The organism is Oceanisphaera psychrotolerans (assembly GCF_001870485.1).
Classification (GTDB): Bacteria; Pseudomonadota; Gammaproteobacteria; order Enterobacterales; family Aeromonadaceae; genus Oceanimonas; species Oceanimonas psychrotolerans.
Window position 1 is genome coordinate 345469 of the sequence record NZ_MDKE01000011.1, and the last position, 47718, is coordinate 393186.

Genomic DNA, 47718 nt, shown 5'->3' on the forward strand with positions numbered 1-47718 from the left:
AAGATCTGACGCTGGGCCGCGTCATTCAGCGTGACAATCTGATCCAGCTCGGCTTCATAGGCCCGGGTACCGGCCAGGATTTGTTCGACCAACGCCCGATTGTCGGGCTCGACCAGTGCCCCTTGCAGCACTTCCGCCCGGGCGTTGGCTTGCGCCACCATTTCCTTGGCCAGGTTCAGCTGTTCGGGATCGTCATTCAGCAGGTAGTTTTTCTCGAGCTGACGGGCCTTGTTAAACAGCAGGTCGATGGCGCGGGCCTGCTCCAGCTTGCCGGCCCGATCAAGTACCGAGGACAGGCTGTAAAAACTGATCGCGGCGGTGGTCAAGGTCGCCAGCAACACCAGCGCAAAACCCAGGGTCAGCTTCACCCTGACACTCAGGTGGCCTAATTTGGAGAGCATCTTGTCTTCCCTTACGTTGGTCGGTGGCTACATTTTTTATCACTGTGTCTCACCATATCGGTTAATAGGAAAAAAAGTGAAGGCTTTCATGATAAAAAGTGATCACCGACACAAATGAGCCCCTCCTCTCCCGACGAATAACACGCAGACAAAAAAACGCCCGGCAGAGCCGGGCGTTTTCACATCACCAGAGCAGGAAAGAATCTTACTTCTTCTTCTTGGCCTTGGGGTTCGGCATATCGGTGATGGAGCCTTCGAACACTTCGGCGGCCATGCCCACAGACTCGTTCAGAGTGGGGTGAGCATGAATGGTCAGCGCGATGTCTTCGGCATCGGCACCCATTTCGATGGCCAGACCGATTTCGCCCAGCAGCTCACCGGCATTGGTACCGATGGTAGCGCCGCCCAGAACACGGTGAGTGTCCTTGTCGAAAATCAGCTTGGTCATGCCGAAAGAGGAGTCGGACGCGATGGCGCGGCCGGAAGCGGCCCAGGGGAAGCTGGCCACTTCTACGTTCAGGCCTTTTTCCTTCGCTTCTTTCTCGGTGATACCTACCCATGCCACTTCCGGATCGGTATAGGCGATGGACGGAATCACTTTCGGGTCGAAGTAATGCTTCATGCCGGCGATGACTTCGGCCGCCACATGACCTTCGTGCACACCCTTGTGCGCCAGCATCGGCTGACCGACGATGTCGCCGATGGCATAGATGTGCGGCACATTGGTGCGCAGCTGTTTGTCGACGTTGATGAAGCCACGCTCGTCCACGTTGACACCGGCTTTCTCGGCGTCCAGCGACTTGCCGTTGGGAGTACGGCCGATGGCCACCAACACGGCGTCATAAATGATGGTATTGCTCGCGCCTTTCTTGTCTTCCATGGTCACGTGAATGCCGTCGTCTTTGGCTTCCACCTTGGTGACCTTGGTTTCCAGCATCAGGTTGAACTTGCTCTTCACCTGCTTGGTATAGATCTTGATGAGATCCTTATCCGCCGCCGGAATCACCTGATCGAACATTTCAACCACGTCGATCTTGGAACCCAGGGAGTGATACACGGTACCCATTTCCAGACCGATAATACCGCCACCCATGACCAGCAGCTTCTCGGGAACTTCTTTCAGTTCCAGCGCGTCGGTAGAATCCCAGATGCGGGGATCTTCATGCGGGATAAACGGCAGCTTGATCGGACGGGAGCCGGCGGCGATGATGGCGTTGTCGAAGTTGATGGTGGTGTTACCCGCTTCACCTTCCACGACCATGGTGTTGGCACCGGTGAACTTGGCAAAACCGTTCACGACCTTGACCTTGCGCATCTTGGCCATGCCACCCAGACCCTGAGTCAGCTGACCGATCACTTTTTCTTTGTGTGCACGAACCTTGTCCAGATCGATTTGGGGCTCGCCAAAAGTCACACCGTGGCTGGCCATCGTCTTGGATTCTTCGATGACCTTGGCAATGTGCAGCAACGCTTTGGAAGGAATACAGCCAACGTTCAGACAAACGCCGCCCAGAGTTGAATAACGCTCAACGATTACGGTTTCCAGACCCAGATCGGCAGCGCGGAAAGCGGCTGAATAGCCGGCAGGGCCCGCGCCCAATACCACAACCTGAGCTTTGACTTCTTGACTCATGGTGACCTCTATTATGATTTTTAGCCCCGTTCAAGCAATGGCCACGGGAAAGTACAGACTCGATATGACCACTACATGATAAACGGGCCAAAGTTTACTGTTCTGTTGTTAAAAAGAAAGTAAAAAGGCAGGCTAATGCCTGCCTTGTCACATTAAAGGGCCAAACGACGAAGGTCGCTCAACACACCACTCAGCATGGTGATGAAACGGGCACCGTCGGCGCCGTCAATCACCCGGTGGTCGTAAGACAGCGCCAGCGGCTGCATCAGGCGAGGTTCAAACTCTTTGCCGTTCCACACCGGCTTGATGCTGGACTTGGACACACCCAGAATGGCCACTTCCGGCGCATTCACGATAGGCGTGAACTGGGTGCCACCGATACCGCCCAGCGACGAAATGGTGAAACAACCGCCCTGCATGTCGGCAGCGGTCAGCTTGCCGGCACGGGCCTTCTTGGAGATTTCACCCAGCTCCAGTGCCAGATCGCGAATGCCTTTCTTGTTCACATCGCGTACTACCGGCACCACCAGACCGTTGGGGGTATCTACCGCCACACCGATGTGGATGTACTTCTTCATCACCAGAGACTGACCGTCTTGTGACAGTGAAGAACAGAACTTGGGATAGGCTTCCAGCGCTTGGCAGCAGCCTTCATGATGAAGATCAGCGGGGAGATCTTGTAACCCAGCTTCTGCTTGTCGGCGATGGCGTTCTCTTGCTTGCGGAACTCTTCCAGCTCGGTGATATCGGTTTCGTCAAACTGCGTCACGTGCGGGATTTTCACCCAGTTGCGATGCAGGTTGGGACCGGAAATCTTCTGGATGCGGGTCAGGGCCACTTCTTCGACTTCACCGAACTTGGCAAAATCAACCTTCGGCCAGGCCAGCACTTCCATGCCACCACCGGCCACGGCTACACCTGCCGGCTGGCCTTCAACCCGCTTGATGATGCCCTTGACGTAGGTCTGGACATCTTCCTTCAGGATGCGGCTCTTGGGACCGGTAGCGGCAACATTGGACAGGTCGACACCGAACTCACGGGCCAGACGACGCACCACAGGGGTGGCGTGCACGTAGGCGCTGTTCTCGACGAACGCGGCCTTGGCGGCCGGTGCAGCGGCGGCAGGAGCAGCCTTGGGCGCTTCGGCCTTGGCAGCCGGCGCGGCGGCGGCAGGGGCAGTAGCGGCCGGAGCCGGCGCGGCACCTTCCACTTCAAACACCATCACCAGGGAGCCGGTAGATACCTTGTCGCCGGTGGCAACCTTGATTTCCTTGACCACACCGGCGAACGGCGCGGGCACTTCCATGGAGGCCTTGTCGCCCTCCACGGCCAGAATGGACTGTTCGGCGGCAACCTTGTCGCCCACCGCGACCATCACCTCGGTAACTTCCACTTCGTCACCGCCGATGTCCGGCACCTGCACGTCTTTGGCGGCGGCCGCTGCGGAAGCGGCAGGCGCGGCAGCAGAAGCAGACGCCTCAGGGGCGGCGGCGGGAGCAGCTTCACCGGCCACTTCGAATACCATGATCAGCGAGCCGGTGTTGACCTTGTCGCCCACGGCAATCTTGATTTCTACCACTTTACCGCCGAAGGGAGCAGGCACTTCCATCGACGCCTTGTCGCCCTCTACCGCAATCAGGGTCTGCTCTTCGGTTACGGTGTCGCCGACGGCAACGGCGATTTCGGTCACTTCGACTTCATCACCGCCGATGTCCGGCACCTGCACTTCTTTCAGGGCAGAGGCGGTGGCGGCCGGAGCCGCCGCCGCAGGGGCTTCGGCAGCAGGAGCGGCTTCAGCCGGGGCGGCGGCGCCGCCCTCTGCTTCGAATACCATGACCAGGCTACCGGTGTTGACCTTGTCGCCCACGGCAATCTTGATTTCCTTGACCACGCCGGCGGCGGGGGCAGGCACTTCCATCGAGGCCTTGTCACCTTCCACGGCGAGGATGGACTGTTCTTCCTCGACCTTGTCGCCCACGGCTACCAGGATCTCGGTTACTTCAACCTCGTCTGCGCCGATATCCGGCACCAGAATATCTTTAGACATGTATTACCCCTTATGCGTACAGCGGGTTGATCTTGTCGGCGTCGATGCCGTATTTGGTGATGGCGTCGGCCACAACCTGCTTGTCTACGGTGCCCTGCTTGGCCAGCTCGGTCAGTGCGGCAATCACCACATAGTGCTTGTTCACTTCGAAGTGACGACGCAGGTTTTCACGGCTGTCGGAGCGGCCGAAACCATCGGTACCCAGTACCTTGTAGCTGACGGACGGCATGAAGGCACGAACCTGTTCGGCGTAGTTCTTCATGTAATCGGTCGCGGCGATGGCCGGCTCATTACCCATGACCTGAGCGATGTAAGGCACGCGCGGCTCGGAAGTCGGGTGCAGCATGTTCCAGCGCTCGACGTCCTGACCGTCACGGGTCAGTTCGTTGAAGGACGGTACGCTGAACACGTCGGAGCCGATACCGTACTCTTCGGCCAGGATCCTGGCCGCTTCACGCACGTCGTTCAGGATGGTGCCGGAGCCCATCAGCTGAACCTTGCCCTTGTCGCCGGCCACGGTATCCAGCTTGTAGATACCCTTGCGGATACCTTCCTCGGCGCCTTCCGGCATCGCGGGGTGATGGTAGTTTTCGTTCAGGGTCGTGATGTAGTAGTAGATGTTTTCCGGGTTGTCGCCATACATGCGACGCAGGCCGTCCTGTACGATCACCGCCACTTCATAAACGTAAGTCGGATCATAGCTTATACAGTTGGGGATCACGTTCGCCTGAATGTGGCTGTGACCATCTTCGTGCTGCAGGCCTTCACCGTTCAGGGTGGTACGGCCGGAAGTACCGCCGATCATGAAGCCGCGGGCCTGTTGGTCACCGGCCAGCCAGCACAGGTCACCCACCCGCTGGAAACCGAACATCGAGTAGTAGATGTAGAACGGAATCATCGGGAAGTCGTTGGTGCTGTAGGAAGTCGCGGCTGCCAGCCAGGAAGAGGTGGCCCCCAGCTCGTTGATACCTTCCTGCAGTACCTGACCCTTGATGTCTTCCTTGTAGTAGGCCACCTGCTCACGATCCTGCGGCGTATAGGTCTGACCGTTGGGGCTGTAGATACCAATCTGACGGAACAGGCCTTCCATACCGAAGGTACGGGCTTCATCGGCCAGGATCGGGACGATGCGCTCGCCGATGGACTTGTTCTTGAGCATGATGTTCAGGGCACGAACGAAGGCCATGGTGGTGGACACTTCACGCTTCTGCTCTTCCAGCAGCGGCTGGAACTCGGCCAGTGCGGGGATCTGCAGCTTGTCGGTGGTCTGCTCCAGGCGAGTCGGTACATAGCCTTTCAGCGCCTGACGGCGGGCATGCAGATATTCGTGCTCGCGACTGCCTTCCTGGATTTCGATGTAGGGCAGGTTGGGCAGATCTTCATCGCTCACTTCGATGTTGAAGCGGTCGCGGAAGTGTTTGAGCGAAGACATGTCCATCTTCTTGACCTGGTGGGCGATGTTCTTGCCTTCGGCCGCGTCACCCATGCCGTAACCCTTGATGGTCTTGGCCAGAATAACGGTCGGCTTGCCTTTGGTGTCGGCTGCATTTTTGTATGCTGCGTACATCTTGGCCGGATCGTGACCACCCCGGTTGAGGGCGAAGATTTCCTCGTCGGACATGTCCTTGACCAGTTCCAATGTCTCGGGATACTTACCGAAGAAGTGCTTGCGCACATAGGCACCGTCCTTGGACTTGAAGGTCTGGTAGTCACCGTCAACGGTTTCGTTCATCAGCTGAACCAGCTTGCCGCTCTTGTCTCTGGCGATCAGCTCGTCCCAGCGACGACCCCAGATCACCTTGACCACGTTCCAGCCGGCACCGTTGAAGACACCGTCCAGCTCGTCGATGATCTTGCCGTTACCGATAACGGGACCGTCCAGACGCTGCAGGTTACAGTTGATGACGAAGCACAGGTTGTCCAGCTTCTCGCGCGCCGCGATGGTGATGGCACCCTTGGATTCCGGCTCGTCCATCTCGCCGTCGCCCAGGTAGGCGTATACGCGCTGCTCGGAGCAGTCTTTCAGGCCACGGTTGGTCAGGTACTTGAGGAAGCGAGCCTGATAGATGGCGTTGATCGGACCCAGACCCATGGATACGGTCGGGAACTGCCAGAAGTCCGGCATCAGCTTGGGATGCGGGTAGGACGGAAGCCCCTTGCCGTCCACCTCCTGACGGAACATGTCCAGCTGGGCGGCGGTCAGGCGGCCTTCGGCAAAGGCGCGGGCATAGATGCCGGGGGAGATATGACCCTGGAAGAACACCAGATCGCCGCCGTCTTTTTCGTTACGGGCGCGATAGAAGTGGTTGAACGCCACTTCGTACATGGTGGCACTGGAAGAGAAGGAAGACATGTGTCCACCCAGATCCAAGTCTTTCTTGGAGCCGCGCAGCACGATCATCAGCGAGTTCCAGCGGATAATGGCGCGGATACGACGTTCCAGATCCCAGTTACCCGGGTACTCAGGCTCGTCTTCAGACTTGATGCTGTTGACGTAGTCTGCGTGGGCATTTCTGGCCACAGCCACACCGGATTTGATGGCTTTGGTGGTGAGACGCTCATAAATGTACTGGGCGCGCTCAGGTCCTTCTTGACGGATCAATGACTCGAGGGCGTCAAGCCACTCCTGAGTTTCTATTGAATCCACATCGTTGTTCAGGATATCAGACATGGCTGTTTCCTATCTCGTTTGGGGCACCTGCCCATGGGTTTCGTCGTTGCCGAAGGCATTGTTATTCCTGCTGGCGATGTCGGCGCAGAGAACGCTGAATGCGGGTTTCTTCGCGCTGAATGTCGAGCAGGGTTTCTTCAATAAAGGCCAGGTGCTCATGGCAAGCATCCCTGGCCTGTTCCGGCTCGCGAGACAGTATGCTCTGGATCAGATTGGCGCGATGAACACGAATCCTCTCCACCATACCGGCGCGCCGGTTAAGAATCTTGATATTGCGCAGTATGCTGGACTCCAGCATCGGCTGAATGGCCCGCAACAGATGCAGCAGCACCACGTTGTGCGCCGCCGCCGCCACCGCCAGATAAAACTCGGCGGCGGCCTTGGCCTCGGCCGGCAGATCCCCTTTCTCCTGCGCCCGCACTATGGCCTGCTGGGCCTCGCGGATGGAGTCGAAATCCGCCTCGGTGCCACGCATGGCCGCATAGAAGGCGGAAATGCCCTCCATGGTATGACGGAACTCCAGCAGATCGTATTGCGACTCCGGGTGTTCGGCCAGCAGCTGAAACAGGGGATCGGCCAGGCCCTTGGTCAGGGCATTCTGCACATAGGTGCCGCCCCCCTGGCGTCGGGATACCAGCCCACGCGCCTCCAGTTGCTGAATCGCCTCTCGCACCGAGGGGCGGGATACGGCGAACTGCTCGGCAAGCTCCCGCTCCGGCAACAGTCGTTGTCCGGGCTGCAGGCTGCCTTCCACTATCATCTGCTCGATTTTGGCGGCGATGGTGTCGGCGAGTTTAGGCTGTTTGATACGCTGGTATGACATGAGGTCCGATCTAAAATTGGTAAGACCAATTAACACTGTTAAAAAAAGGTATCAGAGCAGGTACGAAATGTCCATTTATTTGATCCGGATTGCACACAATGGATTACATAACCACCAGTGAAAAGCGGATTAGCCCATGAAGATAGTTCAACGCCGGCAAAACACCAATCATCAAATTGGTAAGACCAACGAAAAAACGGCGGGACATCCATCAGATGACGAGGATGTCATGTGATGGATGTCCCGGGTATCTGCTTGCAGCCTGCCGGAGCAGGCAAGAGGGCCTCTGGCGTATCAGCCGAGAGCGCGCGAACGGCTCACAGCATGGCTCGAAAACGCGCCCAGTCGAAGCCCGGCCCCGGATCGGTCTTGCGGCCGGGGGCAATATCGCTGTGGCCGGTGATGCGCTCGGGCGTGATGGCGGTATAGGCCTGCATCAATGCGGTCGTGACCGCGGCCAGCACCCGATACTGGGCATCGGTATAATCGCCGGTGTCGGTGCCTTCCAGCTCGATGCCGACGGAAAAATCGTTGCATCGCTCCCGCCCGTCGAAACGGGACAGCCCCGCATGCCAGGCGCGCCGCTCGAAAGGCACATATTGCACCAGCTCGCCATCCCGGCGGATCAGACAGTGAGCCGACACCCGCAGCTGATGGATATCGGCAAAGTAGGGATCGGCGGCAGGATCCAGCCGCCCCATGAACAGATCGTCTATATAGGATTCGCCAAAGCGCCCCGGCGGCAGGCTGATACAATGCACCACCAGCAGCGATATCTCGCCCCCGGGCCGCTCGTCACAATGCGGAGAAACACAATGGCGGGCAGGCAGCAGCCAGCCCGGCGTCGTCAACTGAAAAGACATATCAACCCCAAACCAATGTTCACCGCGGGTATACTAACAGTTTAACCGGCCCGGTGCGGCACAGTGCCGCGAGGAACCACCATGGCAAATAACGGCGACAGCACACGAAAAACGGGGCGCTTGATGTGGCTGCTGGTGTGGATACTGGCACTGCTGCTGCTGACCTGGTTTTTTCAGCAAAAACTGGAGCAGGACTATTATCCCAATCGTCAGCTGCAACAACTCAACAGTCATACCCTGGTGCTGGAGCAGAACCATCAGGGCCACTATCTGCTGGACGGGGCCATCAACGGCCGGCCCATAGTACTGCTGCTGGATACCGGCGCCACCCAGATGGCGGTGCCCCAGCCGGTGGCGGCACGGCTGGAACTGCCCGTAGGGCGCAAACTGGCCCTGCATACCGCCGCCGGCCAGGTGACCGGCTACCGTACCCACATTAAAGTATTGTCGCTGGGGCCGCTCACCCTGTACGATCTGGACGCCATTATCATGCCGAGCCAGGGCGATGAAGTGCTGCTGGGCATGAATGCCCTGCGCCAGTTCGAGCTGACTCAGCGGGGCTCGCGCCTGACCATAAAATATGTCACCGATGAGCCCTGAAAGGCGCCGGCCAGGCTGAAGCCGGCACCACGACTCAGGTACCACCATTTCTGTACCACCGTATATCAAACCAAGTGAACTTAAAGGTAAGGCACATGCACAACACCATGCAGGCTCAAGAAATCCGCCGTAACGTCATCGCCGCCCTGAGTGAAGATCTGGGCGGCACCCCGGATCCGCAACTGGATATTACCGCCCAGTTGCTGCCTGCAACGCAGCAGGTCACCGCCCACCTGATCACCCGGGAAGACGGCATTTTCTGCGGCCGCGCCTTTGCCGACGAGACCTTTCTGCAATTGGGTGACGAGGTCAGACTCGACTGGCAGGTAGCAGACGGCGACCGGGTCAGCGCCAACCAGCGCCTGCTGACGCTGACCGGCCCGGCCCGGGCGCTGATGACCGGCGAGCGCACCGCCCTGAACTTTATTCAGACCCTGTCGGGCGTGGCGACCCAGACCCGCCGCTATGTTGATCAACTGGCCGGCACCCGTTGCCGTTTGCTCGATACCCGCAAGACCCTGCCCGGCCTGCGTCAGGCGCTGAAATATGCGGTCACCTGCGGCGGCGGCCATAACCACCGTATGGGGCTGTATGACGCCTATTTGATCAAGGAAAATCATATCTTCGCCTGCGGTGGCATTGATCAGGCGGTGGCGGCGGCGCGCCGCCTGCAACCGGAAAAACCGGTGGAAGTGGAAGTGGAATCCCTGGCCGAGCTGGAGCTGGCCCTGGCCGCCGGCGCCGACATCATCATGCTCGACAACTTCAGCGTGCCCGATATGCGCACCGCCGTGGCCACCACCGCCGGCCGGGCCAAACTGGAAGTGTCCGGCAACGTCACCCTCGACACCATCGCCGACTACGCCGCCACCGGAGTGGACTATATCTCGGTGGGCGCCCTGACCAAACATGTACAGGCCATGGATCTGTCGATGCGGGTGCAGAACTGAGCCAGACCCTGCTGCCATAGCTCCTGCTTTCCATGCATTTCGGCGCGTCCCCGCAGGGACGGCGCCTTGTTTTTGACCCGCTCCCTTTACGACTGACTGCCCCCGAAACGATGATCGCAGAAATAACCGACAGTTGTTGTGAGCTGCCGGTATGAGCCGCTCGACGTAGCGCAAAACCAAAATATCACCAGCTCAAAAAATAGACAGGTTGCGCGAAATTAATCGCCGTTCGCTCTCAAAATTTCTATAAATTTATTAGGCAAAGCTGCGGGGAGTTGCTATAGATATTAGGCGGGCTTCAATTAACGCCCCGATTGGCAAGGCAAGTAGCAAGACGGTTAGCAGGTAGTGGCAAGACAAGCGTTGACGATTATTTAATGACCAGTAACGACTAGTAACGTAACAACCTCTTCTCGGATCAAGGATGATGATATGAACAAGCTCCCGATGACACGCCGCCAGGGCGGTTTTACCCTGATCGAACTGATGATAGTGGTGGCCATCGTCGCCATTCTGGCGGCAGTGGCACTGCCGGCCTATCAGACCTATACCCAAAGAGCCAAGTTCAGTGAGGTAATAGCCGCAGTCGGACCGGCAAAAACAGCGATCGAAGTGTGTTACCAAACAAGCGGAACAGACTGTACGGCTAGGGGGACAAGCGCAGTCAGTGGCGCTGTTGTTACAGCCAACGTTGCTAGCGTAACAGTTGCTGTTTCAGGAGGCACTGCTTCTGCAGGTCCTTGGACCGTTACAGCTCTCGGCACAAGCACAGTTGGTAGTGAAGATTATGTTTTGACAAGCGAAGCTTCCGGAGCAAGACTCATATGGAGTGCTGGTGGCAGCTGTGTTTCAGCAGGCCTCTGCTAATACATGACCATGCCGATCGACAGTTCCAGAAGCGGCCTGGCCAGAAGCCTGGCCGCTTCCAGTCTGGTGACCGCCGAGGATCTGGATCTGGCCCAGGCCAAGGCCCGGCAGGAACGCAAGCCTCTCAGCACCGTGCTGGTGGAGCAGCATTTTCTGTCCAGCGAGCAGCTGGCTCACTTCTGTGAACGGGAATACGGGCTGCCGCTGACGGATCTGGACGACATCGACCTGGAGCAGCTCCCGCCCCAGTATCTGAGCATGGATCTGATTGAGCGTCACCACGTGGTGCCTATCATACTGCAGGGCAAGGTGCTGTATCTGGCCATGTCCGACCCCACCGATGTGTCCGCTTTGGAAGACTTCGGTTTTCGCTTTAACCTGATCACCGACGCCCGCCTGGTGGAGGAAGACAAGCTGCAACAGCTGCTTGCCCGCCTGCAGCAGGGCGGCGGCGGTGCCCTCGACCTGGAACATATCGAAGATACCGACATTGCCGAACTCGAGCTGGGAGAAGATCCCGCCGAACGCCACAATGACGATCTGGGCAATATCGATGAAGACGCCCCCATCGTGCGTTACATCAACAAAATCATGCTCGATGCGGTGCGCCGCGAAGCCTCGGACCTGCACTTCGAGCCCTATGAACGTTTCTATCGTATCCGCTTTCGTATCGACGGCATGCTGCACGAGGTCGCCTCGCCGCCGGTCCATCTGAGCACCCGCTTTGCCGCCCGGCTCAAGGTCATGGCCCGGCTGGACATCGCCGAGCGCCGGCTGCCGCAGGATGGCCGCATCAAACTCAAACTGACTCGCAGCAAGTCGGTCGACATGCGGGTCAACAGCCTGCCCACCCAGTGGGGCGAAAAAATCGTTATCCGTATTCTCGACAGCTCGGCGGCCAAGCTGGATATCGACCAGCTCGGCTACGACGAACAGCAGAAACAGCTGTATCTCGGCGCCCTGAAAAAACCCCAGGGCATGATACTGGTCACCGGGCCCACCGGCTCGGGCAAGACGGTCTCGCTCTACACCGGCCTGAGCATACTGAACACCGTCAGCGCCAATATTTCCACCGCCGAAGATCCGGTGGAAATCACCCTGCCCGGCATCAATCAGGTACAGATCAACCCCAAGTCGGGCCTGAGCTTTGCCCATGCCCTGCGCGCCTTTCTGCGCCAGGATCCGGACATCATCATGGTGGGGGAAATACGGGATCTGGAAACCGCCGAAATTGCGGTCAAGGCCGCCCAGACCGGCCACCTGGTGCTCTCGACCCTGCACACCAACTCCGCCGCCGAGACCCTGACCCGACTCAGCAACATGGGGCTGCCCGCCTATAATATTGCCTCTTCGGTCACCCTGATCATGGCCCAGCGACTGGCGCGCAAACTCTGCTCCCACTGCAAGACCGAAGAGCATGTTCCCGAGGAGCAGTTGCTGGAACTCGGTTTCAGCCCATCGCAGCTGAACCCGGCTCCCAGGCTGTACAAGGCCGCCGGCTGCAAACTCTGTACCGAAGGCTACAAGGGCCGGATCGGCATCTACGAAGTACTGCCGATGAACGATACCCTGGCCAATCTGATCATGGACGGCGCCAACTCCCTGAGTCTGGCCAGGGCGGCAGAAGAGTCCGGCATGATCAGCCTGCGTCAGGCGGCACTGGAAAAGGCCCGGCTCGGCATTATCAGCCTGGCGGAAGTCAACCGTATCACCCTCTGAATCAGCGCAACGGTTCAGAGCGGTCGAGCATAAGGATGAGCCATGGCGACGAGTAAAAAAAACAGCGTTCAGGCCTACCAGTGGGAAGGCCTCAACAAACGCGGACAGAAGGTATCCGGCTTTATTCAGGCGGTCAATGAGCAGGCGGTCAAACGCGATCTGCAGCGGCAGGGCGTCAGCACCACCAGGGTAAAGCGCAAACGGGAGAGCCTGTTTTCCCAGCGCAAGAATGTCATCAAGCCGATGGATATCGCGATAATCACCCGCCAGGTCGCCACCATGCTCGGTGCCGGCGTGCCTCTGGTGCAAAGCCTGCAAATCATCTCCCGCTCGGCCCAGAAAAGCAGCATCCGCGAACTGACCGGGGCCATTGCCGCCGATGTGGAAGGCGGCACCCCGCTGACCGAGGCGCTGAGCAAATTTCCCCGCCAGTTTGACGAGCTGTACTGCGATCTGGTGCACTCCGGCGAGCAAACCGGGGCACTGGAACACATCTTCGATCAGATTGCCATCTACCGGGAAAAAGCAGAAGCCCTCAAATCCAAGATAAAAAAAGCCATGTTCTACCCGGCCATGGTGATACTGGTGGCCATCGTGGTTACCAGCATACTGCTGCTGTTCGTGATCCCGCAGTTTGAAGAAATCTTCGCCGGCTTCGGCGCCACCCTGCCCGCCTTTACCCAGATGGTCATCATGCTGTCGCGCTGGATGCAGGACTACTGGCTCTATATTCTGGCCGCGACCGGGGTGGCAGTCTTCGCCTATGTGCGCGCCTGGCGTCATTCGGAGAAGGTACGCAACGCCACCGACCGTTTCGTATTACGCCTGCCGGTGGTGGGCGACATTCTGCACAAGGCCGCCCTGGCCCGCTTTTCCCGCACCCTGGCTACCACCTTTTCCGCCGGCATCCCGCTGGTGGAAGGCCTGGTTTCTTCCGCCGGCGCCAGCGGCAATGTGGTCTATCGCCAGGCGGTGATGCAGGTACGCAGCGAGGTCATGGCCGGCATGCAGATGAACCTGGCATTGCGCTCGACCCAGCTGTTCCCGGACATGGTGGTGCAGATGGTGATGATTGGCGAGGAATCCGGTGCCATCGACGACATGATGAACAAGGTGGCCGTGATTTACGAGCGGGAGGTGGATGATGCGGTAGACGGCCTCACCAGCCTGATTGAGCCGCTGATCATGGTGGTGCTGGGTATTCTGGTTGGCGGCCTGGTCATTGCCATGTATCTTCCCATCTTTGATCTGGGTAATGTGGTTCGCTGACCTTCACCGGCCAGCGGTCCCACTCTCCCCTCTCACAAGGAACCTGAATGGCCGAGCTGAACCACTGGCTGACCACCGAGTCTTCCGTACTCTATCTCCTCGTTACCCTGCTGGGGCTGCTGGTCGGCAGCTTCCTGAACGTGGTGATCCACCGGCTGCCGCTGATGCTGCAACGCGACTGGCAGCGGGAGTGCGCCGAGCTTAACGGCCAGACGCCGGCCGAAGCGCCCCCCTTCAACCTCTGCACCCCCCGTTCCCGCTGCCCCCACTGCCGGCATCAACTGGGGGCGCTCGACAATATTCCGGTCCTCAGCTGGTTGTGGTTACGGGGCCAGTGCCGCTATTGCCAGGCCAGTGTGGCCAGGCGCTACCCCCTGGTCGAGCTGGCCTCGGCGGCGCTGGCGGCGCTGGCCCTGTGGCGCTTCGGCGCCAGCCCGCAATTGCTGGCCGCCCTGCTGTTCAGCTGGACCTTGCTGTGCATGACCCTGATCGACATCGATCACCTGCTGCTGCCCGACGACCTTACCCTGCCGTTGCTGTGGCTGGGGCTGCTGCTGAACATCAACGGCCTTTTTGTTTCTCTGCAGTCGGCCGTGCTGGGCGCCGCCTTCGGCTACGGCATACTGTGGAGCCTGTACTGGCTGTTCAAACTGGCCACCGGCAAGGAAGGCATGGGCTACGGTGACTTCAAGCTGCTGGCGGCCATCGGCGCCTGGTTTGGCTGGCAGGCACTGCTGCCGGTGCTGCTGCTGGCGTCCTTTACCGGCGCCGCCCTGGGCATAGGGCTGATGGCCTCGCGCAAACTGGGCGAAGACCGGGTGCTGCCTTTTGGTCCGGCGCTGGCACTGGCAGGCTGGTTGTACCTGATATGGGGCAAACAACTGACCGGGTTTTACTGGAGTATGGCGCTGTGACTTATATCGTGGGCCTGACCGGAGGCATTGGCAGCGGCAAGAGTACCGTGGCTGCCTTCTTTGCCGAGCTGGGTGTGGATGTGGTTGATGCAGACATCATCGCCCGCGAGGTGGTGGCGCCGGGCCAGCCGGCGCTGGGCGCCATTGCCGCCCGCTTCGGATCCGCCGTGATCACGGATGACGGCAGCCTCGACCGACGTGAACTGCGCCAGCGGGTATTCGGCAACCCGATGGACAAAGACTGGCTCAATGCCCTGCTGCATCCGCTGATCCGTGAACGCATGGTCACCGCCTGTGCCGAGGCCGCCTCCCCTTATTGCCTGCTGGTGGTGCCCTTGCTGGTGGAAAACAACCTCACCGGTCTGTGCCAGCGGGTGCTGGTGGTGGATGTCTCCGCCGAACGGCAACTGGCCCGCACCACCCGGCGCGATAAGGCCGACGAGGCCCAGATCCGCGCCATCATGGCCGCCCAGGCCAGTCGGGAGCAACGCCTGGCCGCCGCCGACGATGTGCTCGACAACAACGGCACCGATCTCGACCGGATAAAAGACGACGTCGCCCGGCTGCACCGGCAATATCTGGATCTGGCGTGTGGGGGCAAGTTGTGAAGTGATGAGGGACTGAAAACCGGGCGGTCTTTAATCCCTCATCCCTGTTTTATGCGGTACGAGTAAAAATCAAATCCCATACCCCGTGACCGAGGCGGTGGCCGCGCTGTTCGAACTTGGTCAGCGGGCGATAATCGGGTCGGGGCATATAATCGCCTTCAACGGTGGCGTTGGCATAACCGGGAGCGGCATTCATCACTTCCAGCATATGCTCGGCGTAATTTTCCCAGTCGGTCGCCATATGGAATTCACCACCGATTTTCAGCTTGCTGCGCACCATTTCCACGAAGGCCGGCTGTACGATGCGGCGCTTGTGATGGCGGGTCTTGTGCCAGGGGTCGGGGAAAAACAGCTGCACCCGATCCAGGCTCTGCTCGGGCAGCATCTGCTCGAACACTTCCACCGCGTCATGACACATGACCCGCAGGTTGCTCAGCCCGGCTTCGGCCGCCCCCATCAGGCAGGCGCCCACGCCCGGGGTGTGCACTTCGATGCCGATAAAGTCCTGCTCGGGCGCCACACGCGCCATTTCCACCAGCGAAGCGCCCATGCCGAAACCGATTTCCAGCACCCGGGGAGCGCTTCTGCCGAACACCGCATCCAGATCGAGCAGCTGGGCGCTGTACTCGATGCCCATCACCGGCCATTGCTCGGCCATGGCTTTTTCCTGTCCCTTGGTCAGGCGGCCTTCACGACGCACAAAACTGCGGATCTTGCGTTTGCGCAGCTCGTTTTCGGTTTGGTCGGCTTGTTCGGACTGGTGTTCGTCTGTCATCTGTATTCTCCGGCGGGCTTGGGAAGGCGAATTATCCAAAGTTCGGCCCAAGGTGCAAGCTTAAAAAGAAAGCGGTAAGCCACAAGCTGCCAGCCATAAGCCACCCGAGCGGTTGTGCGGCTCCCGCTTCATTCGGGAAATCCTTCGCAAATGGCGGACTTTGCAAACAAACAAGCACCCGCGAGAGGTGCTTGTTGTGCTTATAGCTGACAGCTTAAGGCTTATGGCTGCTCTTGCCGCCTTCTGTTACAGCACCTGGCGGATCACTCGTCCCAGCCGGCTGATGCCTTCTTCGATGGTGGCTTCATCGGCACCGGCATAGCTCAGACGGGCGGTATTCAGAATGTCCGGCCGCACGTAGAAGGGCTGGCCGGGTACGAAGGCCACGTTTTCCTTGATCGCCAGATTGAACAGCGCCATGGCATCAATATGCTGCGGCAATTTCAGCCACAGGAACATGCCGCCTTCGGGGCGGGTAAAATCGATGCCCGGGCAGTGCTTCAGCAGCGCCTGCTCCATGGCGATTTTCTGCCGGCCGTAAACGGTACGGATACGGTCGATATGAGCATCCAGGCTGTTTTCCTGCAGATAACCATGCAACACCTGCTGTACGAAGCCGTTGGTGTGCAGGTCCGAAGCCTGTTTGGCGATGGTCAGCTTCTGGCGCAACCAGTCCGGCACCAGCATCCAGCCCAGACGGAACGAGGGTACCACCACCTTGGAGAAGGAGCCCAGCAGCACCACGTTATCCGGCGCCAGCTTGGCAATGGGCAGCAGATGCTCGCCCTCGAAGCGCAACTCGCCGTAGGGGTTGTCTTCGATCATCAACACATTGTGCTTGATCAGTCGCTCGGCCACCGCCTGACGATTCTCCCGGCTGTAGCTGAGGCCGGTCGGGTTCTGGAAATTGGTGACACCATAGAGCAGGCGGGCATGGTCAGGCTCGGCCAGCAGCGCATCCAGCTCGTTCAGATCCAGGCCGTCATCGTTCAGCGCCACCCCCTGAAAGTTGGGCTGATACACCGACAACGCCTGAATGGCACCCAGGTAGCCCGGCTCTTCGATGATCAGGTTGTCACCTTCGTTGACCAGCACCTTGCCCAGCAGATCCAGCGCCTGCTGGGAGCCGTTGGTGATCAGGATGTTATCGGGAGACACCCGCATGCCATGCTGCTTGAAATAACGCTCGGCAATATACTCCCGAAGGGGGGCAAAGCCCTCGGTAGCGGAATATTGCAGGGCGCCGTTGCCCCTGTGCTGCAGCACCCTGGCGCTGGCGGCCGCCAATTCTTCATTGGGGAAAAAATCCGGGTTGGGCAAACCACCGGCAAAGGAAATCACTTCCGGATTAACGGCGACCTTGAGGATTTCGCGGATGAAGGACGGCTCTACCTTGGCAAAGCGCTGGGCAAAAAAGGGCTGCATAAAAGTCTCTCTGGTGACGGGCTTGGCGGGCGCCAATAAAACCCTTCTTTTGTATCAGAAAACAGTCAAATAACAAACCGTCAACAGTAAAAGAGTGCCTGAAACAGCCTCATCAACTTGAGCGTTCCGGGGATAACGCCTCCCGGCGAGGGTTCAAGCCGGTTTGCACTGCCCGCTCCGCTGTGTTCTGATCCCGCCATTCCTTTTTACGCAGTTAGCATCGTGAACACAGCCTCTTTTGCCGAACGTGTGCTGGCCTGGTATGAACAGCATGGCCGCAAGACCCTGCCCTGGCAGCAGAACAAAACGCCTTATCGGGTCTGGGTGTCCGAAATCATGTTGCAGCAGACCCAGGTGACCACCGTCATTCCCTATTATCAGCGCTTCATGGCGCGCTTTCCCGATGTGGTGACTCTGGCCGACGCCGAACAGGATGAGGTATTGCACCTGTGGACAGGACTCGGCTATTACGCCCGCGCCCGTAACCTGCACAAGGCCGCCCGGGTGATCCGTGATCATTACCAGAGCTGTTTTCCCGAACGATTCGAAGAGGTGCTGGGGCTGCCGGGCATAGGCCGCTCCACCGCCGGCGCCGTTTTATCGCTTTCGCTCGGTCAGCATCACGGCATTCTGGACGGCAACGTCAAACGGGTACTGGCCCGCTGGCTGGCACAACAGGGCTGGCCCGGAAAAAAGGAAGTGGAAAATGCCCTCTGGCAACAGGTGGAACAGTTAACGCCGCCGCAGGGGGTAACCCAATACAATCAGGCGATGATGGATCTGGGTGCCACCATCTGCACCCGCTCCCGTCCCAAGTGCGAACTGTGCCCGGTACACAGTGACTGCCAGGCGCTGGCGCTGGGCAGTCCGACCGCCTTTCCCCACTCGAAGCCGAAGAAAACCGTACAGCCGGAAAAGCAGTCCTGTTTTCTGCTGCTCAAACAGGGCAATCAGATCCTGCTGGTGCAACGCCCGCCTCAGGGATTGTGGGGTGGCCTCTATTGTTTTCCCGAGTTTCATAACGAACAGGAACTGCGAGCCTGGCTCACACGCTACCCCGAAGCCTCCGAGCCAAGCCCCCTGCCCGGCTTTCGTCATACTTTCAGCCATTTTCATCTGGATATCGAGCCCTGGCTGGTAGAATTGCCCCGGATACCGGACGAGGTCATGGCCGGAGCAGAACGACTTTGGTATAACTTGCAGCAACCGGCGTCGGTCGGCCTCGCGGCTGCCACCCAAAAGCTGCTCGCCTACCCGCAACTGCAAGAGAGGAATTTATGAGCCGTACAATTTTTTGCCAGCGTTTACAGAAAGAAGCCGAAGGGCTGGATTTTCAACTCTACCCGGGGGAGCTGGGCAAGCGCATCTATGAGCATATCTCCAAGGAGGCCTGGGCCGAATGGCAGAAAAAGCAGACCATGCTGCTCAACGAAAAAAAACTCAACATGATGAATGCCGAGCATCGTCAACTGCTTGAGCAGGAGATGGTGGCCTATCTGTTCGAGGGTGCCGATGTCAAAATCGAGGGTTATACCCCTCCGGCTGCAGAGTAAAGCACCGCCTTGTACAAGGCTTGAGCGAACGCACAGAGCCTTCCAAAAAGCGGTTGACTTGCCAGGGCCGATCTTATTTAATGGCGCCCGTTGCCCAGATAGCTCAGTCGGTAGAGCAGGGGATTGAAAATCCCCGTGTCGGCAGTTCGATTCTGTCTCTGGGCACCATCTTCAAGCAAGTACAAGACGCCGGCATAGCTCAGTTGGTAGAGCAACTGACTTGTAATCAGTAGGTCGAGGGTTCGACTCCTTCTGCCGGCACCATTTAAACCAGCCTCAGCGCTGGTTTTTTTGTGTCTGCTGTTCAGCCTGCCAGGCACACTCTTTCTATCTGAGCTCCCACCACCACTGGCAAACAGAACCCTTGATCAGCTCGAAGCTGGCGTTCTCCTGCGTAAATACATAGTCTTTAGACAAAAGGCAAAGGGATGATGCCATGAACAAGATACATCTGATGGCCTTGCTGGCCGTGCTCTCCTCGCCGGTGGGTGCAGAGCACGATATAAAAGACGACTCCGACCTGCCGCACTGGGCGGTTAACAAGATCACGCCCATGCATGATTCCGTTTCCCAGTGGGTCACCAACTCATCGCGTAATATCGATGGTTTTTTCGGTACCGACGACAGCCTGCATATTGAAAACGGCTCCTACCTGCGACTCAGCCAGGAGCTGGAATGGAGCGAGCAGGAAGACTTCAGCACCGAGACGGCGGTGCGTTTTCGTCTGGATCTACCCACCACCAAGGAACGGCTGCGTTTCATCATCGAGAGTGACCCCGAGGAGTCCGAAGGCACCCTCGCCGAACAGGGATCCAACCGGCTACGCACCGATCAGCGCAGCATCGCCAGTACCATTATCGGCCTGAACAGACTCGGCAAGCGGGACAAGAGAGAAGCCTGGAACCTGCAGGCCGGTGCCGGGGTCAAGGTGCGCTGGCCGCCGGATCCTTATGTACGTTTTACCGGCGAGAGGCTGTGGCAGCTGGACTCGCCCTGGCAGCTGGAGTCGTACAACCGTGCTTCCTGGTTCAATGAAGAAGGCTATTCAGTGCGCAGCCGGTGGGATCTGGGCCGACCTCTGGATGAAAGTCATCACCTGCGCTTCATCACCAACTTTCAGTGGCAGGAAGAAGTCGATACCCTGGAATATTCCGAAACCATCGAACTCAACCAGATCCTGGGCAAGCGCAGTGTCATGCGCTATGCCATCGCCGCGGTAGGAAGAAGCACCTCGGATCCACGACTGCACGATTATTATCTGTACAGCCACTACCGGCGTAACCTGCATCGGGAGATTCTGTTTGTGGATCTGATCCCGGAGCTGCACTTCCCCCGGGACCAGAATTACGACGCACAGTTTGGCGTTACCCTGCGACTGGAAATGATGTTCAAGGGTGATCTGATTTTTCGGCGCTGACCCCTTCCGGACTTAAAGCGGGCGGTACAACCGAACATCGGCTTCGGCCACCAGGGCTGGCGCCACCTGCTCGAAGTAATCCTTGATATAAGGCTGGGCACAATGAGCCTCGAACATTTCACGGCTGGCCCACTGCTCGACAAACACGCAGTCCCAGGGTTCGCCGTTGTCGCCGTCATAAGGCACCTCTTCGGCCAGCTGATACAGCAGACAGCCTTCTTCCCGGTGGGTATCGGCAATCAGGCTTTTCAGGGCCAGTTGCAGCTCATTGGCCTTGCCCGGCTGGGCTCTGAAGCGGGCTACACAGTATAAGTCCGACATTATTCGCTCTCTGTTTGGTCAAAGCCGGTATGCTAATACATGCCCGCACCGCCTGAATAGCCCGACTTGCCCTCCCCCGTTCCGGAGCCTCCCGCCCAAAGCCAGGTAAAACACCACTCCGCACGAAATACCTGTTGACCCTCACCGGGTAACAAGTTAGAGTGTTCGCAGCTCGAAAAATACGGCTATATTTATGTTCTTGTTACGATGTTCTAGTAGTACCTCGTCCTGTATTTCATAAGTTACATCTGTATTTTTCCAAGCTCGTTTATTTATGGTAGATTTGTTTACAGGATTTAGGTATGTCTAATATCGTTAAAGGTAAAGTAAAGTTCTTCAATGAGTCCAAAGGTTTTGGTTTCATCGAGCAAGAGCAAGGTCCTGACGTGTTCGTACACTTCAGCGCCATCCAGAGCCAGGGTTTCAAAACTCTGGCCGAAGGCCAAGCAGTACAGTTCACTGTAGCTCAAGGTCAGAAAGGTCCTCAGGCTGAGAACGTAGTTCCTCTGTAAGAGACTACCTCACCAAGAATTCCTAAGCCGCGCCTCCGGGCGCGGCTTTTTTATTGTCTGATTTTATTTCCCCTCCCCTGGTTCTTTCTACCATGGTCCGATGCCATATCGGGAAACAACCCGAACACCATAACCCCGCTCAGGGCGCACACCCAGAGACTAAAAGCGGTGTCGACACCGTAACGGCTCGGCACGAGTATGGTGGAAGCAGACTGTGCCAGGGATACGCCTCTGGTCATGGGACTCTGGTGACGGGATTAAAATGAGCTTTACTTTGACAAGTCGGGTATTCATTAAGCACAATCAAGGTTGAAAAATAACAAACAGGACTGCCTACATGACTGCCCAATCAGCAAATCCCCAATCGCTTCAACAGGCCTTTTCATTGGGTAACGGACAGGATGCGGCACTGAACTGGCTGCGCAAGAATCAGACTCATTGCGCCATCTTCCTCACCAATGGCATCAAGCTGGAAGGGATGATCAGTGCCTTTGATCAGTACAGCATTCTGCTATCCGACCCCCGTGGCCAGCAGCAGCTGATTTACAAAGCCAAGATTTCCACTATTTCACCTGCGACCCGTCGGCCGCCGCGTACAGGGGTGATTATCAACAAGCCGCGTCGCCCCCGCTATGATAGCCATCAGGGACACCGGGAAGAGCATCATAATCACCGGGATGAACAGCATGATCACCCCGGTGAAGACGATCAGGGCTAAGTCCGGCATTACCACCGCATAAGGGTCAGCCCAGGTCGGGCCGGCCCTGCACCACCATCACGCATTTCATTCCTGCCGCCATCGCTGCCTGCTGGCCTATTGGCGTGTCCTCAAACACCAGACAACGCCCGGGGGCCACCCCCAGCCGCTCCGCCGCCAGCAGATAGGTATCCGGCTCCGGCTTGTGCCGCACCACATCATCGGCACTGATCACCACCGAAAAATATTTATTCAACCCGGTACTCTGCAGCACCCGCTGGGCATTGACACGAGAAGAGCCGGTACCGATGGCCATCGGTCTGTCCGCATAACGTTCCAGCAACTCCAGCATGGCCGGAAAAACACGGGCCTCAGGCAGCCACCGCTGATAATGATGGTTTTTCAGCTTGACCACCGCCATGGGATCGAGCGCCAGCCCCTGATGCTGGTTGATGATAGTGACAATTTTGCGGCTGGGCACCCCGCCCAGCGCATAGAGCCAGTCCGCATCGTAGTCGAATTGAAACTCGCTGGCGGCCAGCTCCCAGGACGCGAGATGCAAGGGCATGGTATCGACCAGGGTACCGTCCAAATCGAACAGAATGCCGTTAAATTGTTCCAGTTCCATCAGCGTACTCCAATAAAATGGCCGCTTGCGCGGCCATCGGAAGTTAAATCAGAGCATCAAATCAGTTCCAGCTCTTCCATTACCCGGCGGATTCGCGCCTTGGTGCTCTCTTGCAGCGGCACCACCGGAATACGGCAGTGCTCGCTGGCCAGTCCCAGCAGCGACAGTCCGTATTTGGGGCAGGCCGGGTTAGGCTCGACAAACATCGCCTGATGCAAGGGCAACAACCGATCCTGCAACGCCCGGGCTTCTTCCCACTTGCCAGCCAGGGTCAGCTCCTGCAGTTGGGAACAAAGACGCGGTGCCACGTTGGCGGTAACCGAGATACATCCCTGGCCACCGGCCACGTTGTAAGACACCGCGGTACCGTCTTCGCCGGACAGCCAGGCAAAGGGCTTCTTGATCAGCTGGCGTTCGGCCCAGGGCCGGGCCAGATCACCGGTGGCATCCTTGACCCCGACAATACGCGGCAGCTCCGCGATACGGGCCATGGTCTGCGGCTGAACGTCCACTACCGCTCGGGGCGGAATGTTGTAGACGATAATCGGCAGTTCGGTGGCATCGTGCAGCATCTTGAAATGCGCGTAGAGTCCATCCTGACTGGGCCTGTTGTAATAACCGGCCACATGCAGGGTGGCATCGGCCCCGACCTGCTGGGCACAATTGCTGTATTCAATCGCCTCTACCGGGTTGTTGGAACCCGCACCGGCAATGACGGGAACCCGCCCTGCGGCCTGCTCCGCCACGATCTCAATCACGCGGCAGTGCTCGTCATGAGTCAGGGTAGGACTTTCCCCGGTGGTGCCCACCGGCACAATGCCGTGAGTACCCTCCTTGATGTGCCAATCGACCAGACGGCGCAGGGCCGCCTCGTCGATACGGTCACCGTCAAAAGGGGTCAGCAGGGCAACTAAAGAACCGCGAAACATGGAAACTCCTTCTCCTGGCTAGAGGATTGAAAAAGGTAAATTAAAAAACCCCGGTCGCTGTTGCGTTACCGGGGTTTGAGAGCATCTCGTCTTAATGAGGATCAGGCGTCGGTCACGCAACAGCAGCTGCCGCTTTTCGTTTAAGCGGCTTTCCCGGTTTGCGTTTAACCATAAAAATCATGAGTTGCACCTGAAAAGACCTTGAACTGCATCTTTTGCTAATGACCGGCAAATGTCAAGAGGCCGGGTCGCATGTATAATGCCCAATTGTTTTATTTACCGCGGAACCCGATATGTTTGAGGCCTTGACCCCGGTCAGCGAAATGCTGGCCCGTAATCTGGATACCCTGAGTCGTCAGCCATTACTGGTATGCGGCCTGCTGGAAGACAACCTGCCCGGGCTGCTGGCCGAGGCCGGTCCCGCCCCCCGGGTATTTACCACCGATTTTCGCTACTTCCAGTGGCAGCAGGGCCAGGGCCTGGCCGATATCGAATTTGGCGCCAGCCCGGGCGCACGGCCTGCTGCCGGCCTGCTGTTATTGATGCCCAAGGCCAAGGCGGAAGCCGAATACCTGCTGGCCGCCTGCCTGCCGTTACTGGCTGTCGGTGCACCCGTCTTTATCGCCGGAGACAACAAAGGCGGCGTCAAGGCCGCTCCCAAGCTGCTGGCCCCCTATTGCGGACAGGTCAACAAGCTGGACAGCGCCCGCCGTGCCAGCCTTTATCAGGCCGAGCTGACCACCTTGCCCTCTCCCTTCATCCTGGCCGACTGGGTAAACCGCTACGCCATGGAAGAGGAGCAGCTGCAAATCTGCACCCTGCCCGGCGTATTCAGTGCCGGTCACCTGGACTCGGGTTCCCGATTGTTGCTGAACAGCATCACCACGCTCAAGGGTCGGGTACTCGACTTCGGTTGCGGTGCCGGTGTCATCGGCGCCAGCCTGCTGAAGCGTCATCCCGGGCTGGAGCTGGAGTGTATCGATATCAACGCACTGGCGCTGGAAGCCAGCCGCCTGACGCTGGCAGAAAACCGACTAGAGGGCAGGGTCTATGCCTCCGACGGTCTGAGCCAGGTAAACGGCAAGTTCGATCACATCATCAGCAACCCGCCCTTTCATGCCGGCCTGAAAACCTTCTATCACACCACAGAAACCCTGCTGAGCTCGGCCGTCGATTACCTGAAACCGGGGGGCTCCCTGATCCTGGTGGCCAACGCCTTCCTGCCCTACCCGGAATTGATAGAGAAAAGTTTTGGCCATTGCGACACCCTGGCCGCCAACGGCAAGTTCAAAATCTACCGGGCAAGTCGCTGACCATGGCAATTCAGCGTTTTTTTTTAATCAACCGGCGACAAACGCCGGTTTTTTTAACTTTTCTCTGAAACTGCGTATTGACGACCGATAAAAAATCTATAGAATTCGCAGTCCTTAGCAGGGCGAGGGTGGCGGAATTGGTAGACGCGCTAGCTTCAGGTGTTAGTGTCCTATGGACGTGGGGGTTCAAGTCCCCCCCTTCGCACCACTGCTTCAATAGGTTACAATAGTTTTACGGCGTTTAGCGCAGCTTGGTAGCGCATCTGGTTTGGGACCAGAGGGTCGCAGGTTCGAATCCTGCAACGCCGACCAATTTAAAAAGCCAGCTCTCGTAGCTGGCTTTTTTGCGTCTGATATTCAGCTGCTCAGTGCGGCTTGGTAGCGCATCTCGTGTCTTGGGAATGAGCGGACCAGAGTGTGTTTTCGCAGGTTCGAATCCTGCAACGCCGACCACTTTAAAAAAGCCAGCTCTTGTAGCTGGCTTTTTTGTGTCTGGCATTCACAAACAACGGCGCCAGGCACACCAAGCCACTGCATCGGGCAGTGCCACCCTGGGCGTAGTTCCTTCTTCGTGACTTGAGCTTCTCGGCCCGGTGGTTCGATAACCCAACAGGCCAGTCCATCGGACTGGCCTTTTTTTGATTGGACGGGAAAACCGCGGTTATCTGTCGGCTATAGGTATCTGGCCGTCATTATGTGGCTAAATACCGGACAAATCGCACATTTTAGCGGTAAGAAGCCAGCAGCTTCGCCAGTGCCTGTTCGTCGCTCAGTTCCTCTGCGGAGAGGATCAGGTCTCGGCCCAGAGCCAATGCATTACGCTGGCAGCGAGCCCGGCTGACGGCGTCGGCGATGCTATCCAGATCGGCCACATGGGCGATGCCGACGGTGCGGCGGATAAGCTCGGCCCCGGCGTAGCCAGGCTATCTTGCCAGACCTGACGCAAGAAAGTACGAATATAGCCGGGTTCGGCCAGGGCCGGATCCTGTGCATCTGCCGCCAGAGCAATAAAGCGCTGACTAAAGGTCTGCCACAGGCAGAGCACTTCCCTGACGCGATCATCCTGGGCGAGCTGTGCCTGCTCTGGTGACTGTAGCCCAGGCTGACCGCAGAAATTGAGTAACAGGTTGCCTATGGCCGAGCCGATATCAAAGCCGATAGGACCGTAGTAGCCAAACTCGGCATCGAACACCTTGAGGCCATGTTCATTCACAAAGATAGAGCCGGAGTGCACATCACCATGCAACAAGGCTTCTGTACGGGTCAGGAAGGCATGCTTGAGCCCTGCTACCCTGGTCTTCAGCGGCTGGTCATGCCACAGCCGCTCGGCATCGGCCTGAATGTCCGGATTGATATTGTTGCGCTCATGATCGCGATACGGGTCGGTAAAGAAGACGTCTTCGGTGATCTCGCACATTTCAGGGTTGATAAAGCGGGCCACATCGGCTTTCTTGGCCTGGGACGGCTGATGAAAGTCCGAGGTGTGGTACAGCGTCTGCGCCAGATATTCTCCCAGCTGGGCCGCCGCCTCGGGATATGTTTTACCGGCAATGAGACCCGCCCGCCACACCTGGTAATGAGACAAATCTTCCAACACCATGATCGCCAGCTCGGCATCGTGATGCAGCACTGCCACCGTATGCATGGGGCAATATTCGCCGTGGCGCAGCAACACCTCTGCTTCAATGCGTGCCCGATCCAGGGTCAGTGGCCAAGACTCACCCACGCAGCGTACATAAGGCAGCGCCTGCTTGACGATTAAGCGTCGATCTGTGCCCTCTTCATGGATTTTAAACACCAGATTCAGGTTACCGTCGCCAATTTCCTCTGCACTCAACCGACTATCACTGTTGAAACAACGACCAAATTCACGTGCATATTCAATGGCATCTTGGGTATTAAAAATACGGTAACGGCTCATGGGGGCAACATCTCCCTGCTTGCGGATTATTCAACGAAACGGAACGGCCAGACAGGCGCAAAAGAAGTGTAGACGCCTATACATCTAAAAGGCATGTTGGCAGAATGAAGCCTGCTACGCAACTGCAGATAGGAGCCCCGTGATAATGAAAGACCTTGCCGCCACCAGCCTGAAACTGAAAGATGGTCGTCTATGGATACTGGACCAGCAGGCCTTGCCCCAACAGAAGCTGTGGCTGCCCTGTGACTCGGTCGACGAGCTGGTCGCCTGTATCCGTGCCCTCAAGGTGCGCGGCGCACCGCTTATCGGCTTGTCCGCCAGTCTGTTACTGGCCGTTCTCGCCAGCCGCCATGCCGACAAGGCCGAGCTACAGGCGTCACTTATCACGCTGCGCGCTTCTCGTCCCACCGCAGTCAACCTGATGAACAACCTGGACCGCATGGCCCAGGCCATTGAGCAGGCCGACATGGCTGCTGCGGTTATCGCCGAAGCTTATCGCCTGGTAGATGAAGACAGGGCACTGTGCGATGCCATCGCCGAGCACGGCAGCGCATTGGTCAAACCCGGCAGCCGGCTGCTAACCCACTGCAATACCGGTGGTTTGGCAACCGCCGGGGTAGGAACCGCCCTGGGGGTGATCCGTCGCGCCCATGAGCAGGGCAAGGTGGCCGGTGTGTGGGTGGATGAAACTCGCCCCTTGCTGCAGGGCGGCCGTCTTACCGCCTGGGAGCTGGGTGAACTGGACATTCCCTATCAGTTGATCTGTGATTCGATGGCCGCGGTTGCATGGCCCGGGGAGAGGTCGACGCAATCTGGGTCGGCGCCGACCGCATCGCCGCCAACGGCGACGTGGCGAACAAGATAGGTACCTACAACCTGGCGGTGCTGGCCAAATATCATGGCATTCCCTTCTATGTTGCCGCCCCCCATACCACCCACGATCCCGCCTGCGTTGACGGCGCCGCGATTCCCATAGAGCAACGGGAATCAGCAGAAGTGACCGGGGTGTCCGGCAGCTTCGGCAGCTGTCAGTGGGCACCAGAGCGGGCGCGGGTGTTCAACCCTGCCTTCGATGTTACCCCGGCCGAGCTGATCAGCGGCTGGGTGCTGGATACAGGTGTTGTCACCCCCGAACAGGTTTCGGCAGGGATTTTTCGCCAAGCGTTGAAATAAACATCGCTAATGTTAGTCATCATGACTGTCACGCCGGCCCAGGCCCCGCGGCGTGACTAAAACCCCGGTATTGTTTTCATACGATGCCGGGTTTTGAGGTGCGATGAATCAAGCCGTGAAGAGATTCAATCCAGTTTTGGGAAGCCGTTGGCGATGGCGTCGCCGGTAAACTGGGCGATCCAGCCTTCCGGATTATTGAACAGGCGAATGGCGGTGAAGCGCGGCGCCGGGCCCATATCAAACCAGTGTCGGGTGTTGGCCGGCACCGAGATCAGGTCATTCTTCTCGCACAGCACCTGGTACACCTTGCCATCCACATGCAGGCAGAACAGCCCGGCGCCCTCGACGAAGAAACGTACCTCGTCCTCGCCATGGGTGTGTTCTGACAGAAACTTGTCGCGGAACACCGCCCGGTCCGGGTGATCCGGCTGCATGCTGACCACATCCCAGCTCTGATAACCCCGTTCCGCCACCAGCCGGTCGATTTCGGCCTGGTAGGCGGCCAGGATGGTGTCGTTGTCCGCATCGGCGGCCAGCTCGCGATCGGCCTGCCAGCGGCGGAAATTCACCCCGATGGCGGCCAGTTCGCTGGCGATCTCATCTCCATCCCGGCTGGAAAACAGCGGCTGGTCCGGCTGATTGTCGGCAAAAACGGTCAAGGCACTCATGGTTACTCCTTTGCGGTCAGGCTGATGTCATCAAAACGGCTCACCTGGCGGTGATGGCTGTCCGGATCCGGCTCGCCGCGGATCAGCTGGCAGGTCTGGATGCCGGCGGCCTCGGCGGCGTCCAGCTCCTGATGGATATCGGACAGGAACAGTATCTGCTCCGCCGGCAGCGCCAGCTCCCGCACTATGGTCTGGTAGGCAGCCACTTCCCGCTTGGCGCCGATTTTGGTATCGAAGTAGCCGCTGAACAGGGGGGTCAGATCGCCCGCCTCGCTGTAGCCGAACAGCAGCTTCTGAGCCGCCACCGAACCGGAGGAATACACATACAGGCGAATGCCGGCTTGATGCCAGGCTTGCAGGCCATTGACGGCATCTTCGTAGAGATGGCTCTTGAAGTCGCCGTTGACATAGCCGTGGCGCCAGATCATGCCCTGCAGGGCCTTGAGCGGGGTGGCCTTGCGGTCTTCGTCTATCCAGCGCAGCAGCTCGGCAATCACTTCATCCAGCGAGGCCTTGGGCTGGTCCATCTCGGTGCGCACATCGTTGAGCAGCACCATTACCTCCGCGTCCTGGGCGGTGGCACGCACGAAATCGGCTATGCGCTCACGGGCGTAGGGAAACAGCACCTGATGTACGAAGCGGATGTCGCTGGTGGTGCCTTCAATATCGGTAACTATGGCTTTAATCACTTTGCCTCCAGCAGTCTGCGGGTCAGTTCGCATTGAAACAGAAACTCCAGCCCGTCCAGGTGACGACGGGCCTCGGCCACGGTGCGGCCGAAACAGTACAGACCATGGCCGCGAACCAGGAAACCATAGATCAGCGGCTGACGCCGATGATGATCCGCCACCCGCATGGCCAGGGCATCGATATCCTGGTCGTTGTCGAAAATCGGGATCGGCACCGTATCCAAGTGCGTCTGCTGGCCGGACAGGGACTTTTGCATCTCGTAGCCGCTTAACGACAGTTCAGTCCCTTTTTCTGCCCGGGACAGCACGGTGGCATTCACCGAATGGGTATGCAGCACGGCCCCGATCTCCGGCAGCAGCCGGTAGATCAGGGTGTGCAGGCCGGTTTCGGCAGATGGGCGGCGACCATCGGCGACGCCGTTGTCGGCCAGGCGCACCTTAAGAAAATCCGTGTCGCTCAAGCTGCCCTTGTCCTTGCCCGACTCCGTCACCAGACAGGTTTCGGTATCCAGCCGCAACGACATGTTACCGCCGGTGGCCGGGCACCAGCCTTTGGCACCAATCCAGTGACAAGCGGCCACCAACTCGGCCAGCTCGGAGTGATACGACATAATGATTTCCTTGGTATATATAAACAGCGGTACATATATTGCGAGTTTGACAATGAACTGACTAGGGTGAAGCCTCTGGCCTTTCTTTGCTTATCGCGTGGGCAGCACCATCCAGTCCGGGTTGGCCACATCCGCATGGGCGAAGGCGGGCAGCTTCTGTCCCAACTGTTTCATGTTCTGGATATCTTGCTCGTTAAGCAGTTGCTGAGTGATCAGGGTCGGTGGCACCAGCACCTTCTGGCCCGGGTTTTCTCCGGCAAGCAGCATGGCCAGAGCGCGCACGCTGACCTCGCCCATGACTGCCGGATTAGTACCGGCGGTAGCTACCCAGGGGCTGCCCGGTTCGCGCATGGCCTGAATATCGGCAGTAGAAATATCGGCGCTGTAGATTTTCACATCCTGCGCCAGTCCGGCTTCTTCCAGGGCAATTTTGGCCCCCTTGGCGAATTCATCGAACGGCGCGAAGATCACGCTGATGGTCGGATTGGCACGCAGTACGGCGGCCGCCTGATCGGCCACCGAGTTGGCGATAGGGTTGTTAACGGTACCAAAACGGGCCACTTCTTTCAGTTCCGGGTAACGTTGCTGGTATTCACCGAACACGGCGTCACGACGCTCCAGGGGAGGGAAACCGGGCACATAGATATAACCGATGTCCAGCTGCGCGCCATTGTCGGCCACCATCTGTTCCAGTGCCAGTCGAGCCAGTTGTGCATCGGACTGCTGGATCTGCGGAATTGCTTCATGTTGGGCATCGACGTCGAAGGCCACCACCTTGATGCCGGCTTCGACCGCCTTGGCGGCCTTGTCCTTGATACTGTCGGTAAAGCCATGTTGCAGCAGAATACCGTCAAAACCCTGTAATATGGCCTGATCCAGCATGTCCCGCTGGCGAGCCGCATCCTGACGTGCATCAAAAATCTGCAGCTCCAGACCCAGAGCCTCGGCCTGGGACTCTACCCCAGAAAGATAAGCCTGGAAAAAGTCCCCCTGCGAGATAAAGCGTACCAGCGCCAGTTTCTTGCCGGCCAGTGCCTCGGGTAACTCCGCCGCCATGGTAACGGCTGGCAACAACAGCGCTGCCGCAGCTAAAGACTTGAACCACTTCATAATATACTTCCTTGTCAGGTAATTGATTTTAATAAAAGTCATCTCTTGGCTCACATCAGATTCTGGTAAGAACAGCCTGATTGCTACTGTGACATGACCTGGCGATTTAACTGCGTTTGGCCAGGCCAAAGGTGAACATCAGCGCGACCACCAGCACGGCGCCCTTGATGAAGTCCTGGGTATAGTAGGGGGCATTGAGCATGGTCAGGCCATTGAGCAGCACCCCCACAAACAGTGCTCCCACCACGGCCCCCAAGGCATTGGGACGAGCTGCACCGAGCACGGCAAACCCCACCAGCGCCGCAGCGACGGCATCCATCAACAGGCTATTGCCGGAGCTGACATCGCCCCGCCCCATACGCGCCGCCAGCAGAACGCCGCCGATAGAGGCATAAACACCGGATATAACGTAGGCACAGTACCGGTAGGCCGACACATTAGCGCCCGCCAGCCAGGCGGCGGACCGATTACCACCAATGGCGTAGAACAGCCGACCAAATCGGCTGCGCTCCAGAAACAGCCAGGTGATCAACCCTAACACCAGCATGATCACGACCGGCACCGGCACCACCCCAAACAGCCGGGTACGGCCCAGTTCGAGGAAGGCCGCGCTGAACCGGCCTGACGCCACGCTACCGTCGCCCAGTATCATGCCAGCGGCAATGGAACGTCCTTCGGTAGGGATCAACTGCAACCCCAGCAGCAAAAACATGACTCCCAGAGTGGCCAGCAAATCCGGTATGCGCATTTGTACCGTTAGAAAACCGTTTAACAACCCTACCAGCGCACCTACGCTCAAGGCGGCAATAATAGCCATCAGGGTGCCGCCATCCAGCACCACCAAAACATAGGAAGATGTCATCATCGCCAGCGCAGCGGTGGCGCCGATCGACAAATCAAAACCGTCCACGGCCAGGGTGGCGGTCACCCCCAACGCCAGAATGGCCACAATCGAAACCGACTGCAGGATAATAAAGCTATTGCGCATGCTGCCAAAGGCCGGTTGTAGATAGCTGAACACCAGCACCATCGCCACCAGCAGCACAACCAATCCATATTTGATGGCACCTTGCCGTATCATTTCAGTTCCTCATCGATGTGTTCAGGCAGAGCTGCTATCTGTTGCAGCACCTGCTCCATATTCAGTTGCTCGACCCGGTGATCGCCGACGAGCTGATGGTGGTTGAACACCAGCAGCCGGTCGGCCAGCTCCAGAGCCTCTTCCAGATCCGTACACACCACCAGAGTGGCCCGTTTGTCGGCGGTACTCCTGAGCAGGCGGGCTATATCACGCCGAGCGCCAATATCCACCCCTTGAAATGGCTCAGCCAGCAGCAATAGAGAGCTGGGTTCCTGCAGCCAGCGAGCCAGCATCAGTTTTTGCTGGTTACCGCCAGACAAGGCGCTCATTGGCTGCAGATCGGACTGATACTTCACCCCTGCCTGGGCCAGATGGTGTTTGGCGCTATCGGCTTCCTGTCGTCTATCTATCAATCCAAACCGGCTGAAGCGGGACAAGAATGGCAAGCTCAGGTTATGACGCAGGGTAAAACCGGGAATGATGCCGGCGCTGGCCCTGTCTTCCTGCACCATAAAGACACCACCCTTGATGGCTGCGGCTGGGCTGTCGGGCCGCCAGGGTCGATCATCCTTGTACATGGTGCCGGACGCCAGTGGCGCCAGGCCGTAAATGGCTTGCAGCAATCCCATGGCACCGCTCGACAACAGCCCCGTCGCCACCGTGATCTCTCCCTCATGCAGGCTCAAATTGAAGGGGCGCACGTGGTCAGCCAACTGGGCCTGTTGCAGCCGGAATCGCTCCCGGCCACCCAGCCGGTAATCATGGGTCACTTCACCCAAGCCATGGCCCAGCATCGCCTGAACGGCACCAGGGAGATCCGGCGTCTCTTGCTCCAGCACAATGACACCATCACGCAGCGCCACCACTCGATCGGCGAGCCGGCGGATATCGCTCAGCCGATGGCTGATGTACAGCACGCCCGTGCCCTCTGCCCGTAATCGCTCGACTAAAACAAACAGCCGCTCGGCTTCTGTATCGGACAGGGTGGACGTGGGTTCGTCGAGAATCAGCAGGCGGGGTTGATGAGCGAGGGAGCGGGCGATGGCCAACAGCTGGCGTTCTGCCTGGCTGAGATCTGCCACCTGAGTGTCCATCGGTACGGCCAAGCCCACGGCCTCGGCCAGCGGCCGGGCCTGTTCAGCCAAACGCCGGCGTCCGATCAGGCCACCGAGGCGGCCATCGCTCAAGCGATCCAATAGCAGGTTTTCTGCCACCGTCAGGGAGAGCACCACATTGTCGTTGATGTGTTGATGCACGGTGACAATACCGGCGGCATTGGCCTGGCGTGGATCCTGGAATACCACGGGCCGGCCGTCGATCAGCAGGCTTCCCGCATCGGCCCGGTGCACACCGCACAACACCTTAACCAGGGTGGACTTGCCGGCACCATTCGCGCCCATCAGTGCCGTCACCTTACCGGCCGGCAGCTGCAGGTTGACCCCTTTAAGTACCCGATGAGGGCCAAAAGCCTTGGTCGTATTCTGTAATTCCAATGAAACTCCATCCAGACGTCTAAACATTTAGCCGTCGAAAAACTTATCTGTCTGGAAAGGAGTTGTCAATCGGAACACTGTGTCATGACGCCATATACCAGGCCTGCGGCCAGCCTCTGCAGCGCCTCACGGCTCACCGTTTTCAAACTCAAACAGGACTTGGCGGTCGAATAGCCATACAATGACCGCCAGGTCTCTGTTGATCCCGGCTTATTCATGGCAGAAGAAATAAAATCCAAAGTACCCAAAACCACCAAATCGACGAGTGCCACTCAGGTACAGTCCCTTTCTCGCGCCCTGCTGCTGCTGGAGCGGCTGGCGGCTTCCGACATGGGCATGTCGCTGACCGAAGTGGCCGCCAGCCTGGGGTTGGCGCCGTCCACCGCCCACCGCCTGCTCAACAGCCTGCGCAGTCACGACTTCGTCGATGTGGATGACACCCAGGGCCTGTGGAGCATAGGCGTGAATGCCTTTTCCATCGGCAATGCCTACCTCAAGAAGCGCGATGTGATCGCCCAGTCCCGGCCCTTCATGAAGCGGCTGGTGGCGGAAACGGGAGAAACCTCCAACCTGGCGATACTGGAGCGGGACCGGGTGGTCTACGTGGGTCAGGTAGAGTCCCCCCAGACCATGCGCATGGTGGTGTCGCTGGGCAGCAGTTCCCCCCTGCATGCCTCCGGTGTGGGCAAGGCGCTGCTGTCGGTGATACCGCCGGCAGAGGCGATGGCGCTGATCGGGCAAACCGACATGGTCGGCTTTACCGCCCATACCATTACCCGTCCCGAGCAGTTCGAGCAGGCGCTGGGCAGGATCCGCCAGCAGGGTTACTCGCTGGATGACGAAGAGCAGTTTGAAGGTCTGCGCTGCATCGCCGCCAATATCTATAACGAATATGGCGAGGCGGTCGCCGCCATCTCCATCTCCGGTCCGGCGGTGCGGGTAAAGAAAGAACGTATCCCGGAACTCGCCACTCTGGTGATGGGCGCCGCCCGGGAAGTGACTCATGCCATCGGCGGCAAGGTGCCCTGACCCTGGTATCCTGATCATACCCATCGCATTAAATATTCGATCTTTTTGACGGTCATGCCCATCTCGGACAAAGGGTCTACTCCGCCGACTCGCCGTAAATCCATCCTTGGAGGCTCAGCCGCACCATCCGTGGTGCGGATGGTCGGCTGAGCAGATCCCTTTGCCCTCCTTGATGCTGCAGAGTCACCTGCTGGCACTGCCTGCTGGCTGTGTTGCCTCTGAGTTCGGACTTGAGAAAGATCAGATCTTTATTCAGATTGGTATCACTTCCGCGAAGGCGGGAGTCCATGCTGACAGAATCTGCGTTTTCTGTTCTGGATTCCCGCCTTCGCGGTAATGCCTGAAAAAGGACGGGACACTGCTAACAAAAAAGGCCAGTCCGAAGACTGGCCTTTTGCATTCGCTGATTAAGCTTAGAAGCTCAGCGGGCGATCGCCCTGCTCGTCCTTGATGCGGGTCGGCAGACCCATCTCGTTGAGCAGGTTGATGAACGGCTTGGGTGGCAGCTGCTCCACGTTGGCCATGTGCTTCACATCCCACTCGCCGGTGGCGATCAGGAGGGCGGCGGCGACCGGTGGTACACCGGCGGTGTAGGAGATGCCCTGGCTGCCCACTTCCTGATAGGCGTCGGCGTGGTCGGCCACGTTATAGATGAAGACTTCTTTGTCCTGACCGTCTTTCTTGCCCTTGACCACATCACCGATGCAGGTCTTGCCACTGTAATCCGGGGCCAGGGAAGAAGGATCGGGCAGCACGGCCTTGACCACTTTCAGCGGCACCACTTCCAGGCCTTCGGCGGTTTTCACCGGCTGCTCGGACAGCAGGCCCAGATTCTTCAGCACGGTGAACACGTTGATGTAGTGCTCGCCAAAGCCCATCCAGAAACGCACGTTGGGCACATTCAGGTTCTGGGACAGCGAGTGCACTTCGTCGTGACCGGTCATGTAGCTGGTCTGACTGCCCACGACCGGCAGATCGTCGGTGCGCTGCACTTCGAACATCTTGTTCTGTACCCACTCGCTGTTCTGCCAGGACCAGACCCGACCGGTGAACTCGCGGAAGTTGATTTCCGGATCGAAGTTGGTGGCAAAGTAGCGGCCGTGACTGCCGGCGTTGATGTCGATGATGTCGATGGAATCGACGCTGTCGAAGTATTCGTTGACCGCAACCGCCGCATAGGCGTTGACCACGCCCGGATCGAAGCCGACACCGAGGATGGCGGTAATGCCGTTATCGGCACACAGCTGCTTGCGCTTCCACTCGTAGTTGGCGTACCAGGGCGGGGTTTCGCAGATCTTGGTCGGGTCTTCGTGAATGGCGGTATCCAGATAGGCGGCGCCGGTCTCGATACAGGCCTGCAGCACCGACATATTGATGAAAGCCGATCCGACATTGATCACCATCTGCGACTGTGTTTTGTCAATCAATGCCTTGGTGGCTTCGATATCGAGCGCATCAAGGGCATGGGCTTGCAATTCACCGGCAACCTTGAGGCTGCCCTTTTCCCGCACGCTGTCGACGATTTGCTGACATTTCTCGACAGTACGCGAGGCGATATGGATGTTACCCAGAACATCGTTATGTTGCGCGCACTTGTGGGCAACAACCTGGGCGACACCTCCGGCACCAATAATCAGAACGTTTTTCTTCATTTTTTTCCTCTGGAGCCTCCTTGAAAGGCTTTGTTGGGGTTACTCCATGCCTCAGGAGAGGCTGTTCACAAAGTCGTCGAACGTAAACTCCTTAACCAGCTCAACGCTGCCATCGAGTTCACGCACGGCAATGGCGGGCATCTTGACGCCATTGAACCAGTTTTTCTTGACCATGGTATAGCCGGCGGCGTCGATGAAAGACAGCCGGTCACCCACCTTGAGCTCGCGCTCGAATTTGAATTCGCCGAAGATATCGCCGGCCAGGCAGGACTTGCCGCACACCATGTATTCTAGCTCACCGTCGTTGGGCGCCATCTTGGCGGACTCGCGATAGATCAGCAGATCGAGCATGTGGGCTTCGATGGAGCTGTCCACGATGGCCAGTTGCTTGCCGTTGTAGAGGGTGTCGAGCACCGTCACCTCGAGCGAGGTGCTCATGGTGATGGAGGCCTCGCCGGGCTCGAGGAAAACCTGCACGCCGTAACGCTCCGAGAACGCCTTGAGGCGGGCGCAGAACTGATCCAGCGGGTAGTTTTCACCGGTAAAGTGAATGCCGCCGCCGAGGCTGACCCAGCCGATCTGGGGCTGTTCCAGCAGGCTGCCGAACTTGTCTTCGATTTCGCCCAGCATCTGGTCGAACAGGGCAAAATCGCTGTTCTCGCAGTTGTTGTGAATCATGAAGCCGGAAATCTGGTCGATGACGGTGGCGACCTTGTCCGCATCCCATTCCCCCAGACGGCTGAAGGGGCGCGAGGGGTCGGCAATCAGGAATTCTGAGCTGGATACGCCCGGATTCAGGCGCAGGCCGCGCACATGGCTGGCGGAGGCATCGGCGAAGCGCTCGAGCTGGCCGATGGAATTGAAGATGATCTTGTCGGAGTGGGCCAGCACTTCTTCGATTTCGTCGTCGGCGTAGGCCACGCTGTAGGCGTGGGTTTCACCGCCAAACTTGAGTTTGCCGAGCTTGACTTCGTTGAGGGAGGACGAGGTGGTGCCGTCCATGTATTGGCTCATCAGATCGAATACCGACCAGGTGGCAAAACATTTCAGAGCCAGCAGCGCCTTGGCGCCGGAGTGCTCGCGCACATAGGCGATTTTCTCCATGTTGCGCAGCAGTTTGCTTTTGTCGATGAGATAGTACGGCGTCTTTATCACCTGAGTCATACCCTCTTGCTCGGTTTAACCGCCCGGCCGGAGCTCGGGAAATTTAAAGCGCGTGATTATAGTAGAAAGGGGGGGAGGCATCGAGCAAAAAGTGTCATGGTTGCACCTTCGGCTTGCCTGTAGTGTGAGCCGGCTTTAGTTTTGTTCGCAATGGCGATGGCTTACGCCATGACAGACGGATGCAGGTTCGGGAGGATCCTGGTGGGCCCTTGATTGACGGCAAAATACTGGCGAAAACCCGATCCAGCTGTTTGACTTACTGTGCACTCAGGGAGGAGGTCAGACAATGAAGATAACAAAACACTATCTGGGGTTGGGTGGAATAACACTGGCGGCGGGTCTGTTGCTTGCACCCCCCCTGCTGGATTCGGTTGCCGGCCTTGATACGGGCAGTACTGTCTATGCGAAAGCCGGGGAAAATAATGGCAATGGCAATGGCAATGGCAACGGAAATAGTAGCAGTAGCGGAAATAATGGCGGCAACGGCAATAATAACGGCAGTGGAAATCACGGCGGCCATGGCAAGGGTACCGATGCCGGACGTGGCCATGACGAGTCCGGCCGGCAGCACCGGTCCGAACATACAGGCAGAGGCAAGTCTTCCGGCCATCATCACGGCTCCTTGGCCAGTGCAATGGGTAGCCTGAATGCAGGCCATGCCTCCGCCAACGCCCGCGCTAAGGCCAACCCGCACTCCAGGGTTGGCATGATTGCCCGCTATGAGCAGGCGGTGTTGGAAGGCCGTGAGCTCAGTGGCGAACTGGCCGCTATTGACGAGAAAATGGCCGAGCTAAACGACCAGCGAGAGCAGTTGCAGGCAGTGGATCCCGAGCAAGTCGATCAGCGAATTATCGAACTGCAAAACGAGATAGCGGCTCTGGATCCGAATTCACCCGACGATAAGCCGGATCTTGATGCCCTCAACCGGGAGCTGAACGAACAACTGAAGGCGGCGCTTTATACCAAGACCGATCTCGAGGCGCTTGAGGAGCAGATTGCCGGGCTCGAAGCCCGACATGCGGAGGTCGAGCAATCGCTGGAATATGCCGAGCAGACCGAAGCCGATGCGCTGGACGCAGCCGCCAATAAGCCGGTGACCGCTAAGGTGGTGGATGGGCTGAAGGCGTTGCTGGGGCTGGATTAGTTGATTCCGGTGCAAACCGATCGTGGCCGGCGACGTTAGCCATATGTTGCAAGCAGTAAAAGCACCTGGCAGGTGCTTTTACTGTTTATCGGCGAGGGTTAATGGTTTGGCCGCCCCTGACGTCGGTGGTCATTATTTGGATTAACCTGAATTACTTCGGCAGCACCAGAATGGCCCGGAAGTCGTTGACGTTGGTGCGGGTCGGGCCGGTTTCCACCAGGGCGTTCAGCCGGGAGAAAAAGCCGTAGCTGTCATTGTTGGCCAGGTAGTCTTCCGCCTTCAGGCCGGCCGCTTCGGCCCGGGCGTACAATTCGGGATCGATGATGGCGCCGGCGTTGTCTTCCACCCCGTCGATGCCATCGGTGTCGGCCGCCAGGGCATAGACGCCGGGCAGGCCCTTGAGCTCGTTGAGCAGGCTCAGGGTAAATTCGCTGTTGCGTCCGCCCCGGCCGTTGCCCTTGATGGTGACCGTGGTTTCACCGCCGGAGAGGATCACGCAGGCGCCGGAATCGGCTGGCCACACTTGCGGATCTGCCTGGCGATGGCGGCGTGGACCTTGGCTACTTCGCGGGATTCACCTTCGATGCCGTCACCCAGCACCAGCGGTGTGATGCCATGGGCCCGGGCCAGCTCGGCGGCGGCGTCCAATGCGTCCTGCGGGGTGGCAATCATGTGGAACTCGGCACGGCTCAGCCGCTCGTCACCGGGTTTGACGGTTTCGGACTCCGGGCTTTGCAGCCAGTGGCGTACGTGCTCGCCCACCTCGATGCCGTAGCGGTCGAGGATGGACAGGGCCTGGGCCGAGGTGGTCGGATCCGCCACCGTGGGGCCGGAGGCGATCACGGTCGGCTCGTCGCCAGGCACATCGGAGATGCCGAGGGCAATCAGCCGGGCCGGGTAGGTGGCGGCGGCCAGGCGGCCACCCTTGATGGCGGACAGGTGCTTGCGCACGCAGTTCATCTCGTCGATGGCGGCGCCGGACTTGAGCAGCGCCTTGTTGATGGCCTGCTTGTCGGACAGGGTCAGGCCCGGAGCCGGCAGGCTCAGCAGCGAAGAACCGCCGCCGGACAGCAGGCAGATGACCAGGTCGTCTTCGCCGAGGCCGGACACCAGTTCCAGCATGCGACGACCCACGCGCTCACCGGCGTCATCCGGTACCGGGTGGGCGGCTTCGATGATCTCGATGCGCTCGCAGGGGGCACCGTGATCGTAGCGGGTCACCACCAGGCCGGACAGTTCACCTTTCCAGATGGCATCCAGTTCGGCGGCCATGGAGGCGGCGGCCTTGCCGGCCCCGATAACAACGGCTTTTTGACGAGTATCCCCGGGCAGGTATTCGGCCAGATGACCCCTGGGCTGGGCGGCGGCCACGGCGCTGCTGAATAACTGCTGTAACAACTCCTGAGGTTGTATATCCATTGCAAATACTCCTGAAAAAACGGCTGTCTCTATTTTGCACTAATTTGCACTAATGACGAGGGTGGGGCAGCACAACCGGCAATCAGGATCTGACACAAAGCCCCCTGAGTGAAAGTCTGCTCTTGCCGATGCCTGCCCCATTCGGACCGGTTCGCGACGGAAACCAGAAAGCCGCGAACCGGTAACAGGCTTATTCGCCCCGAATGTTGTGGTTGGCCAGGTGCTCCAGCGCCTTGACCATGCCGGAGTGATCCCAACCGGAACCGCCCAGGGCGTTGCAGGTATTGAACAGTTCCTGAGCGCCGGCGGTGTTGGGCAGAGACACACCCAGTTCGCGGGCACCGCTCAGGGCCAGATTCAGGTCTTTCTGATGCAATGCAATACGGAAGCCCGGGTCGAAGGTGCCCTTGACCATGCGCTCGCCGTGCACTTCCAGGATCCTGGACGACGCGAAACCGCCCATCAGTGCTTCACGCACCCGGGCAGGATCGGCACCGGCCTTGGAGGCGAATACCAGCGCTTCGGCGACGGCCTCGATGTTCAGGGCCACGATGATCTGGTTGGCCACCTTGCAGGTCTGGCCGTCGCCGTTACCGCCGACCAGGGTGATGTTCTTGCCCATGGCGTCGAACAGCGGCTTGACCTGGTCGAACACGGCCTGCTCGCCACCGACCATGATGGTCAGGGCCGCGTTGATGGCACCCACTTCACCACCGGATACCGGGGCGTCCAGGTAATCGGCGCCGGTTTCGTTCACGCGCCTGGCAATGGCCTTGGTGGCAATCGGCGAGATGGAAGACATGTCGATCACGATCTTGCCGGCAGACAGGCCTTCGGCGACACCGTTGGTGCCGAACAGTACCTCTTCAACCTGAGGGGTATCGGGCACCATGGTGATGATGACGTCGGCTTCCTGAGCCACGGTCGCCGGATTGGCCAGCGCGATGCCGTTGTCACCCAGCAGGTCGGCCGGCGCCTTGCGGTAATGCTCGGAGAAATACAGGGTGTGACCCGCTTTTTGCAGGTTCTGCGCCATGGGCTTGCCCATGATACCGGTACCGATAAAACCAATTTTCATGTTCGTTTCCTCTTGTTCTTGCGGCGCCGGCAGTGCCGACGCCAGGAAAAGTCAGATGTGTGAGACTCAGGCTACGCCGTGGGTCTTCAGCCAGCCCAGACCTGCTTCGGTGGTGGTGGCCGGCTTGTATTCGGCGCCTACCCAACCCTGATAGCCCACCTTGTCCAGGAAGGCGAAGATGTTGTGGTAGTTCAGCTCGCCGGTGCCCGGCTCGTGACGACCCGGGTTGTCGGCCAGCTGGATGTGGTTGATGATGCTCAGGTTCTGCTCGATGGTCGGGATGATGTCCCCTTCCATGATCTGCATATGGTAGATGTCGTACTGGAAGGCCAGATTGCCGGAACGGACTTTTTCGATGATATCCAGCGCCTGACGGCTGTTGTTGAGGAAAAAGCCCGGAATGTCACGGGTGTTGATCGCTTCCATCACCAGCTTGATGCCGGCGGTCTCCAGCTTGTCGGCGGCAAACTTCAGGTTGGCCACAAAGGTCGCTTCGGCGTCGTCGTCAGACACGCCGGCAGGCTGAATACCGGCCAGGCAGTTCACCTGGGTATTGCCCAGCACCCTGGCGTATTCGATGGCCTTGTCGACACCATGGCGGAATTCCTCCACCCGATCCGGATGGCAGGCAATGCCGCGTTCACCGCCGTCCCAGTTACCGGCCGGCAGATTGAACAGCACCTGAGTCAGACCATTGGCATCGAGACGAGCCTTGATGTCCGCTGCGGTTTCGGCGTAGGGGAACAGGTATTCCACCCCCTTGAAGCCGGCCCGGGCGGCGGCGTCGAAACGGTCCATAAAATCCACTTCGGTAAACAGCATCGACAGGTTGGCAGCTAATTTCGGCATAACGATGTCCTTCATTGATTGGGGGCAAGAACACACCCGGCCTGTTCGGCCGGGCCGATATCATGATCAGTCGAGCAGCGAGATGGCGGTCGGTGCATCGGCACCTTTTTCGGCCAGTTCTTCAAACTCGTTGACGGCGTCGATTTCAACACCCATGGAGATGTTGGTCACCCGCTCCAGGATCACTTCAACCACGACCGGTACCGAGTGCTGAGCCATCAGTTGCTTGGCTTCCTCGAAGGCTGGCGCGATGTCTTCCGGCTTGAATACCCGGATGGCCTTGCAGCCCAGCCCTTCGACCACGGCCTTGTGGTCAACACCGTATTCGCCCAGTTCCGGCGCGTTGATGTTTTCGAACGACAGCTGAACACAGAAGTCCATGTCGAAGCCGCGCTGGGCCTGACGGATCAACCCCAGATAGGAGTTGTTTACCAGTACGTGGATGTACGGCAGCTTGAACTGGGCGCCTACCGCCAGCTCTTCAATCATGAACTGGAAGTCGTAGTCTCCCGACAGCGCAACCACCTGGCGACCGGGTTCGGCGGCAACCACACCCAGTGCGGCAGGAATGGTCCAGCCCAGGGGGCCGGCCTGGCCGCAGTTGATCCAGTTACGCGCCTTGTACACGTGCAGGAACTGGGCGGCGGCAATTTGTGACAGACCAATGGTAGACACATAGGTGGTGTCGCGACCGAAGGCCTTGTTCATTTCTTCGTAAACACGCTGCGGCTTGACCGGCACATTGTCGTAGTGGGTCTTGCGCTGCAGGGTACGCTTGCGCTCCTGACACTCGGCCACCCAGGCGCTGCGATCTTTCAGCTTGCCGGCGGCTTTCCACTCCCTGGCGACGGCCACGAACAGCTCCAGCGCGGCGCCGGCGTCGGACACGATGCCCAGATCCGGACCGAATACCCGGCCAATCTGCGTCGGCTCTATGTCCACGTGAACGAACTTGCGGCCCTTGGTGTACACGTCGACAGAACCGGTGTGGCGGTTGGCCCAGCGGTTACCGATACCCAGTACGAAGTCGGAAGCCAGCAGGTTGGCATTACCGTAGCGGTGAGACGTTTGCAGGCCACACATGCCGGCCATCAGCTCGTGATCGTCGGGAATGGTGCCCCAGCCCATCAGGGTCGGGATAACCGGTACGCTGACCAGCTCGGCAAACTCGGTCAGCAGCGCATCGGCGTTGGCATTGATAACACCACCACCGGACACCAGCAGCGGCTTGTCGGCGTCGTTCAGCATGGTCAGGGCTTTTTCTACCTGAATGCGGGTGGCGGCCGGCTTGTAAGGTGTCAGCGGCTGATAGGCGTCGGCATCGAATTCGATCTCGGCCATCTGCACATCGAACGGCATGTCGATCAGCACGGGGCCGGGGCGACCGGAGCGCATGATGTGGAATGCCTGCTGAAAGGTACCGGGCAGCTGAGCCGGTTCCATCACGGTCACCGCCCATTTGCATACCGGCTTGGCGATGGACTCGATGTCTACGGCCTGGAAGTCTTCCTTGTGCATGCGGGCACGCGGCGCCTGGCCGGTGATGCACAGGATCGGAATGGAATCGGCAGAAGCGGAGTACAGACCGGTGATCATATCGGTGCCGGCCGGGCCGGAAGTGCCGATACACACGCCGATGTTGCCCGGGTTGGAGCGGGTGTAACCCTCGGCCATGTGAGAGGCGCCTTCGACGTGACGGGCCAGCACATGGTTGATGGAGCCCAGGCCTCGCAGTGCGGCATAAAAGGGGTTGATGGCGGCGCCGGGAACGCCAAAGGCCTTGGTTACCCCTTCCAGCTCAAGGATTTTGGCTGCCGCTTCGATTGCTTTCATTTTAGCCATGATTAGTATCCATTTTCCTTGGTGCTCTCGGCACCGTTATCTGTTGTCCATGATGTTCGGCACGTGTTCCCGTCTGGTGAGGGCGGTTAACAACCACGTAACCCATGAGCTGATAATACAAAAAAAACAGGGCCGATCAAATTATTTCGGAAATGATTTTTATAATGTGGAAATTGGTGTGGTGGGTGGTTCGGCGAATGTTGTTTGTCTGAATGGTTTTTTATTGTTGTTTTTTAATGATTTTTTGCGGTTATTGAGTGGGGGTTTGTCGATATTGAACAAAATGCGACCGGTGGGTACCCTCACTCTGATGCGTGAATGCAGTGGCCGGATGGGGAGAGAAAGCCGGCGAGAAGCTGATAACAACAACATAACCAGGTAAGTGTGAAGAGGATTATTGTGCTAAATGTTGCTGTTTAATTTTCGGTTTTAATCGAAATTTTTGTGCACAATTTTATGTTTTATGCCATGGGTTGCCACAGTCTGGATTGCCGGCAGGTGAGTCCGATCCTGAACCCGCCGCCTCGCTTATGGTGCCAGCGGTCTGCGCCGGCAGCTCGGTGAGGCAGCCGATGGCCATGGCGCTGTCATGCGGCGGATAACCAGAGTAAGGCCAGAGCAGGAGCGATTCTTGAGCGGCTGGTACGTTTATTCGGATGGAATTATTTTGCGATGCACAAAAAAGAACTTGTAAAGCCATTTTGTGCGGTGCAGTATTAATGGCGTACGCCGAGACCAAGAAAGTAGAATGATGATGTTTTTCTTGCTGGCGTGCCGGGCCTGGTGCCTTCCCATTCTTCAGGAGATGCAAATTATGTCATTGTTCGATTTTGAGAAATTCCAAAGCATCCAGCAGACCTACCTGAACCAGGTACAGAGTCTGACCAGCAATCTGTTTGCCAGCGCCACCAAACTGGGCAAGCTGCAACAGGACTCCCTTACCGAGCTGAGCACGGCTCAGTTCGACTATGCCGGCAAGCTGCTGGCCGTGCGTGACGCCAAGGCGTTCGGCGAGCTGCAAAGTGCCTTCTTCAGCCCTACCGCCCTGCTGGACCGTCAGCTGACCTTCAACCGCGAAGTGCTGGCTCTGCTGACCGATGCCCAGCAGCAGGTGGGTCAGTTTGCAGAGCAGCAAGTTGCCGCCGGTAGCGAGCAGCTGAATGAAGCGATTGACCAACTGGCCGGCCATGCCCCTGCGGGTACCGAATCGGCTGTTACCGCCATGAAATCTGTGGTAACCAGCGCCAACGAAGCCTATGAGCAGGCGCAGAAAGCGGCCAAAGATGCCGCCGAGATCGCCGACAAGGCGGTCAAGCAGGCTGCCGAGCAGTCTGAAAAGGCCGCCAGACAGGTAGCGGAAACGGCCGAAAAAGGCATCAGCACCGCCGCCAATGTTGTCGCCAACAATGCGGCGAACAACAGCGCCAAGAGCGGTCGCGGTGCTGCCAAGGCCAGCTAATTAACGATAACGAAAAATAACAGCGGTTATCTCGTTTGAGGCGATAGGGGTTATTCCTTATCGTCTTTTTTTTCGTCGTTACTGCTGCCGCCGAAACCGCCGAACAGGCCAAACATGTTCTGGGTGTTGAGGTAGAGACTGCGGGACTGTTCCACATACTGACGCATCATTTCTTGCATCATCGGTACCTGGCTGTGCATGAACTGGGTCCAGGCTTCGGATGACTGGGCGCCGGCCTGGGTCTGGATATCGATCACCGACTGGATGCTTTCTTCCAGATAGCTGCCCAGCACGCCCTGAAAGGGGCCGTAGAAGCGGATGATGTTCTTCAGCATGTCGCTGGAAAATATCGGATCGCCGTCGCTTTCCGCTTCCTGGATGATCTGCAGCAGTATGCTGCGGGTGAGATCCTCGCCGCTTTTGGCATCCACCACCTGAAAGGGTTCTTCTTCCTGCACCAGCCGGCGAATATCGGCCAGCGTCACGTGGCTGCTGGTATAGCTGTCGTACAGGCGGCGGTTGGGATACTTCTTGATGATGCGGATACTGTCCTGGGATTTTGACATGCGGAACTGATTCTCGGCGGGCTGGTTTAACAGCCAGTGTATCCCAATAGCCGGTACCGCTCAATTTGGGGGCAGGGTGGCGGCTGACGATGACACTGAATCGGGCTGCACCATCTGTTATTATTTGTGCCGGTTATTTTCCCGATACAGACAGGACAGCAGATGCAAGTTGCAGACAACACCGTAGTACAGTTCAACTACACCCTGAAATCCGAAGACGGCCAGGTGCTGGACACCAACGCCGGCAACACGCCGCTGGCCTATTTGCATGGCCATAACGGCATGATGGAAGGCCTGGAAAAAGCGCTGACCGGCAAAGAAGAAGGCGAAAGCTTCAGCGTTACCCTGACGCCGGAAGAAGGTTACGGCGAGCGCAAAGACGACATGATCCAGCGCGTACCGGTCAAGCATTTGCAAGGTGCCAAGAAGTGGAAAGCGGGCATGATGGCCACGGTGCACACCGAGCAAGGCGAGCGTCAGGTCACGGTAGCCAAGGTGGGCAAGTTTATGGCCGACGTGGATATGAACCACCCACTGGCCGGTTTAACGCTGAATTTTGATCTGGAAGTGGTCAGCGTACGCGCCGCCACCGAAGAAGAGCTGGCCCACGGCCACGCCCACGGTGAAGGTGGTCACCACCACTAAGCCGCAGGCTTGTTTGTTTAGGCGCAAGTCTACAAACGGTCAGTGCACAGAGAGGCAACTGGGCAACCTCTTCCGACACGCTACAAGTACATCCTTGTAAGCTCACACATGCCATCCATGGCATGTGATGGTCGGCTGAGGTTATCCCAGCAGCCTCTCTCATCGGCATGGCGTTGCCGGTAGAAAACACCAACAAAAAGGCCGAGCTGTTGCTCGGCCTTTTTGTTGGGTACGGCACTGGCCCGGGCTAGACCGCAATCTCCCTGGGCTGAACCAGTCTCAGGTAGTCTTTCATGGACAGGCTGAACAGCTCACGGTAACTGCCGGCACTGAAGACGATTTCTTCCTGCTGTGCGAGTTCGGTGTCTATGTACACCGGTAGTTCATACAGGTTGCCGAAGGGGGGCAGGGCACCGACATCGCAGTCGGGAAACTTCTCGCGGAAGTTGTTTTCATGCAGAAAGGTCACCTCCTGCGCCGACAGGGACTGGGCCAGGCTGTCGGGATGGATCATCTTGGGGGCAGGCACCACTATCATGGCCATCTGACCATCCAGTGTCATCATCACCACCTTGGCCATTACCCTGCCCGGCACATGGGCGACTTCGGCCACATCCTGCGCGGTAAACGCCGGCGAATGAGTAATGACCCGATATTTGACCCCCTGTTGATCCAGGTATTGCTGTAATCGTTGGGCCGGCATAACAAATCCTCCTCGACAGATACTGAATGCCGGTTGAAGTATAGGTTATGGGGGGATGCTGGCGGCGTGTGGGACAATGAACTCAAAGCGTACAGAGAGCCAGTTGGGCAACCTCTTCCGACACGCTTCAAGTACATCCCTGTAAGCTCACACATGCCATCCATGGCATGTGATGGTCGGCTGAGGTTATCCCAGCCGCCTCTCATCGGTATGGAGTCGCCGGTGGAAAGCGCGAATAAAAAGGGCAAGGGCAAAAAGCAAGACCTGACCTCTACATAGAAAGCTGCCACCAGTGACTGCTCATAGAAGTCGTACTGTGGTTACTTCTATCTAAATAACTGATCCTAATAGTGCTACATTTTGGCTGTTCCGTAACGACTCCCAGGAAATGGCGAAACGGTATTCATAAAATGTCTGACTCGCTTCAGCAGAGATACCATGCTGTAGCACTGGTGATTGCGGGTTACCGTCTCATGCAGCTTGTGCC

45 protein-coding genes, 4 tRNA genes and 3 pseudogenes (1 of these 52 only partly in view) are annotated in these 47718 nt (G+C 58.3%); 22 read left to right on the forward strand and 30 right to left on the reverse strand.

The annotated features are described in order from the left end of the window. From BFR47_RS05745 to ampD, 6 genes and pseudogenes are all read right to left on the reverse strand, one after another. A protein-coding gene (locus BFR47_RS05745; RefSeq protein WP_071472168.1) for a HAMP domain-containing methyl-accepting chemotaxis protein crosses the window boundary here: on the reverse strand, positions 1-401 show its beginning. It extends 1474 nt beyond the left edge of the window; only the first 401 of its 1875 coding nucleotides appear in the window; the start codon lies at positions 399-401; the stop codon falls past the left edge of the window. A gap of 205 nt (positions 402-606) precedes the next feature. Next, a complete protein-coding gene (gene lpdA, locus BFR47_RS05750; RefSeq protein WP_071472169.1) occupies positions 607-2034 on the reverse strand; it encodes a dihydrolipoyl dehydrogenase in 1428 nt (475 codons plus the stop codon). A gap of 152 nt (positions 2035-2186) precedes the next feature. Continuing rightward, positions 2187-4081, reverse strand: a pseudogene (gene aceF, locus BFR47_RS05755) (pyruvate dehydrogenase complex dihydrolipoyllysine-residue acetyltransferase). 10 nt (positions 4082-4091) lie between these two features. Next, positions 4092-6752, reverse strand: coding sequence for a pyruvate dehydrogenase (acetyl-transferring), homodimeric type (aceE, locus tag BFR47_RS05760; protein WP_071472170.1), 2661 nt, complete (start codon positions 6750-6752; stop codon positions 4092-4094). Between the two features lie 61 nt (positions 6753-6813). Then, on the reverse strand, positions 6814-7575 hold the full coding sequence (pdhR, locus tag BFR47_RS05765) for a pyruvate dehydrogenase complex transcriptional repressor PdhR (protein ID WP_071472171.1): 762 nt from the start codon (positions 7573-7575) through the stop codon (positions 6814-6816). A 317-nt stretch (positions 7576-7892) separates the two neighbouring features. Further along, positions 7893-8438, reverse strand: coding sequence for a 1,6-anhydro-N-acetylmuramyl-L-alanine amidase AmpD (gene ampD, locus BFR47_RS05770; RefSeq protein WP_071472172.1), 546 nt, complete (start codon positions 8436-8438; stop codon positions 7893-7895). Between the two features lie 81 nt (positions 8439-8519). On the opposite strand from ampD, the gene BFR47_RS05775 reads away from it, so the two are divergent. The 7 genes from BFR47_RS05775 (at position 8520) to coaE (ending at position 15365) form a co-directional block, all read left to right on the forward strand. Beyond that, positions 8520-9038 carry a retropepsin-like aspartic protease family protein gene (locus tag BFR47_RS05775; protein ID WP_071472173.1) on the forward strand — a complete coding sequence of 173 codons (519 nt, stop codon included), beginning with the start codon at positions 8520-8522 and terminating at the stop codon, positions 9036-9038. A gap of 107 nt (positions 9039-9145) precedes the next feature. Beyond that, the gene (gene nadC / locus BFR47_RS05780; RefSeq protein ID WP_071472227.1) at positions 9146-9988 is read left to right on the forward strand and encodes a carboxylating nicotinate-nucleotide diphosphorylase; all 843 of its coding nucleotides are present in this window, start codon (positions 9146-9148) and stop codon (positions 9986-9988) included. A 432-nt stretch (positions 9989-10420) separates the two neighbouring features. After that, complete coding sequence (locus BFR47_RS17435) at positions 10421-10855, forward strand: pilin (RefSeq protein ID WP_083399024.1); 435 nt, start codon at positions 10421-10423, stop codon at positions 10853-10855. 3 nt (positions 10856-10858) lie between these two features. Then, entirely contained in the window at positions 10859-12574 is a 1716-nt protein-coding gene (gene pilB / locus BFR47_RS05785) for a type IV-A pilus assembly ATPase PilB (RefSeq protein WP_071472174.1), read from the forward strand. A 42-nt stretch (positions 12575-12616) separates the two neighbouring features. After that, a complete protein-coding gene (locus tag BFR47_RS05790) occupies positions 12617-13843 on the forward strand; it encodes a type II secretion system F family protein (RefSeq protein WP_071472175.1) in 1227 nt (408 codons plus the stop codon). Between the two features lie 47 nt (positions 13844-13890). After that, a complete protein-coding gene (locus tag BFR47_RS05795) occupies positions 13891-14757 on the forward strand; it encodes a prepilin peptidase (RefSeq protein ID WP_071472176.1) in 867 nt (288 codons plus the stop codon). Next, positions 14754-15365: a dephospho-CoA kinase gene (coaE, locus tag BFR47_RS05800; protein ID WP_245748811.1), complete on the forward strand. Its 612-nt coding sequence runs from the start codon at positions 14754-14756 to the stop codon at positions 15363-15365. Before BFR47_RS05795 ends, coaE begins: the two co-directional genes overlap by 4 nt. Positions 15366-15414: 49 nt before the next feature. Here coaE and trmB read toward each other — a convergent pair whose 3' ends face one another. Next, on the reverse strand, positions 15415-16140 hold the full coding sequence (trmB, locus tag BFR47_RS05805; protein WP_071472178.1) for a tRNA (guanosine(46)-N7)-methyltransferase TrmB: 726 nt from the start codon (positions 16138-16140) through the stop codon (positions 15415-15417). Between the two features lie 246 nt (positions 16141-16386). Then, on the reverse strand, positions 16387-17565 hold the full coding sequence (locus BFR47_RS05810) for an aminotransferase-like domain-containing protein (protein ID WP_071472228.1): 1179 nt from the start codon (positions 17563-17565) through the stop codon (positions 16387-16389). Positions 17566-17787: 222 nt separating this feature from the next. On the opposite strand from BFR47_RS05810, the gene mutY reads away from it, so the two are divergent. The 5 genes from mutY to BFR47_RS05835 all read left to right on the forward strand — a co-directional run bounded on the left by mutY (position 17788) and on the right by BFR47_RS05835 (position 20535). After that, positions 17788-18846, forward strand: coding sequence for an A/G-specific adenine glycosylase (mutY, locus tag BFR47_RS05815; RefSeq protein ID WP_071472179.1), 1059 nt, complete (start codon positions 17788-17790; stop codon positions 18844-18846). Beyond that, entirely contained in the window at positions 18843-19118 is a 276-nt protein-coding gene (locus BFR47_RS05820) for an oxidative damage protection protein (RefSeq protein ID WP_071472180.1), read from the forward strand. Before mutY ends, BFR47_RS05820 begins: the two co-directional genes overlap by 4 nt. 92 nt (positions 19119-19210) lie before the next feature. Beyond that, a tRNA-Phe gene (locus BFR47_RS05825) sits at positions 19211-19286 on the forward strand. Positions 19287-19306: 20 nt separating this feature from the next. Then, positions 19307-19382, forward strand: a tRNA-Thr gene (locus BFR47_RS05830). Positions 19383-19554: 172 nt separating this feature from the next. Continuing rightward, positions 19555-20535: a hypothetical protein gene (locus tag BFR47_RS05835; RefSeq protein WP_071472181.1), complete on the forward strand. Its 981-nt coding sequence runs from the start codon at positions 19555-19557 to the stop codon at positions 20533-20535. Between the two features lie 12 nt (positions 20536-20547). Here BFR47_RS05835 and BFR47_RS05840 read toward each other — a convergent pair whose 3' ends face one another. Continuing rightward, the gene (locus BFR47_RS05840; protein WP_071472182.1) at positions 20548-20856 is read right to left on the reverse strand and encodes a putative quinol monooxygenase; all 309 of its coding nucleotides are present in this window, start codon (positions 20854-20856) and stop codon (positions 20548-20550) included. A gap of 302 nt (positions 20857-21158) precedes the next feature. Here BFR47_RS05840 and BFR47_RS05845 point away from each other — a divergent pair, with 302 nt between their 5' ends. Both BFR47_RS05845 and hfq read left to right on the forward strand, forming a co-directional pair. Then, on the forward strand, positions 21159-21368 hold the full coding sequence (locus BFR47_RS05845; RefSeq protein WP_071472183.1) for a cold-shock protein: 210 nt from the start codon (positions 21159-21161) through the stop codon (positions 21366-21368). Between the two features lie 337 nt (positions 21369-21705). Continuing rightward, a complete protein-coding gene (gene hfq / locus BFR47_RS05850) occupies positions 21706-22086 on the forward strand; it encodes an RNA chaperone Hfq (protein WP_071472184.1) in 381 nt (126 codons plus the stop codon). Between the two features lie 25 nt (positions 22087-22111). Here the strand turns inward: hfq and BFR47_RS05855 are convergent, their stop codons facing one another. Both BFR47_RS05855 and dapA read right to left on the reverse strand, forming a co-directional pair. Further along, complete coding sequence (locus BFR47_RS05855) at positions 22112-22693, reverse strand: HAD family hydrolase (RefSeq protein ID WP_071472185.1); 582 nt, start codon at positions 22691-22693, stop codon at positions 22112-22114. A gap of 56 nt (positions 22694-22749) precedes the next feature. Then, a complete protein-coding gene (gene dapA / locus BFR47_RS05860) occupies positions 22750-23622 on the reverse strand; it encodes a 4-hydroxy-tetrahydrodipicolinate synthase (protein ID WP_071472186.1) in 873 nt (290 codons plus the stop codon). A gap of 293 nt (positions 23623-23915) precedes the next feature. Here dapA and rsmC point away from each other — a divergent pair, with 293 nt between their 5' ends. From rsmC to BFR47_RS05875, 3 genes are all read left to right on the forward strand, one after another. Beyond that, complete coding sequence (gene rsmC / locus BFR47_RS05865) at positions 23916-24935, forward strand: 16S rRNA (guanine(1207)-N(2))-methyltransferase RsmC (protein WP_071472187.1); 1020 nt, start codon at positions 23916-23918, stop codon at positions 24933-24935. 122 nt (positions 24936-25057) lie between these two features. Then, positions 25058-25143 (forward strand) — tRNA-Leu (locus BFR47_RS05870). A gap of 27 nt (positions 25144-25170) precedes the next feature. Then, positions 25171-25247: transfer RNA gene (locus tag BFR47_RS05875), tRNA-Pro, on the forward strand. Between the two features lie 478 nt (positions 25248-25725). Here BFR47_RS05875 and mtnK read toward each other — a convergent pair. Continuing rightward, positions 25726-26856 (reverse strand): S-methyl-5-thioribose kinase, encoded by a 1131-nt coding sequence (mtnK, locus tag BFR47_RS05880; protein WP_217645458.1) that lies wholly within the window; start codon positions 26854-26856, stop codon positions 25726-25728. A gap of 145 nt (positions 26857-27001) precedes the next feature. Here mtnK and mtnA point away from each other — a divergent pair. Beyond that, positions 27002-28029: pseudogene (gene mtnA, locus BFR47_RS05885) on the forward strand (S-methyl-5-thioribose-1-phosphate isomerase). Between the two features lie 125 nt (positions 28030-28154). Here the strand turns inward: mtnA and BFR47_RS05890 are convergent. The 6 genes from BFR47_RS05890 to BFR47_RS05915 form a co-directional block, all read right to left on the reverse strand. Further along, positions 28155-28697 (reverse strand): 1,2-dihydroxy-3-keto-5-methylthiopentene dioxygenase, encoded by a 543-nt coding sequence (locus BFR47_RS05890; protein ID WP_071472188.1) that lies wholly within the window; start codon positions 28695-28697, stop codon positions 28155-28157. Positions 28698-28699: 2 nt separating this feature from the next. After that, complete coding sequence (gene mtnC, locus BFR47_RS05895; protein ID WP_071472189.1) at positions 28700-29386, reverse strand: acireductone synthase; 687 nt, start codon at positions 29384-29386, stop codon at positions 28700-28702. Continuing rightward, a complete protein-coding gene (locus BFR47_RS05900) occupies positions 29383-29997 on the reverse strand; it encodes a methylthioribulose 1-phosphate dehydratase (RefSeq protein WP_071472190.1) in 615 nt (204 codons plus the stop codon). Before BFR47_RS05900 ends, mtnC begins: the two co-directional genes overlap by 4 nt. Positions 29998-30087: 90 nt before the next feature. Continuing rightward, complete coding sequence (locus tag BFR47_RS05905) at positions 30088-31107, reverse strand: substrate-binding domain-containing protein (protein ID WP_139215105.1); 1020 nt, start codon at positions 31105-31107, stop codon at positions 30088-30090. A gap of 106 nt (positions 31108-31213) precedes the next feature. Beyond that, positions 31214-32188, reverse strand: a complete 975-nt coding sequence (locus BFR47_RS05910; protein ID WP_071472192.1) for an ABC transporter permease — start codon at positions 32186-32188, stop codon at positions 31214-31216. Next, complete coding sequence (locus BFR47_RS05915; RefSeq protein ID WP_217645461.1) at positions 32185-33681, reverse strand: sugar ABC transporter ATP-binding protein; 1497 nt, start codon at positions 33679-33681, stop codon at positions 32185-32187. Before BFR47_RS05915 ends, BFR47_RS05910 begins: the two co-directional genes overlap by 4 nt. A 216-nt stretch (positions 33682-33897) precedes the next feature. On the opposite strand from BFR47_RS05915, the gene BFR47_RS05920 reads away from it, so the two are divergent. Further along, the gene (locus tag BFR47_RS05920; protein WP_071472194.1) at positions 33898-34710 is read left to right on the forward strand and encodes an IclR family transcriptional regulator; all 813 of its coding nucleotides are present in this window, start codon (positions 33898-33900) and stop codon (positions 34708-34710) included. 413 nt (positions 34711-35123) lie between these two features. Here the strand turns inward: BFR47_RS05920 and BFR47_RS05930 are convergent, their stop codons facing one another. From BFR47_RS05930 to BFR47_RS05940, 3 genes are all read right to left on the reverse strand, one after another. Next, positions 35124-36362: a saccharopine dehydrogenase family protein gene (locus tag BFR47_RS05930; protein ID WP_071472196.1), complete on the reverse strand. Its 1239-nt coding sequence runs from the start codon at positions 36360-36362 to the stop codon at positions 35124-35126. Positions 36363-36413: 51 nt separating this feature from the next. Beyond that, complete coding sequence (locus BFR47_RS05935) at positions 36414-37526, reverse strand: carboxynorspermidine decarboxylase (RefSeq protein WP_245748812.1); 1113 nt, start codon at positions 37524-37526, stop codon at positions 36414-36416. A 256-nt stretch (positions 37527-37782) separates the two neighbouring features. Next, positions 37783-38139: a hypothetical protein gene (locus tag BFR47_RS05940; protein ID WP_071472197.1), complete on the reverse strand. Its 357-nt coding sequence runs from the start codon at positions 38137-38139 to the stop codon at positions 37783-37785. A 21-nt stretch (positions 38140-38160) separates the two neighbouring features. Here BFR47_RS05940 and BFR47_RS05945 point away from each other — a divergent pair, with 21 nt between their 5' ends. Next, positions 38161-38670, forward strand: a complete 510-nt coding sequence (locus tag BFR47_RS05945) for a hypothetical protein (protein ID WP_139215106.1) — start codon at positions 38161-38163, stop codon at positions 38668-38670. A 151-nt stretch (positions 38671-38821) separates the two neighbouring features. On the opposite strand, the gene BFR47_RS18575 is transcribed toward BFR47_RS05945, so the two are convergent. The 6 genes from BFR47_RS18575 to BFR47_RS17735 form a co-directional block, all read right to left on the reverse strand. Continuing rightward, a complete protein-coding gene (locus BFR47_RS18575; protein ID WP_245748813.1) occupies positions 38822-39193 on the reverse strand; it encodes an MOFRL family protein in 372 nt (123 codons plus the stop codon). Further along, the gene (locus BFR47_RS05950) at positions 39163-40089 is read right to left on the reverse strand and encodes a glycerate kinase type-2 family protein (RefSeq protein WP_245748814.1); all 927 of its coding nucleotides are present in this window, start codon (positions 40087-40089) and stop codon (positions 39163-39165) included. The genes BFR47_RS18575 and BFR47_RS05950 overlap by 31 nt, the downstream gene beginning before the upstream one ends. A gap of 190 nt (positions 40090-40279) precedes the next feature. Next, positions 40280-41212, reverse strand: coding sequence for a 2-hydroxy-3-oxopropionate reductase (gene glxR, locus BFR47_RS05955; RefSeq protein ID WP_425433988.1), 933 nt, complete (start codon positions 41210-41212; stop codon positions 40280-40282). Positions 41213-41233: 21 nt separating this feature from the next. Continuing rightward, a complete protein-coding gene (gene hyi / locus BFR47_RS05960) occupies positions 41234-42016 on the reverse strand; it encodes a hydroxypyruvate isomerase (protein WP_071472200.1) in 783 nt (260 codons plus the stop codon). Between the two features lie 66 nt (positions 42017-42082). After that, complete coding sequence (gcl, locus tag BFR47_RS05965) at positions 42083-43858, reverse strand: glyoxylate carboligase (RefSeq protein WP_071472201.1); 1776 nt, start codon at positions 43856-43858, stop codon at positions 42083-42085. 454 nt (positions 43859-44312) lie between these two features. Further along, on the reverse strand, positions 44313-44669 hold the full coding sequence (locus tag BFR47_RS17735) for a hypothetical protein (RefSeq protein ID WP_139215107.1): 357 nt from the start codon (positions 44667-44669) through the stop codon (positions 44313-44315). 3 nt (positions 44670-44672) lie between these two features. Here BFR47_RS17735 and BFR47_RS05970 point away from each other — a divergent pair, with 3 nt between their 5' ends. Further along, positions 44673-45317, forward strand: coding sequence for a phasin family protein (locus BFR47_RS05970; RefSeq protein WP_071472230.1), 645 nt, complete (start codon positions 44673-44675; stop codon positions 45315-45317). A 50-nt stretch (positions 45318-45367) separates the two neighbouring features. Here the strand turns inward: BFR47_RS05970 and phaR are convergent, their stop codons facing one another. Continuing rightward, complete coding sequence (gene phaR, locus BFR47_RS05975) at positions 45368-45883, reverse strand: polyhydroxyalkanoate synthesis repressor PhaR (RefSeq protein WP_071472202.1); 516 nt, start codon at positions 45881-45883, stop codon at positions 45368-45370. A gap of 162 nt (positions 45884-46045) precedes the next feature. On the opposite strand from phaR, the gene BFR47_RS05980 reads away from it, so the two are divergent. Beyond that, positions 46046-46528 carry an FKBP-type peptidyl-prolyl cis-trans isomerase gene (locus tag BFR47_RS05980; protein WP_071472203.1) on the forward strand — a complete coding sequence of 161 codons (483 nt, stop codon included), beginning with the start codon at positions 46046-46048 and terminating at the stop codon, positions 46526-46528. Between the two features lie 247 nt (positions 46529-46775). Here the strand turns inward: BFR47_RS05980 and BFR47_RS05985 are convergent, their stop codons facing one another. After that, a complete protein-coding gene (locus tag BFR47_RS05985) occupies positions 46776-47231 on the reverse strand; it encodes an aminoacyl-tRNA deacylase (protein ID WP_071472204.1) in 456 nt (151 codons plus the stop codon). 353 nt (positions 47232-47584) lie between these two features. Further along, positions 47585-47718, reverse strand: a pseudogene (locus BFR47_RS17740) (IS630 family transposase); the annotation flags it as partial.

Bases quoted from the DNA above. Each gene is read 5' to 3' on its own strand.
- lpdA (WP_071472169.1), bottom strand. From the start codon at position 2,034: ATGAGTCAAGAAGTCAAAGCTCAGGTTGTGGTATTGGGCGCGGGCCCT.
- aceE (WP_071472170.1), bottom strand. From the start codon at position 6,752: ATGTCTGATATCCTGAACAACGATGTGGATTCAATAGAAACTCAGGAG.
- pdhR (WP_071472171.1), bottom strand. From the start codon at position 7,575: ATGTCATACCAGCGTATCAAACAGCCTAAACTCGCCGACACCATCGCC.
- ampD (WP_071472172.1), bottom strand. From the start codon at position 8,438: ATGTCTTTTCAGTTGACGACGCCGGGCTGGCTGCTGCCTGCCCGCCAT.
- BFR47_RS05775 (WP_071472173.1), top strand. From the start codon at position 8,520: ATGGCAAATAACGGCGACAGCACACGAAAAACGGGGCGCTTGATGTGG.
- nadC (WP_071472227.1), top strand. From the start codon at position 9,146: ATGCAGGCTCAAGAAATCCGCCGTAACGTCATCGCCGCCCTGAGTGAA.
- BFR47_RS17435 (WP_083399024.1), top strand. From the start codon at position 10,421: ATGAACAAGCTCCCGATGACACGCCGCCAGGGCGGTTTTACCCTGATC.
- pilB (WP_071472174.1), top strand. From the start codon at position 10,859: ATGACCATGCCGATCGACAGTTCCAGAAGCGGCCTGGCCAGAAGCCTG.
- BFR47_RS05790 (WP_071472175.1), top strand. From the start codon at position 12,617: ATGGCGACGAGTAAAAAAAACAGCGTTCAGGCCTACCAGTGGGAAGGC.
- BFR47_RS05795 (WP_071472176.1), top strand. From the start codon at position 13,891: ATGGCCGAGCTGAACCACTGGCTGACCACCGAGTCTTCCGTACTCTAT.
- trmB (WP_071472178.1), bottom strand. From the start codon at position 16,140: ATGACAGACGAACACCAGTCCGAACAAGCCGACCAAACCGAAAACGAG.
- BFR47_RS05810 (WP_071472228.1), bottom strand. From the start codon at position 17,565: ATGCAGCCCTTTTTTGCCCAGCGCTTTGCCAAGGTAGAGCCGTCCTTC.
- BFR47_RS05820 (WP_071472180.1), top strand. From the start codon at position 18,843: ATGAGCCGTACAATTTTTTGCCAGCGTTTACAGAAAGAAGCCGAAGGG.
- BFR47_RS05835 (WP_071472181.1), top strand. From the start codon at position 19,555: ATGAACAAGATACATCTGATGGCCTTGCTGGCCGTGCTCTCCTCGCCG.
- BFR47_RS05840 (WP_071472182.1), bottom strand. From the start codon at position 20,856: ATGTCGGACTTATACTGTGTAGCCCGCTTCAGAGCCCAGCCGGGCAAG.
- BFR47_RS05845 (WP_071472183.1), top strand. From the start codon at position 21,159: ATGTCTAATATCGTTAAAGGTAAAGTAAAGTTCTTCAATGAGTCCAAA.
- hfq (WP_071472184.1), top strand. From the start codon at position 21,706: ATGACTGCCCAATCAGCAAATCCCCAATCGCTTCAACAGGCCTTTTCA.
- BFR47_RS05855 (WP_071472185.1), bottom strand. From the start codon at position 22,693: ATGGAACTGGAACAATTTAACGGCATTCTGTTCGATTTGGACGGTACC.
- dapA (WP_071472186.1), bottom strand. From the start codon at position 23,622: ATGTTTCGCGGTTCTTTAGTTGCCCTGCTGACCCCTTTTGACGGTGAC.
- rsmC (WP_071472187.1), top strand. From the start codon at position 23,916: ATGTTTGAGGCCTTGACCCCGGTCAGCGAAATGCTGGCCCGTAATCTG.
- mtnK (WP_217645458.1), bottom strand. From the start codon at position 26,856: ATGAGCCGTTACCGTATTTTTAATACCCAAGATGCCATTGAATATGCA.
- BFR47_RS05890 (WP_071472188.1), bottom strand. From the start codon at position 28,697: ATGAGTGCCTTGACCGTTTTTGCCGACAATCAGCCGGACCAGCCGCTG.
- BFR47_RS05900 (WP_071472190.1), bottom strand. From the start codon at position 29,997: ATGTCGTATCACTCCGAGCTGGCCGAGTTGGTGGCCGCTTGTCACTGG.
- BFR47_RS05905 (WP_139215105.1), bottom strand. From the start codon at position 31,107: ATGAAGTGGTTCAAGTCTTTAGCTGCGGCAGCGCTGTTGTTGCCAGCC.
- BFR47_RS05910 (WP_071472192.1), bottom strand. From the start codon at position 32,188: ATGATACGGCAAGGTGCCATCAAATATGGATTGGTTGTGCTGCTGGTG.
- BFR47_RS05920 (WP_071472194.1), top strand. From the start codon at position 33,898: ATGGCAGAAGAAATAAAATCCAAAGTACCCAAAACCACCAAATCGACG.
- BFR47_RS05930 (WP_071472196.1), bottom strand. From the start codon at position 36,362: ATGAAGAAAAACGTTCTGATTATTGGTGCCGGAGGTGTCGCCCAGGTT.
- BFR47_RS05935 (WP_245748812.1), bottom strand. From the start codon at position 37,526: ATGACTCAGGTGATAAAGACGCCGTACTATCTCATCGACAAAAGCAAA.
- BFR47_RS05940 (WP_071472197.1), bottom strand. From the start codon at position 38,139: ATGATGGCCGGAAGACTTGCCTCTGCCTGTATGTTCGGACCGGTGCTG.
- BFR47_RS05945 (WP_139215106.1), top strand. From the start codon at position 38,161: ATGGGTAGCCTGAATGCAGGCCATGCCTCCGCCAACGCCCGCGCTAAG.
- BFR47_RS05950 (WP_245748814.1), bottom strand. From the start codon at position 40,089: ATGGATATACAACCTCAGGAGTTGTTACAGCAGTTATTCAGCAGCGCC.
- hyi (WP_071472200.1), bottom strand. From the start codon at position 42,016: ATGCCGAAATTAGCTGCCAACCTGTCGATGCTGTTTACCGAAGTGGAT.
- gcl (WP_071472201.1), bottom strand. From the start codon at position 43,858: ATGGCTAAAATGAAAGCAATCGAAGCGGCAGCCAAAATCCTTGAGCTG.
- BFR47_RS05970 (WP_071472230.1), top strand. From the start codon at position 44,673: ATGTCATTGTTCGATTTTGAGAAATTCCAAAGCATCCAGCAGACCTAC.
- phaR (WP_071472202.1), bottom strand. From the start codon at position 45,883: ATGTCAAAATCCCAGGACAGTATCCGCATCATCAAGAAGTATCCCAAC.
- BFR47_RS05980 (WP_071472203.1), top strand. From the start codon at position 46,046: ATGCAAGTTGCAGACAACACCGTAGTACAGTTCAACTACACCCTGAAA.
- BFR47_RS05985 (WP_071472204.1), bottom strand. From the start codon at position 47,231: ATGCCGGCCCAACGATTACAGCAATACCTGGATCAACAGGGGGTCAAA.